This window comes from Streptomyces flavochromogenes (genome assembly GCF_000717595.1).
Classification (GTDB): domain Bacteria; phylum Actinomycetota; class Actinomycetes; order Streptomycetales; family Streptomycetaceae; genus Streptomyces; species Streptomyces flavochromogenes.
The window spans coordinates 169,497-227,167 of the sequence record NZ_JNZO01000005.1; the positions used below are offsets into that span (position 1 = coordinate 169,497).

Annotated in this window: 46 protein-coding genes and 1 tRNA gene (2 of these 47 cut by a window edge); 16 read left to right on the forward strand and 31 right to left on the reverse strand. The window is 71.3% G+C overall.

Translation table 11 applies throughout. The annotated features are described in order from the left end of the window. Window positions 1-131 carry the start of an energy-coupling factor ABC transporter permease gene (locus tag IF00_RS0107150; protein ID WP_030315443.1) on the reverse strand. Its footprint begins 949 nt before the window's first position, so the window shows 131 of its 1,080 coding nt (coding positions 1-131); it begins with the start codon at window positions 129-131; the stop codon falls past the left edge of the window. A gap of 135 nt (window positions 132-266) precedes the next feature. Between IF00_RS0107150 and IF00_RS0107155 the strand changes: the two genes are divergently transcribed. After that, window positions 267-677 (forward strand): SsgA family sporulation/cell division regulator, encoded by a 411-nt coding sequence (locus tag IF00_RS0107155; RefSeq protein WP_051819943.1) that lies wholly within the window; start codon window positions 267-269, stop codon window positions 675-677. 72 nt (window positions 678-749) lie between these two features. On the opposite strand, the gene IF00_RS0107160 is transcribed toward IF00_RS0107155, so the two are convergent. Together IF00_RS0107160 and IF00_RS0107165 are read right to left on the reverse strand one after the other, a co-directional pair. Next, window positions 750-2,945 carry an MMPL family transporter gene (locus tag IF00_RS0107160; protein ID WP_030315448.1) on the reverse strand — a complete coding sequence of 732 codons (2,196 nt, stop codon included), beginning with the start codon at window positions 2,943-2,945 and terminating at the stop codon, window positions 750-752. A gap of 104 nt (window positions 2,946-3,049) precedes the next feature. Further along, window positions 3,050-3,622: a TetR/AcrR family transcriptional regulator gene (locus IF00_RS0107165; protein WP_030315451.1), complete on the reverse strand. Its 573-nt coding sequence runs from the start codon at window positions 3,620-3,622 to the stop codon at window positions 3,050-3,052. A 176-nt stretch (window positions 3,623-3,798) separates the two neighbouring features. Between IF00_RS0107165 and IF00_RS0107170 the strand changes: the two genes are divergently transcribed. Then, window positions 3,799-7,149: a S41 family peptidase gene (locus IF00_RS0107170; protein WP_030315454.1), complete on the forward strand. Its 3,351-nt coding sequence runs from the start codon at window positions 3,799-3,801 to the stop codon at window positions 7,147-7,149. Between the two features lie 73 nt (window positions 7,150-7,222). Here the strand turns inward: IF00_RS0107170 and IF00_RS0107175 are convergent, their stop codons facing one another. The 5 genes from IF00_RS0107175 to IF00_RS0107195 all read right to left on the reverse strand — a co-directional run bounded on the left by IF00_RS0107175 (window position 7,223) and on the right by IF00_RS0107195 (window position 11,542). Then, window positions 7,223-7,729: a GNAT family N-acetyltransferase gene (locus IF00_RS0107175; protein ID WP_030315455.1), complete on the reverse strand. Its 507-nt coding sequence runs from the start codon at window positions 7,727-7,729 to the stop codon at window positions 7,223-7,225. Window positions 7,730-7,853: 124 nt separating this feature from the next. Beyond that, a complete protein-coding gene (locus IF00_RS0107180; protein ID WP_030315457.1) occupies window positions 7,854-8,039 on the reverse strand; it encodes a hypothetical protein in 186 nt (61 codons plus the stop codon). A 154-nt stretch (window positions 8,040-8,193) separates the two neighbouring features. Continuing rightward, complete coding sequence (locus IF00_RS0107185) at window positions 8,194-9,084, reverse strand: SDR family oxidoreductase (protein WP_030315459.1); 891 nt, start codon at window positions 9,082-9,084, stop codon at window positions 8,194-8,196. Further along, a complete protein-coding gene (locus tag IF00_RS0107190) occupies window positions 9,081-9,986 on the reverse strand; it encodes an alpha/beta fold hydrolase (protein ID WP_030315460.1) in 906 nt (301 codons plus the stop codon). The genes IF00_RS0107185 and IF00_RS0107190 overlap by 4 nt, the downstream gene beginning before the upstream one ends. Further along, window positions 9,983-11,542, reverse strand: coding sequence for a flavin-containing monooxygenase (locus tag IF00_RS0107195; protein ID WP_030315462.1), 1,560 nt, complete (start codon window positions 11,540-11,542; stop codon window positions 9,983-9,985). The genes IF00_RS0107190 and IF00_RS0107195 overlap by 4 nt, the downstream gene beginning before the upstream one ends. A gap of 350 nt (window positions 11,543-11,892) precedes the next feature. On the opposite strand from IF00_RS0107195, the gene IF00_RS0107200 reads away from it, so the two are divergent. The 5 genes from IF00_RS0107200 (at window position 11,893) to IF00_RS0107220 (ending at window position 16,612) form a co-directional block, all read left to right on the forward strand. Further along, the gene (locus IF00_RS0107200; RefSeq protein ID WP_030315463.1) at window positions 11,893-12,513 is read left to right on the forward strand and encodes a MerR family transcriptional regulator; all 621 of its coding nucleotides are present in this window, start codon (window positions 11,893-11,895) and stop codon (window positions 12,511-12,513) included. Between the two features lie 118 nt (window positions 12,514-12,631). Further along, window positions 12,632-13,249 (forward strand): hypothetical protein, encoded by a 618-nt coding sequence (locus tag IF00_RS0107205; protein WP_030315465.1) that lies wholly within the window; start codon window positions 12,632-12,634, stop codon window positions 13,247-13,249. A 2-nt stretch (window positions 13,250-13,251) separates the two neighbouring features. After that, entirely contained in the window at window positions 13,252-14,595 is a 1,344-nt protein-coding gene (locus IF00_RS0107210) for a peptidoglycan-binding domain-containing protein (protein WP_030315466.1), read from the forward strand. A 92-nt stretch (window positions 14,596-14,687) separates the two neighbouring features. Beyond that, entirely contained in the window at window positions 14,688-15,410 is a 723-nt protein-coding gene (locus tag IF00_RS0107215) for an ABC transporter ATP-binding protein (protein WP_030315468.1), read from the forward strand. After that, window positions 15,407-16,612: an ABC transporter permease gene (locus IF00_RS0107220; protein WP_030315470.1), complete on the forward strand. Its 1,206-nt coding sequence runs from the start codon at window positions 15,407-15,409 to the stop codon at window positions 16,610-16,612. Before IF00_RS0107215 ends, IF00_RS0107220 begins: the two co-directional genes overlap by 4 nt. Before the next feature lie 76 nt (window positions 16,613-16,688). Here the strand turns inward: IF00_RS0107220 and IF00_RS0107225 are convergent, their stop codons facing one another. Continuing rightward, window positions 16,689-17,048 carry a hypothetical protein gene (locus tag IF00_RS0107225; RefSeq protein ID WP_030315472.1) on the reverse strand — a complete coding sequence of 120 codons (360 nt, stop codon included), beginning with the start codon at window positions 17,046-17,048 and terminating at the stop codon, window positions 16,689-16,691. 357 nt (window positions 17,049-17,405) lie between these two features. Here IF00_RS0107225 and IF00_RS0107230 point away from each other — a divergent pair, with 357 nt between their 5' ends. Next, window positions 17,406-19,088 (forward strand): sensor histidine kinase, encoded by a 1,683-nt coding sequence (locus IF00_RS0107230; RefSeq protein WP_051819945.1) that lies wholly within the window; start codon window positions 17,406-17,408, stop codon window positions 19,086-19,088. On the opposite strand, the gene IF00_RS0107235 is transcribed toward IF00_RS0107230, so the two are convergent. After that, window positions 19,067-19,759: a response regulator transcription factor gene (locus IF00_RS0107235; protein WP_030315480.1), complete on the reverse strand. Its 693-nt coding sequence runs from the start codon at window positions 19,757-19,759 to the stop codon at window positions 19,067-19,069. The two genes, IF00_RS0107230 and IF00_RS0107235, sit on opposite strands and share 22 nt — an antisense overlap. A gap of 145 nt (window positions 19,760-19,904) precedes the next feature. Next, entirely contained in the window at window positions 19,905-20,708 is an 804-nt protein-coding gene (locus IF00_RS0107240; RefSeq protein WP_030315482.1) for an exodeoxyribonuclease III, read from the reverse strand. A 50-nt stretch (window positions 20,709-20,758) separates the two neighbouring features. Between IF00_RS0107240 and IF00_RS0107245 the strand changes: the two genes are divergently transcribed. Further along, entirely contained in the window at window positions 20,759-21,235 is a 477-nt protein-coding gene (locus IF00_RS0107245) for a GNAT family N-acetyltransferase (RefSeq protein WP_030315486.1), read from the forward strand. A 78-nt stretch (window positions 21,236-21,313) separates the two neighbouring features. Here the strand turns inward: IF00_RS0107245 and IF00_RS0107250 are convergent, their stop codons facing one another. The 10 genes from IF00_RS0107250 to galU form a co-directional block, all read right to left on the reverse strand. Further along, entirely contained in the window at window positions 21,314-21,925 is a 612-nt protein-coding gene (locus IF00_RS0107250; protein WP_030315487.1) for a hypothetical protein, read from the reverse strand. Between the two features lie 14 nt (window positions 21,926-21,939). Beyond that, the gene (locus IF00_RS0107255) at window positions 21,940-28,041 is read right to left on the reverse strand and encodes an RHS repeat-associated core domain-containing protein (RefSeq protein WP_245234453.1); all 6,102 of its coding nucleotides are present in this window, start codon (window positions 28,039-28,041) and stop codon (window positions 21,940-21,942) included. 433 nt (window positions 28,042-28,474) lie between these two features. Then, entirely contained in the window at window positions 28,475-32,869 is a 4,395-nt protein-coding gene (locus IF00_RS44890; protein WP_063740636.1) for an FG-GAP-like repeat-containing protein, read from the reverse strand. Between the two features lie 357 nt (window positions 32,870-33,226). Further along, window positions 33,227-33,300, reverse strand: a tRNA-Ala gene (locus IF00_RS0107270). A 96-nt stretch (window positions 33,301-33,396) separates the two neighbouring features. Further along, on the reverse strand, window positions 33,397-34,437 hold the full coding sequence (gene sepX / locus IF00_RS0107275; protein ID WP_030315491.1) for a divisome protein SepX/GlpR: 1,041 nt from the start codon (window positions 34,435-34,437) through the stop codon (window positions 33,397-33,399). Window positions 34,438-34,574: 137 nt separating this feature from the next. Next, window positions 34,575-35,144: a GNAT family N-acetyltransferase gene (locus IF00_RS0107280; protein ID WP_063740637.1), complete on the reverse strand. Its 570-nt coding sequence runs from the start codon at window positions 35,142-35,144 to the stop codon at window positions 34,575-34,577. Between the two features lie 38 nt (window positions 35,145-35,182). After that, on the reverse strand, window positions 35,183-35,653 hold the full coding sequence (locus tag IF00_RS0107285; RefSeq protein WP_030315496.1) for a MogA/MoaB family molybdenum cofactor biosynthesis protein: 471 nt from the start codon (window positions 35,651-35,653) through the stop codon (window positions 35,183-35,185). 110 nt (window positions 35,654-35,763) lie between these two features. Beyond that, window positions 35,764-36,249 carry a cyclic pyranopterin monophosphate synthase MoaC gene (gene moaC, locus IF00_RS0107290; protein ID WP_030315498.1) on the reverse strand — a complete coding sequence of 162 codons (486 nt, stop codon included), beginning with the start codon at window positions 36,247-36,249 and terminating at the stop codon, window positions 35,764-35,766. Window positions 36,250-36,306: 57 nt separating this feature from the next. After that, a complete protein-coding gene (gene glp / locus IF00_RS0107295) occupies window positions 36,307-37,695 on the reverse strand; it encodes a molybdotransferase-like divisome protein Glp (RefSeq protein ID WP_030315500.1) in 1,389 nt (462 codons plus the stop codon). Between the two features lie 4 nt (window positions 37,696-37,699). After that, the gene (galU, locus tag IF00_RS0107300) at window positions 37,700-38,611 is read right to left on the reverse strand and encodes a UTP--glucose-1-phosphate uridylyltransferase GalU (protein ID WP_030315502.1); all 912 of its coding nucleotides are present in this window, start codon (window positions 38,609-38,611) and stop codon (window positions 37,700-37,702) included. A gap of 104 nt (window positions 38,612-38,715) precedes the next feature. On the opposite strand from galU, the gene IF00_RS0107305 reads away from it, so the two are divergent. Next, entirely contained in the window at window positions 38,716-39,309 is a 594-nt protein-coding gene (locus IF00_RS0107305) for a 5-formyltetrahydrofolate cyclo-ligase (RefSeq protein WP_030315504.1), read from the forward strand. On the opposite strand, the gene IF00_RS0107310 is transcribed toward IF00_RS0107305, so the two are convergent. Continuing rightward, window positions 39,310-42,072: a penicillin acylase family protein gene (locus tag IF00_RS0107310; protein WP_030315506.1), complete on the reverse strand. Its 2,763-nt coding sequence runs from the start codon at window positions 42,070-42,072 to the stop codon at window positions 39,310-39,312. A 247-nt stretch (window positions 42,073-42,319) separates the two neighbouring features. Here IF00_RS0107310 and IF00_RS0107315 point away from each other — a divergent pair, with 247 nt between their 5' ends. From IF00_RS0107315 to mscL, 6 genes are all read left to right on the forward strand, one after another. Beyond that, window positions 42,320-43,882: a potassium/proton antiporter gene (locus IF00_RS0107315; RefSeq protein WP_078944573.1), complete on the forward strand. Its 1,563-nt coding sequence runs from the start codon at window positions 42,320-42,322 to the stop codon at window positions 43,880-43,882. 252 nt (window positions 43,883-44,134) lie between these two features. Then, window positions 44,135-45,406 (forward strand): MFS transporter, encoded by a 1,272-nt coding sequence (locus IF00_RS0107320; protein WP_030315510.1) that lies wholly within the window; start codon window positions 44,135-44,137, stop codon window positions 45,404-45,406. Between the two features lie 68 nt (window positions 45,407-45,474). Beyond that, window positions 45,475-45,807, forward strand: a complete 333-nt coding sequence (locus IF00_RS43455; RefSeq protein WP_078944574.1) for an FmdB family zinc ribbon protein — start codon at window positions 45,475-45,477, stop codon at window positions 45,805-45,807. A 109-nt stretch (window positions 45,808-45,916) separates the two neighbouring features. Further along, the gene (locus IF00_RS0107330; RefSeq protein ID WP_030315514.1) at window positions 45,917-46,762 is read left to right on the forward strand and encodes an S-methyl-5'-thioadenosine phosphorylase; all 846 of its coding nucleotides are present in this window, start codon (window positions 45,917-45,919) and stop codon (window positions 46,760-46,762) included. Between the two features lie 124 nt (window positions 46,763-46,886). Then, entirely contained in the window at window positions 46,887-47,435 is a 549-nt protein-coding gene (locus IF00_RS0107335) for a CpaB family protein (protein ID WP_037637701.1), read from the forward strand. Window positions 47,436-47,549: 114 nt separating this feature from the next. Beyond that, window positions 47,550-48,074, forward strand: a complete 525-nt coding sequence (mscL, locus tag IF00_RS0107340) for a large conductance mechanosensitive channel protein MscL (RefSeq protein WP_037637703.1) — start codon at window positions 47,550-47,552, stop codon at window positions 48,072-48,074. 19 nt (window positions 48,075-48,093) lie between these two features. On the opposite strand, the gene IF00_RS0107345 is transcribed toward mscL, so the two are convergent. From IF00_RS0107345 to IF00_RS0107385, 9 genes are all read right to left on the reverse strand, one after another. After that, a complete protein-coding gene (locus IF00_RS0107345; RefSeq protein WP_030315523.1) occupies window positions 48,094-48,312 on the reverse strand; it encodes a hypothetical protein in 219 nt (72 codons plus the stop codon). Between the two features lie 72 nt (window positions 48,313-48,384). Next, entirely contained in the window at window positions 48,385-48,855 is a 471-nt protein-coding gene (locus IF00_RS0107350; RefSeq protein ID WP_030315525.1) for a hypothetical protein, read from the reverse strand. Further along, window positions 48,852-49,511: a Rieske (2Fe-2S) protein gene (locus tag IF00_RS0107355; protein ID WP_030315527.1), complete on the reverse strand. Its 660-nt coding sequence runs from the start codon at window positions 49,509-49,511 to the stop codon at window positions 48,852-48,854. The genes IF00_RS0107350 and IF00_RS0107355 overlap by 4 nt, the downstream gene beginning before the upstream one ends. Continuing rightward, window positions 49,508-50,107 carry a 4Fe-4S dicluster domain-containing protein gene (locus tag IF00_RS0107360; RefSeq protein WP_030315529.1) on the reverse strand — a complete coding sequence of 200 codons (600 nt, stop codon included), beginning with the start codon at window positions 50,105-50,107 and terminating at the stop codon, window positions 49,508-49,510. Before IF00_RS0107360 ends, IF00_RS0107355 begins: the two co-directional genes overlap by 4 nt. Window positions 50,108-50,114: 7 nt before the next feature. Beyond that, window positions 50,115-52,427 (reverse strand): molybdopterin oxidoreductase family protein, encoded by a 2,313-nt coding sequence (locus tag IF00_RS0107365; RefSeq protein WP_030315531.1) that lies wholly within the window; start codon window positions 52,425-52,427, stop codon window positions 50,115-50,117. After that, window positions 52,424-53,575, reverse strand: coding sequence for a hypothetical protein (locus IF00_RS0107370; RefSeq protein WP_030315534.1), 1,152 nt, complete (start codon window positions 53,573-53,575; stop codon window positions 52,424-52,426). The genes IF00_RS0107365 and IF00_RS0107370 overlap by 4 nt, the downstream gene beginning before the upstream one ends. A 188-nt stretch (window positions 53,576-53,763) precedes the next feature. Next, window positions 53,764-54,594 carry a pyruvate formate-lyase-activating protein gene (gene pflA / locus IF00_RS0107375; RefSeq protein WP_030315536.1) on the reverse strand — a complete coding sequence of 277 codons (831 nt, stop codon included), beginning with the start codon at window positions 54,592-54,594 and terminating at the stop codon, window positions 53,764-53,766. A gap of 122 nt (window positions 54,595-54,716) precedes the next feature. Further along, a complete protein-coding gene (gene pflB / locus IF00_RS0107380; protein WP_245234454.1) occupies window positions 54,717-57,026 on the reverse strand; it encodes a formate C-acetyltransferase in 2,310 nt (769 codons plus the stop codon). Between the two features lie 128 nt (window positions 57,027-57,154). Further along, window positions 57,155-57,671 carry the end of an MFS transporter gene (locus tag IF00_RS0107385; protein WP_030315539.1) on the reverse strand. 905 nt of this gene lie beyond the right edge of the window, so the window shows 517 of its 1,422 coding nt (coding positions 906-1,422); the start codon falls outside the window, past its right edge; its stop codon occupies window positions 57,155-57,157.

The window sequence follows — 57,671 nt, forward strand, 5'->3', positions numbered from 1 at the left end:
CCGTAGCCGGCACCGGAGGTGCCCCCGAGTTCCCGCCGTGCCCCGCGCAGGCTCACGGCGACGGCGCCGGCGGCGACGACACCGGCGGCGACCGATACGGGGGCGTTGATGAATCCGTCAGGTACATGCACGCCCTGAATGATGAGCGCTCCTGCAAAGCACTTGCAAGAGCGCACAGGTCACAGAACAGCGGCGCATGGGTCGTGCGCGCGCCGGGAAGGAGTGGGACATTAGTCGATAAGAGGACAAACGGTGAGGAGCCCCCGATGGCTGCCGCAGACGATCGCGCACTCGACCACGAAGCCGCCCACCCAGTCGACCGCGACACCGACCTCGCGGTCGAGGACCACGCCAGGGGACGCATCATCAGCGACGCCCCTCTCTCCCGCCCCGTCCCCGTCGACCTCCGCTACGACCCCGGCTTCTCGCCCGCGACCGTCCGCTTCGTCTTCCCCGGTGACGTCGAGTGGTCCTTCCCCCGCGTCCTCCTGGAGACGGGCCTGCGCGCCCCGACCCGCCGCGGCGACATAGGCGTCTGGCCCTGCGGCCGCGTCCAGACGGTCGTCGAGCTCCACAAGGACGACGGGGTGGTGACGGTCGTCCAGTTCGACACGACGGCGCTGACCCGGTTCCTGAAACACACGTATGCCGCCGGCGCGTCGATGACGACGGGCTGACGGCGTACGAGAGGTGAGGTGACCCCGGGGATCGAGCCCCGGGATCAGACCCTCGGGATCAGGCTCCGGGGATCAGACCTTCACGAGGTCCGGCTTCGAGCCGGGCGCCCCGTCCGCGGGAGTGTCCTTGGCGAGGCCCTCGCCCTCCACGTCCACGTTCGGCAGGATCCGGTCCAGCCACTTCGGCAGCCACCAGGCCTTGTGGCCGAGCAGCGCGAGGACGGCCGGGACGATCGCCATCCGGACCACGAAGGCGTCGAAGAGGACCGCGACGGCCAGGCCGAAGCCGATCATCTTGATCATCTGGTCCGTCATGCCGATGAAGCCGGAGAAGACCGCGATCATGATCACCGCGGCGGCGGTGACCACCCGGGCGCTGTGCTTGAAGCCGGTCACGATCGCCTCGCCGGGCCGCTCCCCGTGGACGTACGCCTCACGCATACGGGTGACGAGGAAGACCTCGTAGTCCATCGCGAGACCGAAGACGACACCCACCATGAAGATCGGCATCATCGACATGATCGGGCCGGTCTGCTCGACCCCGAAGAGGCTGCCGAGCCAGCCCCACTGGAAGACGGCGACGACCGCGCCGAGGGCCGCGACCACCGAGAGCAGGAAGCCGAGGGCCGCCTTCAGCGGGACGAGGATCGAGCGGAAGACCACGGTCAGGAGCAGGAAGGCCAGGCCGACGACGAGGGCCAGGTACGGCACCAGGGCGTCGTTCATCTTCTGCGAGAAGTCGATGTTCATCGCGGTGGCGCCGGTGACGAGGACGTCGTCGCCGGTGGCGTTCCGGATGTCGTGGACGAGGGTCTCGGTGGCGCCGGAGGACGGGCGGTCCTTCGGGACCACGGTGATCATCGCCGCGTCGCCGGCCTTGTTCGGGGTCGCCGGGGTGACGGCGGCCCAGCCCTGGAGGTCCTTGATGGTGGAGACCGTCTTGTCGGCGGTCGCCTTGTCGCCGTCCACGACGACGAGCAGCGGGCCGTTGAAGCCGGGTCCGAAGCCGTCCGAGAGGGCGTCGTAGGCCCGGCGCTCGGTGGTGGAGGTCGGCTTGACGCCGTCGTCCGGGAGGCCCATCTCCAGGGAGGCGGCGGGCAGCGCGATCGCGCCGAGGCCGAGCACGCCGATCAGCAGCACCATGACGGGGCGACGGATGACGAAGCGGGCCCAGCGGGTGCCGCCGTTCGGCTTCTCGCTCTTCGCGCTCCCGGTGGCGCCGCCCTCGGCACCGGCCTTCGCGGCCTTGCGCTGCTTGCGGCCGATGACCTTGTCGCCGGCGAAGCCGAGCAGGGCGGGGATCAGGGTGAGCGCGATCAGTACGGCGATCACGACCGTGCCCGCGGCGGCGAAGCCCATCTTCGTCAGCATCGGGATGTTGACGACGGCCAGGCCCACCAGGGCGATGACGACGGTGAGTCCGGCGAAGACGACGGCGGAGCCCGCCGTGCCGACCGCGCGGCCCGCGGCGTCCTCCTTCTCGCGGCCTTCGGCCAGCTCCGCGCGGTAGCGGGAGACGATGAAGAGGGCGTAGTCGATGCCGACCGCGAGGCCGATCATCATCGCGAGGGTGGAGGTGGTGGAGCCGAGGTCCAGGACGTTCGCGAGCGCGGTGATCGACGAGACGCCGATGCCGACGCCGATGATCGCCGTGAGCAGCGGAAGTCCGGCCGCGACGAGCGAACCGAAGGTCAGGACCAGGACGATGCCGGCGATGACGACGCCGACGATCTCGCCCGAGCCGGTCTCCGGCATGGTCTGGAGGGCGTCACCGCCGACCTCGACGGTCAGTCCCTTGCCCTGCGCGTTGTGTCCGGCCTGGGTCAGCGCCTCGCGCGTCTCGTCGGTCAGCTCCATCGCGTTGACCTTGTAGGCGACGGAGACGTAGGCGGTGGAGCCGTTCTGGGAGACGGCCTGCCCGGTGTACGGGTCGGTGACCGAGACGATCTGGTCCGAGCCGGACTTCAGGGCGGCGACGGTCTCCTCGACGACGGCCTTGTGCGCCGGGTCGGTCATCTTCTGGCCCTCGGGGGCCTTGAAGACGACGCGGGCGGTGGCTCCGTCGGCTCCGGCGCCCGGGAAGCGCTCTTCGAGCAGGTCGAAGGCGCGCTGGGCCTCGGTGCCGGGGATCGAGAAGGAGCTGGAGGTCGCGACGGGCGCGGTGGCGGCGCCGATCCCGGCGACCGCCAGGAGGGCCACCCACAGGAGGGCGACGAGCCGTCGGCGCCGGAAGGCGGAACGGCCCAACTTGTACAGGAACGTGGCCACGGGGGCGTACTCCCATTTCGTGGTGGGACAGGGCATGGGGAGCCGGCCCGACGGCGTGAGCGGTTCGACGTCAGGTGGAGCGGGCGGAGCGGGTGCTGCTGGGGTCAGACGCCGAGTGAGGGGAGCACGACGGCGTCGACGTACGCGCTGAGGAACGCGCGGTCGACCGGCTGATCGTCGATCAGCGGCCGGGCGATGAACGCACCGATCAACATGTGGGGGATGAGTTTCAGCGCCGGGTTCCCGGCGTCGACCTCACCCCTGCGGACCGCTCTGCGCAGCACTTCGTCGAGGCCGTTCATCTCGGGTTCGATGAGCAGCTCGCGCAGCGCCCGGTGCAGTTCGGGGTTGGTGTGGACGGCCTGGGCGAGGCCCCGCATCAGCGCGGAGTCCTTCTCCATCTGACAGTCGTCCGTCCGTGACATCAGTTCGTGGAAGTCGCCGCGCAGCGAGCCGGTGTCGATCTCGGAGAGATCGGCCGGCTTGTTGGCACGCAACGCCCTGGCGACCAGCTCGGGCTTGCTCCCCCACTGGCGGTAGAGGGTGGCCTTGCTGGAGTGGGTGCGGGCGGCGACGGCGTCCATGGTGAGGGCGTCGTAGCCGACCTCGCGGAGGAGGTCGAGCACGGCTCCGTGCAGCTCGGACTCACGCTCTGGGGTGAGCCTGCTGCGGGCCATGACCGGACTCCTGCCGAACGAAACGGTTTCGTACAGTACGAAGATACCCCCGCCTCCAGCGAAACGAAACCGTTTCGTACGTGTCCTGGGCCACACCGGAGCCGCGTCACGACAGGGAAGACGCCCGCAAGCACGTACGAGTTGCCACACCCCCTTCGCGCGGAAAGCATGAGGAGGTGAGTGACGACGTCGCGTATCTCCGTTTTCCGCACCTCCACGACGACCTGCTGTGCTTCGCCGCCGAGGACGATCTCTGGATCGCCCCGCTCGTCCCCGAGGGCGACCGCCCCGGCCGGGCCTGGCGGCTCACCGTCGACCGGACGCGGGTCGGCCACCCGCGCTTCTCGCCGGACGGCCGGCAGATCGCGTACACGAACTGGCGCAGCCTCGACCCAGAGATCCATCTCGTCCCCATCGAAGGCGGGGCCGCCCGGCGGCTCACCTTCTGGGGCTCGACCGACACCCGCGTCTGCGGCTGGACACCCCCCGACAAGGACGGCCGCTCGGACATCCTCGCCGTCTCCTCGCACGGGCAGCCCTTCTCGTACTTCTCCTGGGCATACAACGTCCCCACCGACGGCTCCCCCGGCCTCCGCCTCCCCTGGGGCCCGGTCTCCGACATCGCCGTCACCGAGCAGTTCGCCGACAGGAAGGCAGACGGGACGGCCGGCAAGGGAGCCGGTGAGGGACAGGAGGCCGAGCGCCGCACCCTCCTCCTCACCGGGAAGCCGCCCCATGAGCCGGCCGCCTGGAAGCGCTACCTCGGCGGCGCCACCGGCCGCCTCTGGCTGCACGGCGAGCGGCTGCTCGCCGACATCGGCGGCCACATCGACTGTCCGATGGCCGTCGACGGCCGGGTCGCGTTCCTCTCCGACCACGAGGGCGTCGGCAACCTCTACTCCTGTCTGCCCGACGGCACCGACCTGCTCCGGCACACCGACCACGACGCGTTCTACGCCCGGCACGCCTCCAGCGACGGACGCCGGGTCGTCTACCAGTGCGCCGGCGACCTGTGGATCGTCGACGCCCTCACCGCCGGCTCCCGCCCCCGGAGACTGGAGGTCCGGCTCGGCGGCCAACGCGTCGGCCGGCGCCCGTACCAGGTGCCCGCCGCCCACCACGTCGACGCCGTCTCCGTCGACGAGACCGGCCGGGCAAGCGCCGTCTCCGTACGCGGCAGCCTCTACTGGCTGACCCACCGCGACGGCCCGGCCCGCACGATCGTCGACACCCCGGGCGTCCGCGTCAGGCTGCCCGAGATGCTGGGCAGCGGCGGCCAGGTCGCGTACGTCACCGACGCCGAGGGCGAGGACGCCGTCGAGGTCGCCTACCTGCCGCGCGCCAGCGGCGACCGGCCGCCCCGCCGCCTCGCCTCGGGCGAACTCGGACGGGTCGAGGAACTCGTCGCCGACTCGGACGGCGAACGGCTCGCCATCGCCTCCCACGACGGCCGGCTGCTCCTCCTCGACGCCACCGAGGACTCTGGGGGAGGCGAGGTCACCGAACTCATCCGGTCCGTCAACGGCCCCGTCCGCGACCTGGCCTTCTCCCCCGACGGCGGCTGGCTCACCTGGTCGCACCCGGGCATCGGCCGCTCCCTGCGCTCGATCAAGATGGCCCGGATCTCCGGCCCCGGCGCCCGGACCGTCGTCGACGTCACCAACGGGCGCTTCGAGGACGAGAACCCCGTCTTCACCCGGGACGGCCGCTACCTCGCCTTCCTGTCCTGGCGCGGCTTCGACCCGGTGTACGACGTGCACACCGGCGACCTGTCGTTCCCGCTCGGCTGCCGCCCCTACCTGGTCCCCCTCTCCTCTGCGACCCCCTCGCCGTTCGCGCTGCTCCCCGACGGGCGCCCGGCCGCCGGCGGTCTGGACCCGGCCGACGACGACACGGAGGCGACCGCCGACGGCACGGTCACCGTCGAGATCGAGGGACTCCCCGACCGGGTCACCCCCTTCCCGGTCGCCGCCTCCAAGTACTCCGCCCTGCACCCGGTGAGCGGCGGCGGCCTGGTCTGGCTGCGCTGGCCCATCTCGGGCGCGCTCGGCGAGACCTTCGCCAACCCGACCGACACCTCGGGCAAGCCCACCCTGGAGCACTTCTCCATCACCAAGGCCCGCAAGAGCGAACTCGCCAAGGACCTCGACTGGTTCGCGGTCAGCGGCGACGGCTCCCGGCTCGTCGTCGCCGACGAGGGCGACCTGCGGGCCGTGCCCGCCACCGAGTCCGGGGACGGCGACTCCACCGTCTACCTGGACCTGCGGCGCATCCTCCACGAGGTCGAACCGGGCGCCGAGTGGCGGCAGGCCTTCGACGAGGCGGGCCGGATCGTCCGCGCCTACTTCTGGGAGCCCGACATGGGCGGGGTCGACTGGACGGCGGTCCTCGACCAGTACCGGCCGCTCGTCGAACGGGTCGCCTCCCCCGACGAGTTCGCCGACCTGCTCCGCGAGGTCCTCGGCGAACTGGGCACCTCCCACGCGTACGTCACCCCCGCCCGCCGCAACGAGGGGCCCCCGCACTACCAGCGGCCGATGGGCCTCCTCGGCGCCAACCTCGTGCCCCGCGAGGCCGGCTGGACGGTGAAGCGCATCCTGCCCGGCGAGTCCTCCGACTCCAAGGCCCGCTCCCCGCTCGCCGGCACGGGCATCCGCGAGGGCGCGGTCCTCACCCATGTCGACGGCCGGCCCGTGGACCCGGTCTCCGGCCCGTACCCGCTGCTCTCCGGCACCGGCGGCACCACCGTCGAGCTCACCTTCACCCCCGCCGAGGGCGAGGGCCGGGCCCGCCGCGTCGCCGTCGTCCCGCTGATCGACGAACGTCCGCTGCGCTACCAGGACTGGGTGGCCAAACGCCGGGCGGTGGTACGGGAGGTCAGCGGCGGCCGCTGCGGCTACCTCCACATCCCCGACATGGGCGGCTCGGGCTGGGCCCAGTTCAACCGCGACCTGCGCATGGAGGTCTCCCGGCCGGCCCTCATCGTCGACGTACGGGGCAACGCCGGCGGCAACATCAGCGAGCTCGTCATAGAGAAACTCACCCGCAGGATCCTCGGCTGGGACCTCACCCGCAACGCCCAGCCCGTCGCGTACGCCTCCAACGCCCCGCGCGGCCCGGTGGTCGCCCTCGCCGACGAGGCCACCTCCTCCGACGGCGACATGATCACCGCCGCGTTCAAGCTCCTCGGCCTGGGGCCCGTCGTCGGCCAGCGCACCTGGGGCGGAGTCGTCGGCATGACCGGCCGCCACCGCCTCGGCGACGGCACCCAGATCACGGTCCCGATGAACGCGGCCTGGTTCCCCGAGTACGGCTGGTCCCTGGAGAACCACGGCGTCGAACCGGACCTCGCCGTCCTGCGCACCCCCCTCGACTGGGCGGAGGGCCGGCACGGCCAGCTCGACGACGCGGTCGAGGTGGCCCTCGCCCTCCTCGCGGAGACCCCGGCGGCGAGCCCCCCGGGCTACGTGGACCTCCCAGACCGCTCCCGCCCGAAACTGCCGCCGCGAGCGACGGACGAGGAGTGAGCGGACAGACCCCGAGGGGTGGCTCGTCGATCGGGCCGGAGCCGCGAGCCCGGCATGATCGGCAGGACGGGCCCTAGGCGGCGCTCCGTCCCACGCCGTCGGCCAGGTCCAGCTCGTACGACGTCCCCGCCCGCCCGTCGAGCGTCACGCTCCCGACCGCACCGAACCCGACGCGCCCCAGCACGACCCTCGACCCGTCGTTGTCGAGGGTCGTGACGGCGGTCAGCCGGCTGAGCCCGTACTCCTCACGCGCCAGCCGGCACACCTCCCGCACCCCGGCCGTCGCCACGCCCCGCCCGGTCGCCCTCTCGGCCACCCGGTACCCCAGCTCGGCGGCCCCGTCGGCGACGTCGACGAGGTTGAACCGCCCGAGGATCTCGCCGCCCTCCCCCACGAGCACATGGAAGTGGATCCCCCCGGCCTCCTGCTCGTCGAGCAGCGCCCGGTGCCGCTCCTCGAAGTCGGTGAAGTACGCGTCCCCCCGGTCGGGCACGGACGCGGCGAAGTACCCCCGGTTCTCCCGCTCGAAGGCGAGCAGGGCGGGGGCGTGATCGGATCGCAGTCGCTCAAGTACGGCCATGGGCGCCACCGTACGAAGATCCGGCGCCCGGTGCGTACGACTTTTCGGCCCGTCGTGATCACACGCGCGGAGGCGCACCCGGCATACCGGGTGCGCCTCGCTCGACACAGCACGCGAAGGCGTGTCAGGCGTCGTAGTCCTGGTCGAGACGGTCCTGGGCGTCCTGCTGGACCCTGCGCGTCTCGTCGTCGGGGCGGCCACGGCCCTGGGAGGCGCGCGAGGACGCCTCGTCCTTCGCCTTGCCCATGGCCTGCTTGGCCTGCTGCTTCAGCTGCTCCGACTTGTCCTTGAACTGTTCTGCCTTGCCCATGAACGTTCACTCCTAGACGGGTGAGAGGGGGACGGAGGCGATGTACCTCCTGAACCTCGACCAGCCTTGCATGAGCGAACATTCCACGCATTTCGATCAGTTACGGACAGCTACCGCGCGACGGGGTCCCTCCCGCCGCGCGGCCGCGGCCCCGTCAGCGCGCCGTCGAACCGCCCGTCCGCGCCTCCTCGTCGGCGGCGCCGCCCGCGCCCACCAGACCCTTGGAGACCGAGCCGAGGCGCGGCTCGAAGCGCTTCATCTCGCGCTTCCCGACGGTCGCGATCATCCCCGGCAGATAGCCGCGGACCGATTGCATCCCGCGCAGCCACCACTGGGCGTAGACGTGCGGGGAGCGGCGCTCGATGCCCGCGACGATCCGGTCGACGGCCGGGCCGAGGGGGTACGTGCGGTTCGCCGGCCACGGCAGCCGCTGCCGCAGCTCCTTCATCACGTCGTCCTGGTCGGCACCCCGCACCATGTCGGTGTCGGTCCAGGACAGATAGCCGACGCCGACCTTCACGCCCTTGTACGCGACCTCGGCGCGCAGGCTGTGCGCGAAGGCCTCGACGCCCGACTTGGACGCGCAGTACGCCGTCATCATCGGGGCGGGGGTGATCGCGGCGAGCGAGGCGATCTGCAGGAAGTACCCCCGCGACTCCATGAGGACCGGCAGGAACGCCCGTCCCGTCACCGCGCCGCCGATCAGGTTGACCTCGATGACCCGCCGCCAGGCGGCCGGGTCGGACTCCACGAAGGGGCCGCCGGCCGCGACGCCGGCGTTGGCGACGACGATGTCGACCTTCCCGAACCGTTCCTTCACCTCGGCCGCGACCCTGGCCATCGCCTCGTGGTCGGTGACGTCGGCGTGCCACCAGTCGGCCTCGGTGTGCAGCCGCCCGGCGACCTCCTTGAGCTGCTCCGGCTCCAGGCCGACGAGCGCGATCCTCGCGCCGCGCGCGGACAGCTTGCGGGCGAGGAGCTCCCCGACGCCGCGGGCACCTCCGGTGACGACCGCGACCTGTCCTTCCAGGCTCACCCGGCTCATGCCTTCTCCTTCACTTCCAGGTACGTGTCGGTCAGTTCACGGATCCGCGTCGTGACGGCCTCGGGGGCCTCCACGGGTGTCATATGCCCCATACCCGCCAGTTCGTGCAGCCCCACACACTGCGGAAGGGCCTCGGCCATGGCGCGGGAGTGGACGGGCGGGGTGAGCCGGTCGGCGGTGCCGACGACGACCGCGACGGGCAGGTCGAGCGCCCGCAGGCCCGCCTGGAGGTCGAGCTCGGAGAGGACCCTGGACCAGCCGACGCGGGCCCCTCGCGGACAGGCGTGCACGATCCGGGCGCAGGCGTCGACCCGCTCGGGCGCCGAACCGGGGCCCATCGTCGCGTACTTGAGGATCTTCTTCGAGACGGCGTTGACGGGCCCGAGCGGCGCCTTCGCGCCCAGGACGCCCCGGGTCAGCCGGGTGCGCCGCTCGCTCGGCCGGCCCGGTACGACGGTGGCCTCGGCGGTGAGCCGCGAGGGCCCGGTGGAGCAGAGCAGCGCGGCCGCCGCGTGCTCCCGGAAGCCCGGCCGGTCGGCCGCGGCCATCAGGGTCATGCCGCCCATGGAGTGACCGGCGAGGACGGCCTTCTCGCCGGGGACGAGGGTGCTCGCGAGGACCGCTTCGAGGTCGTCGGCGAGCGCCCGGGTGGCGTATCCGGAGGGCCCGGCGGGAGCCGGGGACCTGCCGTGGCCGCGCTGGTCGTAGGCGATGACCCGGTGGTCGGCGGCGAGGGCCCGTATCTGCTCGGCCCAGAAGGCGATCGAGCAGGTCCAGCCGTGGGCGAGGACGACGACGGGCGCGCCCTCGGGGCCGTACACCTCGACGTGGATCCGGGCGCCGTCGGCGGAGACGGCGGTGAGTTCGCGGGACGAGGTCAGCGAGGTCAGGTGCCGGCTCACTTGGCGGTCTCCTTCCTGCGGGAGGCGCCGCGGGCCTCGGCCGTGGCGGACTCGGCGGGCTTCACCGGCTTCGGCGCGCGGACGACCTCGTACTCGGAGAGGTCGACCTGCCGGGTCTCGCGCCGGAACTCGCCGGTCGTGCCCGGCCACAGCGTGGTGTTGCGCCCGTTGGCGTCGAGGTACCAGCTCTCGCAGCCGCCCGCCTTCCAGACCGTCCGCTCCATCCGGGCCTGCACCTTGCGGTTCCAGGCGCCGACGGCGGAGGGCCGGACGGCGAGGGCGGCGCGGCCGCCCGGCCCAGAGGAGGTGAGCAGAGCCAGTTGGCGCAGGTAGTCGGCCATGTAGTTCAGCTGGGACTCGATCATCAGGATCATCGAGGAGTTCCCGAGGCCCGTGTTGGGGCCGATGACGGTCATGAAGTTGGGGAATCCGGCGGCGGTGGCGCCGCGCAGCGCCTCCATGCCGCCCTTCCAGGTCTCGGCGAGCGTCTTCCCCTCGGCACCGACGACGCGCTCGGCGATCGGCATGTCGGTGACGTGGAAGCCGGTGCCGAAGACGATCGCGTCGACCTCGGTCTCGGTGCCGTCGGCGGCGACCACGGTCGAGCCGCGGACCTCGCGCAGGCCGGAGGCGACGACGTCGACGTTGGGCTGCGCGATCGCCGGGTAGTACGTGCTGGAGAGCAGGATGCGCTTGCAGCCGATGCGGTACGAGGGCGTCAGCTTGGCCCGCAGGACCGGGTCCTTGACGGACTTGGCGATGTTGGCCTTGGCGAGCTTCTCGATGAGTCCGAGCTCGTTCGGGTGCTTGGTGAAGGCGCCGACCTGGAGTTCGCGGATGCCCCAGAGGAGCCCGCGGCGCAGGGTGCCGGTGACGGGCAGGGCGCGGTGGAGCCAGCGCTCGGGGCCGCTGATGGCCCGGTCCATGCGGCGCATGACCCACGGGGGCGTGCGCTGGAAGAGGGTCAGCTTCCCGACCTGCGGCTGGATCGCGGGCACGATCTGGATGGCGGAGGCGCCGGTGCCGATCATGGCGACGCGCTTGCCGGTGAGGTCGTAGTCGTGGTCCCAGCGGGCCGAGTGGAAGACCTTGCCGGGGAAGTCGGCGATCCCGGGGATGTCCGGGATCTTGGGGTCGGAGAGCGGTCCGGTGGCGGAGACGACGACCTCGGCGCTGAAGGAGCCGGCGCTGGTCTCGATCTCCCAGCGGAGCGCCTCGGCGTCCCACTCCATCCGTACGACCTCGTGGTTCAGTCGCAGGTGGGGGCGGATACCGAAGGTGTCCGTGACGTGCTCCAGGTACGCGCGGATGTGGCGCTGTCCGGAGAAGGTCCGCGGCCAGTCGGGGTTGGGCGCGAAGGAGAAGGAGTAGAGGTGGGAGGGGACGTCGCAGGCGCAGCCGGGGTAGCTGTTGTCCCGCCACGTGCCGCCCACGGAGTCGGCCCGCTCCAGGACCACGAAGTCGGTGATCCCCTCGCGGCGGAGCCGGACGGCGGCGCCGAGGCCACCGAATCCCGATCCGATCACCGCCACACGTACCTGCTCGTGCTTCGCCATGCCGCCTCCCGCGTGCCCGGCCAATCACGCCAGCAATCACTGGCACAGTCGGGACTGTAGAGCAGCTCCATACCGAGCGGTAGGGGTCGGGCGAGGGAAAGTTACCGGCGGTACAACATAGGCTGGCGTCCGTGGCTGAAGGATCAGGCAAAGGGACAGGCGAAGGATCAGGACCCGACACGGTGACACACGAGGGTGCACGCGAGGACCGGCGGACCGGCACGGGCGGCGGCCCGCACCAGGTCACGCCCGAGCCCGAGGGCACGCGCGAGCCCGAGGGCGTACCCGGGCCCGAGGGCGTACCCGGGCCCGAGGGCGCGCCCGAGCCCGAGGGCATACGCGAGTACCGCATGGAGGAGCTGGCGGCCGCCGCCGGCATCACCGTGCGCACCCTGCGCTTCTACCGCGAGCGCGGCCTGATCCCCCCGCCCCGCCGCGAAGGCCGGATCGCCTGGTACGACGAGCACCACCTGGCCCGGCTGCGCACGATCGCCGCCCTCCTGGAGCGCGGCCACACCCTCAACGGCATCGCCGACCTCACCACCGCCTTCGAGAGCGGCCGCAACGTCCGCGAGGTGCTGGCCCTCGGCGCGCCCAGCGAGGAGGAGCCGGTCCGCCTCACCCCCGGGGAACTCGCCGACCACTTCGCCGGCGAGGTCACCCCGGAGAACCTCGCCGCCGCCCTGGACCTCGGCTACCTCGTCACCGACGGCGAGGAGATCATCCACATCAGCCGCCGGCTGCTCGACGTCTCCGCCGCCCTCGTCCGCGAGGGCGTCCCGCTCGCCGAGGTCCTCAAGGCCGGCGCCCGCGTCCGCGAGCACGCCGACGCCCTCGCCGAGCTCTTCACCGACCTGCTGCGCACCCACGCGGCCGAGGACGACCTGTGGCGGCTGCGCCCGCTCGCGAAGAGCGTGGTGGAGGCGGAGCTGTCGATGGCACTCGACCGTCGGCTGCGGGAGACCCCGTGACACCGGGCGCATGATCGACTGACAGGTTCTTCAAAAGTTCTTCATCACCTCCCCCTTACGGTCGGCCTGCCCGGCGACGCACTCGCGGCCGGGCCCGACAGGAGGAGCGGGAGAGCCGATGAGGACGAACCGGGTACTGCTCGCGGCGGCGGTGTCGGTCGTGGCACTGGCGCTGACCGGCTGCGGCACCGACGACGCCCCGAAGGTCCCGGCAGCCGGCGGCGACCCGGCCGCGTCGGCGGGGGCGACCGGCGGCGGGGAGAGCGGCGGCGGGGCGGGCGGCAAGGACGTGCTCGCCACGTACGTCGAGGGCAAGCGCGCCTGGGTGGCGTGCATGCGCGAGCACGGGGTCGAGATGAACGACCCGGACGACAAGGGCCAGATCGACTTCGGCGACGGCGACGCCGCGCGGAACATGAAGAAGAACCCGAAGTTCGAGACGGCGACCAAGGCATGCGAGTCCGTCAACCCGCCCATGCCCGAGGGGCTCGAAGAGCTCGTCAACCCCCGGCCCGAGCTCACCGCCGAGCAGATCAAGGCCGCCCGTGACTACGCCGCCTGCATGCAGAAGAACGGCGCTCCCGACTACCCGGACCCGGGCCCCGACGGCTACCCGGAGAACGACAACTCCGGCGTCTCCCCGTGGGACCAGAGCTCGGCCGGTGCCCAGCGCGCGACCCGCCTCTGCGCGCCGATCAGCGGCAACCCGACCGGCCGGCCCCCGGCCAAGGGCTGACGATGACCGAGACGGTGACGCAGCACGACGGGACGGCGGGGGCGGGGAGGACGCCGGACGGCACGGAAGACCCGGAGTCGCGTCCGCCGCGTGGCCGGCGGGGCAGGCGTACGGCACTGATCGTCTCGGCCGTGGTCGTCGTCGCGGCGGTGGCCGCCATCGGCGCGCTCGGCCTCGGCGGCGGCCCGGAGGAGAGAACGGCCGCGCCGCCCCGGTCGGGCTCGACGGTCCCGGTGACCCGCGCCACGCTCACCGAACGCACTTCGGTGGACGGCCAGCTGGGTTACGGCGCCGAACTCCCGCTGCCGGTCAAGGCGACCGGCACGGTGACCTGGCTGCCCGAGCCGGGCGCGTTCGTCGAGCGGGGCGGTGAACTGCTCCGGGTCGACGACCGGCCGGTCACCCTGCTGTACGGGTCGCTGCCGATGTACCGGCCGCTCGGGCTGACGGCCCAGGAGGACGGGGCGGGCGGCGCGGACGCCGACCCGCCCGGCTCCTCCGGCCCTTCCGGCTCCTCCGGCTCCTCCGGCGAAGACCGGACCAAGGGCGGGGCCGGCCGGACGGCCCCGACTCCCTCCGGTTCTCCGGCGCCGGGGGGCGCCGGAGCCGGAGGGAACGCCTCCCGGGCCCCGCGCGAGCTGCGCGGCATGGACGTCATGCAGTTCGAGACCAACCTCGCCGCACTCGGCCACACCGGATTCACCGTGGACGAGAGGTTCACCTCCGGCACCGAAGCAGCCGTCAAACGCTGGCAGAAGTCCCTGGGGATACCGCAGACCGGCACCGTCGCCGTCGGGGACGTCATCTACTCGCCCGGCCGGGTCCGGATCGGGCAGCCCGGCGTCCGGCTCGGCGCGGCCGTCGGCGAGAACACCCTCACGTACACCGGCTCGTCCCGGAAGGTCGTCGTCAACGCCTCCGCCGCGGACGCCGCCTGGGCCGTACGCGGCGCCGCCGTCACCATCGGGCTGCCCGACGGCACACCGGTCAAGGGCGAGGTGACCGCGATCGGCAGACAGGCCACCGCCCCCGGCGGCGGTGGCGAGGGCGGCTCCGGCCAGGGCGGCGCGGCCGCCACGATTCCGGTGACCGTAGCCATCAAGGACCAGAAGGCGGTGGGCCGGCTGGAGAGCGGGCCGGTGACGGTCGAGTACGTGGGGCGTGAGGTCAAGGACGTACTGACCGTCCCGGTCGCCGCACTCGTCGCGCTCGCCGAGGGCGGGCACGGCCTGGAGACCCCGGACGGCCGGTTCGTCGCCGTGAAGACCGGTCTCTTCGCCGACGGCAAGGTGGAAGTGAGCGGCAGCGCCGTGCGCGAGGGCATGAAGGTGAGGATCCCGGAGTGAGCGACGGCGACGGCACGCCCGAAGAGGCCCCGACGGAGCGGGAGTTCGATGCCGCCCGGCAGCACAGGGCGGTCGGACGGTACGACACGGCCATGAATCCCGGCACGATCGTGGACGTCGACGCGGTCGTGGAGTTCGACGCGGTCTCCAAGACCTACCCCGGCGGGGTGGCGGCGGTCCGGGACGTCAGCCTGCGCATCGCCCGCGGCGAACTGGCCGCGATCGTCGGCCCCTCGGGCTCCGGCAAGTCCAGCATGCTCCATCTGATGGGCAGTCTCGACCGCCCCACCTCGGGACGGGTCCTCGTCGACGGCCACGATGTGGCGAAGCTGACCGACCGGGAGGTGTCCGCGCTGCGGGCGACCCGGATCGGCTTCGTCTTCCAGCAGTTCCACCTCGCGGTCGGCGTCCCGGTCCTGGACTCGGTCGCCGACGGCCTGCTGTACGCCGGTGTCCCGCTGCGCCGGCGCCGCGCCAGGGCGGCCGCCGCCCTGGACCGGGTCGGCCTCGGCCACCGCGTCCACCACCTGCCGCACCAGCTCTCCGGCGGCGAGCGCCAGCGCGTCGCGGTGGCCCGCGCGGTCGTCGGGGAGCCGTCGGTGCTGCTCGCCGACGAACCCACCGGCAACCTCGACTCGGTCTCCGGCGCGGCCGTCCTCACCCTGCTGCGCGAGCTGAACGCGGCCGGCACCACCGTCGTCGTCATCACCCACGACCGCGAGATCGCCGCCGAACTGCCGCGCCGCATCGAGATGCGCGACGGCCGCGTGGTCGCCGACACGGCCCGGACGACGACGATCGGGGCCCCTCGATGACGCGCTCCTCCCGCTCCGGACTCCGCGCCGCCCGGCTCGGCCCCGCCGATGTCGTACGGCTCGGCGGTACCGGCCTGCGCACCCGCCCCCTCCGGGTCTTCCTCTCCGCCCTCGGCATCGCCATCGGCGTCGCCGCGATGATCGCGGTGGTCGGCATCTCCGGCTCCGGGCAGGCCGAGGTGGACCGCAGACTCGACGCCCTCGGTACGAACCTGCTGCGGGTCGCCCCCGGTGAGACCGTCGCCGGCGACAAGGCCCGCCTCCCCGCCGAGTCCGTGGCGATGATCCGCCGCATACCGCCGGTCCAGCAGGTCGCCGCCACCGGTGCGACCGGCGCGAACGTCTACCGCAACGAACGGATCGCGGCGGGCCGGACCGGCTCCCTCGCCGTCCTCGCGGCCGGCTCCGACCTGCTGCCGGCCGTCGGCGGCCAGGTCCGCAAGGGCCGGTGGCTGGACGCGGCGACGGAGAAGTATCCGGCGGTCGTGCTCGGCGCCACCGCCGCGCAACGGCTCGACCTGTACACCCCCGGCACCCGGGTCTGGCTCGGCGGGCGCTGGTTCTCGCTGATCGGCGTCCTCGACCCGGTCCCGCTCGCGCCGGAGATCGACGGCGCCGCCCTCGTCGGCTGGCCGGCGGCCCGGACGTACCTTCGCTTCGACGGCCATCCGTCGACGGTCTACGTACGGGCCGCGGACAGCCGGATCGCCGCGGTACGGGCGGTCCTGCCGGCCACCGCGCACCCGGCGAAGCCGGGCGAGGTCCAGATATCCCGGCCCTCCGACGCCCTCGCCGCCCGCGAGGCCACCGAGTCGGCGCTCACCGGACTACTGCTCGGCCTCGGCGGCGTGGCCCTCCTCGTCGGCGGGGTCGGCGTCGGCAACACCATGGTCATCTCGGTCCTGGAGCGCCGCCCGGAGATCGGCCTGCGCCGGGCACTGGGCGCCACCCGGGGCCAGATCCGCACCCAGTTCGTCACGGAGTCCCTGCTGCTGTCCCTGATCGGAGGCCTCGGCGGCACGGTCCTCGGCACCCTGATCACGGCCGGCTACGCCACCAGCCGCGCGTGGCCGACGGTCGTCCCGGTCTGGGCGAGCGCGGCGGGCGTCGCCTGCACGCTCGGCATCGGCATGCTCGCGGGCCTGTACCCGGCGGTCCGCGCGAGCCGTCTGTCCCCGACAGAGGCTCTGGCGGGCACGTGAGCCGGGCCCGGCGTACGCGTCGGGGGCGGCCCCCCGGTGAGAGACCGCCCCCGACCGTCGTTCCCGCTCCTACGGACTAGAAGCCGCAGTAGACCAGGCTGCCGCCGTCGCTGAGCAGGTCGTCACGGATCCAGCCGCTGACACCCGTCGCGTCGTTGCGCACGAAGGTCCACGTCTCGGAGGAGCTCCCGATCCGGGTGTAGCAGTGGTAGTCGAGCAGATGGGTGTTGTACGCGATGCCGTTGATACCGCACCCCGTGCTGGAGCCGCTGCGCTGGTTGGCCCCGTCAGCCGTCTTGTTCCACGTGCTGCCGTCCTTGTCCGCGACCGTCTTGCCGCAGGCGGCGCCCGCGAAGGCCGGAGCGGCGGTGGTCATCGGAATGGCCACCGCGGCCATCGCGACGACGGGAAGGAGCGCTGCAATTCGACGCTTCATTCGAACCCCCAATGGTGTCGTTTTGCCTGCGCCGCTCACGCCGCCCCGAAAGGCACCGGGCGAAAGCGACGACCGCCGAGTCCGATGGGAGGACCCGAGCGGCGTAAGTACCCTCGTAGGCCACCCCGAAGTGAAGAAAGCATTCCGGCAACGACTGACCGAAACCGCTTGCCATGCGTCCTGAAATTCGCGAGCGGGAATTCGCCATAACGACATCGGAATGGCCGGGCCCGCCCTTCCCTCACTCCGCCGACACCCGTTCGCCCAGAGGCATCCCGTAGTTTGGCGGATCCCGCCGCAGACCCAAGGAGTCCCGTTGCGCCCACGTGCCCCACAGGTCCCGGAGGGTGGGACCCGATGAGCTTCCGGTTCCGGGCGTTCGCCCTGCTCATGCTGGTCGCGCTGGCCGCCACCGCCGCCACCGCCTGGCTGACGCTGCGGCAGGCCAACCGCCAGGTCCAGGAGACCGTGACGGCCGGCCGGCAGGAGGTCTCGCGGATCACCGCCGAACTCCGTGCGTACGGCTTCACACATGGAACGTGGGAAGGGCTCTCCCCGACCGTCACCGAACTGGCGCAGGACACCGGCCAACGCATCCGGGTCGCCACCGAGACCGACGTGCTCCTCGCCGACTCCGACGCCCTCGCGGGCCGCGAACCCCGCGCGCTGACCGGCCAGCCGCCCGTCCTCGTCGACCCGCGCCCGGTCCTGCGCGTCCCCGACGGGCAGCTGCCCCGTACGGCCGTGAAGCAGACCACGAACGCCCTCGCCCGCTACCGCGCCGCCGTCGCGTACGCGGCCTGCCTCACGGCCGCGGGCGCCGAGCCGACAGCCCGGCCGGACGAGCTCGGCATCCCCCTCGTCGACACCGACCGCCGGCCCGCCCGGTGCCCGGAGCCCGCCGCCGAGTCCGACCCGATGACCCAGGCCGACTCCGAGGCGCTGCGGGGCTGCGAGCGCGCGCGCCCCCTCGCCGCCTGCCTCCAGCGGGTCTTCGACGAGCGGTCCGGATCCGCCGCCCCGCCCCGCCTGGAGATCCACCTCGGCGTCCGCGACGAGTCCCCGCCCACCCTCGCCGCCGCGCCCACCGTCGCCGTCGCCGCCGGCGTCGCCCTCGCCGCCGTCCTCGCCGCCCTGCTGCTCGGCCGGGCCGTCCTGCGTCCGGTCCGTGCGATGACCGTGGCCGCCAAGGCGCTCGGCGAGGGCGACCTCGGGCGGCGGGTGCCCGTCACCGGACGGGACGAGATCGCCCAGCTCGGCGGAGCGTTCAACCGCATGGCCGGCTCCATCCAGGCCGGCGAGGAACGCCAGCGCCGCCTCACCGGCGACATCGCGCACGAGCTGCGCACCCCGCTGGCCAACCTCCGCGGCTATCTGGAGGCCCTGCGGGACGGGGTCGTCGAGCCGACGCCCGAACTGCTCGACTCCCTCCACGAGGAGGCCCTGCTCCAGCAGCGGATCGTCGACGACCTCCAGGACCTGGCCCTCGCCGAGGCCGGCGCGCTCACCTACCACCGCGCCGACGTCGACCTGCGCGACCTCCTGGGCGCCGCCCGCCGCGCGCACCGCGCGCGGGCCGAGGCGGCGGGCGTCGCACTGGAGGTCGCTGCGCCGAGCACCGTCTCCGTGCACGGCGACGCGGACCGGCTGCGCCAGGTCGTCGGCAACCTCGTCGGCAACGCGCTACGGGCCACCGCGCCGGGCGGCACCGTCACGCTTGCCCTGGTCCCGCACGGCGAGCTGGCGATCGTGGAGGTACGGGACACCGGCACGGGCATACCGGCCGAGGACCTGCCCCACCTCTTCGACCGCTTCTGGCGCGCGGACGCCTCGCGCGGCCGCGCCACCGGCGGCAGCGGTCTCGGCCTGTCCATCGCCCGCCAGATCGTCACGGACCACCGGGGCACCATCGCGGCGGAGAGCACGGTCGGCGTCGGCACGACGTTCAGAATCGTCCTGACGGCCCTGCCTGACCGGGAGCAGGACGAGCGGCGTCAGGAAGGGCGTGGGGACGGGCGTCAGCCGTCGGAGAGCCGGTAGCCCCTCCCGTACACGGTCTCGACGCACCGGGCGCCCTCGCCGCCGCCCGCGCGCTCCAGCTTGCGGCGCAGGTTCATCACATGGGCGTCCACGGTCCGTTCCAGCACGTCCCGGTCGAAGCCGAAGACCCGCTCGATGATCTGCGCCCGGCTGAAGACCCGGCCGGGCTCACGGGCCAGCGCCTCCAGGATGGAGAACTCCTTCGAGGTCAGCTCCACCGGCCGGCCCGCGACGCGGACCTCGAAGCGCGCGGTGTCGAGTTCCAGCGCGCCGACCCGCAGCACCGCGGACCCGTCCGCGCCGGCCTTCCTGGACCGGCGCAGCAGGGCCCGCACCCGGGCGGTCAGTTCGCGGGGGCTGTAGGGCTTGGTGAGGTAGTCGTCGGCGCCGAGGTCGAGGCCGAGGAGCATGTCCTCCTCGGTGGTGCGGGCGGTGAGCAGCAGAATCGGGACATCGGATTCGGTGCGCAGAATGCGGCAGACGTCGAGGCCGTCGACGAGCGGCAGCATCACATCCAGAACGATCAGATCCGGTTTTACCGACCGGGCCCGTTCCAGTGCCGCGCGGCCGTCCGCGACGACCTGCACGGCATTCCCTTCGCGTTCCAGATAAATCCGAATGAGCCGAGACTGTTTCACGTCGTCTTCGGCGACCAGAATGCGAGCGCTCAACGATTCTCCCCGACGCGACCGTGCCTGATCGCAGCACGGTAATACAGAAACGAACAGGCGACGGAGGGGCGGCTGAAATCAATCCCCCGCCCGCGGGCAGGCATCGCGCCACGACCGAGCGGCGGACGCGTCCGCCGCCGCTCCCCTACAGCCCGTAGACGGCCGTCACGGGCGCGTGGTCGCTCCACCGCTCGGCGTGGGTGGCGGCCCGCTCGACGTACGCCTTGACGGCCTTGGCGGCGAGCCCGGGGGTGGCGAGCTGGTAGTCGATGCGCCAGCCGCTGTCGTTGTCGAAGGCGCGGCCGCGGTAGGACCACCAGGAGTAGGGGCCCTCCTGCTCGGGGTGCAGGACGCGCACGACGTCCACGTACCCCCCGTCGCCCTCCTCCAGCACCTTCCCGAACCACTCCCGCTCCTCGGGGAGGAAGCCGGCGTTCTTCTTGTTGGCCTTCCAGTTCTTGAGGTCGGCCTCCTGGTGGGCGATGTTCCAGTCGCCACAGACGACGACCTCGCGGCCGTCGGCGGCGGACCGCTCCCGGAGTTCCTTCAGATACGGCAGGAACTCGCCCATGAACCGGTACTTCTCGTCCTGGCGCTCGGTGCCGACCTCACCGGAGGGCAGGTAGAGGCTGGCGACGGTGACGCCGGGCAGATCGGCCTCGACGTACCGGCCGCTGGTGTCGAACTCGCTCGACCCGAAGCCCACGCGCACCCGGTCCGGCTCGCGGCGCGTGTAGAGGGACACCCCGGCGCGCCCCTTGGCGGCGGCGGGCGCGTGGACGGTGAACCAGCCCTCGGGCGCCCGCACCTCCGGCGGCAGCTGCGCCTCCTCGGCGCGCACCTCCTGGAGGCAGACGGCGTCGGCGGAGGTCCCGCCGAGCCACTCGACGAACCCCTTCTTGGCGGCGGCACGGAGACCATTGACATTCACGGACGTCACAGTGAGCATCCCGGGAGAATACCGACACCCACCATCCGCATACATGTACGATACTCCGCATGAACATCCAGCCCACGCCCTACGACCACCCCCACGCCGTCGCACTCAACGACGCGGTCCAGGCGGAGTACGCCGTCCGCTACGGCGACGAGGGCGACGCCACACCGCTGGACGCCGGGATGTTCGTCCCTCCCCAGGGCCTCTACCTCCTCGCGTACGACCCCGAGGGCAGCCCGGTCGCCACGGGCGGCTGGCGCACCCAGGACAAGAACGACGAGGGCTACGAGAACGGCGACGCCGAACTCAAGCGCATGTACGTGATCCCCGAGGCCCGCGGCCTGGGCCTGGCCCGCCGCATCCTCTCCGCCCTGGAATCCGACGCCCGCGAGGCCGGCCGCACCCGCATGGTCCTCGAAACGGGCACGGCCCAGCCGGAGGCGATAGCGCTCTACACGTCGAGCGGCTACGCACCGTGCGCCAAGTTCGGCATGTACCGCGACTACGACAACAGCCGCTGCTTCGCGAAGCCGCTCTGAGCAGACTGATGCACCACGCCGCACGCGGAGGGGCGGGACGTCCGAGAACGTCCCGCCCCTCCTCTTTCGACCTGCCCGCTAGCTGAAGGTGAGCCGTTCGACCTTCCGACGTCCGTCGACTTCGACGGTCATCTCAAGCTCACCGACCGGGAGTTCGGCCAACGCGACGTAGTAGACGCCCCGCCCCTTCATCTCGGGCGCCAGGTTCCTGACGAACGTCCACTCGACGTCCTTCCCACCGAATCGGGCGGACGTCATCCGGCTGCCGGGCTCCGCCAGGAGCACGACCATCCAGCCTTCGCTCGCCGTGCCGGGCCCGAACACCGGCGCGAGGTGCGCGCCGGCCTTCGGGGCCACCCCGGACGGGTCGGCGCACCTCCGATGGTTGTACCCACCGGACGTGCCCACCTCCGCGAGGCACAGACGACGCCGGGACGTCTCCCAGAAGAACGTCGCGGAGGCGCCGTCGTGCACGACGTCGGAGATCCCGACGCCCGTGGGAGTCTCGCCGGCGGCCTCGGCCGCGGTGAGAGCCGTCTCCCTCAACTCCGCCGTCCGGTCGGCCGTCGGGGTGGCCGTCGAGGTGGCCGACGGCGAGACGCTCGCGGGAGAGCCGGTGGACCCGGTGGTCGGCGACTTCTCGGCACCGCACCCGAGGAGCAGGCCGGCTGCCAGGGAGAACGCGACCATGCGCGTGAGACACCTCATCGCGGCTGGATCCCTGTCACTTGCTTCGCTTCGAAGGGGACACGGTTCGCCGGAATCTGCGAGTAGTTCACCGGCTTCCATGCGGTCACGTCGAAGGTCCCCCACGTCTTGGTCGTGGTCCTGCCGTCCCGATGATGGTAGGTCGTGTTGTAGAGGGAGAGAACGCCTGCGGGCGACAGACCCCAGCGCTCCCCCTTCTTGCCTTCCCAGGTCTTCGTCATGGTCTGGGTGTCACCCCTGGTGTTCGTCGTCGAATCGGTCCAGGCCCAGGAACCGTTGACACCGACGGTGACGTCGAACTTGGCCTCGGCCACCAGGGGAACCTTGCCCTTGACCTCTGTCCCCAGCGTGAGGCTGGCACCGTAGGTCTTCGCGTACTGCTCCGTGGTCGCGATCTGCGAGTTGATTGAGTACGCGTACGCGAAGGTCTCCTTGTCCGCATCCACGAGCTCGTAGAGCGTGCTGGTGTCCCGGTCGGTGTAGTCATCGGTGTAGACATTCATGGTGTCGGACCAGAGGACGTCCGAGCCGCCGTCGGGCACGTGGACTCCCTGGGGCAACTTCGGCGGCAACGGCCTGCAGCCGTCGCAGTAGTGGGGCGCCGCGTAGGTGCCACCACCGCCGCCACCACCGCCGCCACCGCCACCGCCGCCGCCACCGCCGCCGCCGCCGCCGCCGCCGCCGAGATTGACGCAGCACGCCTTCTTCGTGCCCGCCTTCTCTTCCGGCGAGCAGTTCTTCAGGTCGTACAGGCAGGAGTTCGGCATCGAGCCGATCTCCGTGCCTGCCGGGTCCGTCTGGGTCACCGGGTTGTTGTTGCCGTAGCCGTAGCCGTTGTGCTGGCGCGGGTCGTCGGTGACGAAGAGCGGGTCGACCGAGACGAAGCGGCCGAGGGCCGCGTCGTACTCGCGCGCGCCGAGGTGGATCAGGCCGGTCGCGGTGTCGTTCGTGCCGCCGACGAAGCCCTTCTCCCCCGCCCAGGCGGCCGGCTGGCTGCCCCGGGCGCCGCCGAAGATCGCGGTCTTGCGGCGGGTGACGGTCTGGGCCGCGTCGGCCGTGATCTGGGTGGTGCCCGTGCCGTGGTGGTCGGCGAGCGTGAAGCTCAGCTTGCCGCCGGTGCGCACCGCGATGATCCGGTCACCGGCGCCGTAGTAGCGGGTGCCGGTCAGGACACCGGTCTTGGAGACGTGCAGTTCGTTGCCTCCCGGGAGGTACAGGGTCGTGCCGTCGGCGTCCTTCGCCGCGAGCCGCTGGCCCTCCGTGTCGTACAGGTAGCTCGCCTTCTCCGTCGTCCCCTCGGTGACCGACGCGAGGTGCCCCCGGTCGTCCCACGCGAGGTTCTGCTGGGCCGCGGCGCCGATCTTGCGGGTCTCGGTGTTGCCCGCGGCGTCGTAGGTGAAGGTCTCGTCGTGTGCGTTCGTGCCGGTCTGCGTGACCTTCGGCAGCCTGTGGGTGCCCGCGGCCGGGGCCGCGTAGGTCCGGAGCGTGTCGGCGGCCGGGCCCGAGGCGGTCTTGTGCTGCGTCTCGGTCTTGCGGTTGCCGACGGCGTCGTAGGTGTACGACGTCCAGTAGGCGTCCTGGCCGCCGACGGCGGTCGTGGAGGGCGCCGCGGCGCAGGCCGTGCCGGTGTTGGTCCAGGCCTCGGTGATCCGGGCCAGCGGGTCCAGCGTGAAGCACTGGGTGTCCGTGGTGCGGGCCGCGTCCTGGCCGTAGCCGGTGGCGATGGAGGTGATGTTGCCGGCCGGGTCGTACCCGTACTTCGTGTCCTCGACCCGCTGCGGTGCCAGGTCACGGTCGGTGAAGGTCTGGGTCAGCGCGCCGGTGTGCTCGTCGTAGATGTTCGAGAGGACGACCTTCTGTCCGAAGGATCCGAGGTCCTGGCGGATCAGCCGGCCGTAGTGGTCGTAGGTGCCCGCCGACATCAGGGCGTCGCTGCCAGCGCCGACGGTGTTGAGCAGTCCGGTGACCGGGCTGTAGCTGTTGGCGACCTTCTCCGCCGGCAGTCCGCCCATGGCGGGCTGCATGGTCCACATCACCTGGCTGGTGTGGGGGTTGTAGGAGGTCGTCCACTTGTAGACGCCGGCGGCCGCTCCCTCGCGCGCCGGGATGGTCAGCTGGGTGCCGACGGGCTTGTAGAGGGGGTTGTAGGAGGTCACGGCGGACTCGTACGCCTGGCCGCCGGCCCAGGAGCTCGCCTTGCTGAGCTGCCCCTTGGCGACGGTGTCGTACTCCCAGGACGCGAGGGTCGTCGTGCCCTTCTTGACGGCGGTCTTGCGGCCGAGCGCGTCGTAGTCGGTGTGCAGGGTGCGCAGCCGGGCGTCCGTGACGTCGACGGGCCGGTCGGCCGCGTCGTACGTGGTGCTGACCGTCCCCTTGTCGGGGTCGTCGATCCGCACCTGGCGGCCGCGGGCGTCGTAACCGTAGTTCCACTCGGCGCCGGACGGGTTGGTCAGCCGGTCCACCCGGCCCTTCCGGTCGAAGCGGTAGAGCGTCGAGGTGTACTGGGTGCGGGCCGCGTCCACGTACTGGCGCAGTTCGACGGTCCGGCCGAGCGCGTCCATGACCTTGGTGCTCGCGATGCCGCCCTTCGGCGGGACCACGGTGGCGGTGTCACCGGTGTAGCTGGTCGTGGTGCGCTTGGTCTCGTCGCCGAACCTGCGCGAGATCACGGCCGTGATGCGCCCGGCGCCGTCGAACACGGTGTCCGTGGACGCCGGGTACTTCAGCTCCTGGCCGGTGACGAGGGCGGGCTCCGCCGCGCCGGTGGCGTAGTAGACGCCGGAGGAGCGCCAGGCCTGCCCGCGGGTGTCGTAGAAGCTCTCCGTGACGAGCCGTCCGGAGAGGTCGGGCGAGGTCTCCTGGGTCTGCCGCGGGCGCAGCATGCCGTCGTAGAAGGAGTAGGACGTCCGGTAGTCGGCGTCGTGGGTGAGTGACCTGCTGGTGACGACGATCGGGCCGTCGTTGCGGACCTGGTACTCGAAGGCGTGGTGGGGGGAGTCGGGGTAGGTGACGGCCGACCGGGTCGGCAGCCACACCTTCGTCTTCCGTCCGACCCCGTCGTACGCGGTCGTGGTCACCTTGCCGTTGGCGTCGCTGACCTGGGTGGGCAGACCGCGCCGCGGGTCCATCGTGGTCGTCGCCGCGTGCCCGAGCGGGTTGGTGACGAGCACGGTGGCCGGCGCCTCCCCGGTGGCCGGGGTGTAGCGGGTCGTGGTGACCTTGCCGTGGACGTCCGCCGCCGACAGCGCTCGGCCGTAGATGTCGAAGTCGGCGGCGGGGGTGGTGGACACCGCGTCGTAGCCGGTGCCGGCGCCGTTGATCCGCTCGCTCCTGGTGACGTTGCCCCGGGTCGGCGCCGCGCCGAACGCGCCGCCGTCGTAGGACGTGCGGACGTCGTCGATGACGTCGGCCGAGGTCGTCGGGCTGCCGCAGGGGACGGCGACGATCAGCTTCCTGCCGACCGTGTCGAGGATTCCGGCGGTCGTGTTGCGGGCGTAGCTGGTGGTGGTGCACCGCTCGTCGCCGGTGCGGGCGGTGTCGCCGGTCTCGGAGACGGACGCGATCATGCCGTACGCGTCGAAGGTGCGGGTGAGTTCGGTGGTGCGGGTGCCACCGGTGACGGTGGCCCGTGCCTCCTCCTTCTGGATGCCGGTGCGGTAGGCCGTCAGGGCGGGCAGCCCGGAGCGGGTGCGGGAGGCGACGGCCTCCGAACGCCACGGGGTGTACGAGGTGGCGGTCAGCGGCTTCGAGGTGTCGTCGCCGTTGTACGTGACGCTCTCGCGGACCATGCCGGCGAACTGCTCGCGGTCGGTGGCCCCTTCCCCGGCCGAGTCCTTGACGGTCGCGCCGTCGCGTCCGCGGAAGTAGCGCCGTTCTGTGAGGGTCCTCGGGTCGGACGCGGCACCGACGCGGGTCTGGACCCGCCCATAGCCGCGGGAGACGGAGTACGTCCGGTCGTCGGCCTTGGTGATCTCGTCGGTGCTCTTCGTCCAGGCGGCGCCGTCGAGGTAGCTGTAGGTGGTCACCTTGTCGGGGGACTCGACGAGGTTGTCGCCCTCGACCACCTGGGTCGCCACATAGGTGTTGAACCAGTCGAGCTTGCTCTCGTACCCCTCGAACGCCCACTTCACCGGGTAGCAGCGCCGGTCGTTGCTCGCGTCCGGCGCGGGCAGGTCGGACGCCGTGCAGTCCGGCTGCGTGTAGGTGACGCCGATGGTGCCGCCGGTCTCGGTGGTGATCTGGTAGAGCCTGAGCCGGATGAACGGGGCGAGACCGTCACCGGTCTTGTCGACCCGGTTGGCGCGCTGCTCTCCCGCGAAGGTGACGGGCGGCAGCTTGACCGCCGCTCCGGCCTTGCCCGTGCGCTGGACGGAGCTCAGCCACAGCGGTCGTGAGATGCCGTCACCTGCGGCGGGGAAGCCCTGCGTCAGGGTCCACGAGTCGACGTCCTTGTACGTGCCGCCGGTCAGCACCTGGGTGCTGATCCCGGTGAGGCGCTTGCGCGACCAGAACGTCGGCGAGTAGTTGTCCTCGCACTCGGTCGCCCCGTCCTTGCAGTACGCGTCGTACGGGACGTCGGGCCAGTTCCCGGCGTTGGTCTCGTCGAAGGTGCCGCAGTCGGTGAGGCAGCGCTCGCCGACGCCGAACTCGACCTTGCCCATGGCCTTGCCGGTGTAGACGGCGTCGTCGCGCAGGCCGTACTCGATCCGGTCGAGCCAGCCGCCGCGGACGTACGGGGTGACGGTCGCCTTGCCGGTGGTCTCGGAGACGTTACGGCCGTAGTTGTTCTTCTCGGTGTTCCAGTAGTACGCCATGGCGTTGCCGTGCGGGTCGACCACGTAGTCGAGCTGCCAGCGCCAGGCCTGCTGGCACCAGCCGTCCGCGAACGAGGAGTCGTGGCAGGGCTCGCCCGTCTGGTTGCCGAAGACCGGGACCGTCCAGGTGGAGTTGGTGACCGGGTCGTCGTCGTCGGGCGTGACGGTGCCGCCGTCGCGCCAGCCGGGCAGCCGGTTCCGGCCGAAGAAGTACTGGGTGCCGTCGGTCGTGGTGACCTTCCAGTGCTCACCCTTGCCGTCGACGCCGTCCGTGCCCGAGTCGCCGTTGGCCGCGCCGGTCAGCTTCTCGATGTCGGCTCCGGAGCCGCCGGCCTCGTGCCAGCCCTTGCCGTCCTCGTAGACCAGCTCGGTGCTCTTGCCGCCCAGGTTCATCGTCGCGTTGTCGTTGAACCAGCACAGGTCGCCCACGCGCGTGGTGTTCGTCGCGCCGGTCTGGTCGTCGTTGCACGCCTTGTAGCGGCGCTCGATGAAGCCCGGCTCCCAGTTCCAGCCGTCACCGATCCACGAGGGCTGGTTGTTGGAGGCCGCGGTCCGGCCGTCCACGGCCTGCGAGGAGTAGTCGAGGGAGATCGCCGGCTGCAGCCCGCCGGGAACCGTCGGCACCTCGACCGGATACGTCCAGGCGAAGGAGCCGTTCCCCTCGCCGGCGCTCCAGGTACCGGAGGTCGACAGGCTCGTCGCCTTGTAGTCGCCCGACGAACCCTCGGCCCCCGCCGTCGCAGCGAGCACGGTCGCGCCGGACAGCGCGACCGGCGCGGACAGGGTGCCCGCGCGGGTGTCGTTCGTGGTCTCCAGGGGCGTCTGCACCCGGCAGGCGTCCTTGTCGGGGGTCGTCAGGGCGCAGGCCGGGAGCCGTACGAGGCGGAGCCGGGAGGCCCAGTCGCCGCCGTAGGCGTCACGGAAGCCGGAGTAGTCCACCTCGACGCGCGTGCCCGCGGTCCCGGCCCTGCCCGCCCGGCCGGCCGTCTCGGCCCCGGTCCTCGCGGGCGTGCCCGTCTTCCTCGCGGCGGGGGCGTCCGTACGGTCCAGGGAGAGCAGCAGCCCCTCGACGCCGATGCGCCGGGCGGCCTGGCGTTCCTCGACCCGGACCTTGACGCGGGCCGAGGCCGCGGAGTCGGCGGTCCCGCCTCCGGTCAGCGCGACGGAGACGGGGAGGGACCCCGCCTCGACAGCTGTCGCGCCGCTGCCGGGTCCCACGGCCCGCGCACCGGCGGGCGGTGGGGTCAGCGTCACCTCTGCCGAGCCCGCGGCGGGCCAGAGCACGCGTGGCCTCCCCTTCCACGCGTGCGCCGCCGCGGCGTCGGGCTTCCTGGCTCCGCCGAAAGCGGCCTTTTCCACGGGCACCGGATTCGGCTGCTCAAGCGCCGGAAGCGGATTTCTAACCTCCGGAACAGCGGACGAAACGCCCGCCGCCGGAAGAACTCCTATCGTGACCGCGACCGCCATAACGGTAACGGATCCACGTATGCGTTGAATTCTCACACCCCACCTCTCAGGGGGACGGAAATGTCACCGAACGCTACGTGCAGCGCTCGACGGGGCGCCCACCATTTGAGGTAGATCTGAGAAAGGCTTATTTCGATATCCGAACACGCGGGACCGCTCGAATTCGAGCAATGAAAAGGGCGATGCCCGGGATGGATTCCCGGGCATCGCCGTCGTGCTGCCTCACGGTCGGGCGTGAGGCGTCGTGCCCCTAGTTGTAGGGGCGGAGGATGGTGGCTCGCGACCAGGTCCAGCCGGTCTCGGTGCCCCAGCCCGCCTTGTGGTAGTCGAAGCCCGTGGCCGTCGCGACGTGGGTGAACGTCTTGACGGCTCCGGTGGAGTAGCCGTAGAAGCTGCCGATGTCGTCCTTGCCGTCACCGTTGTAGTCACCCGGCAGGTACTGGGCGCCCTGGTAGTACCAGTTGCCGGTCGGCACGTCGAGGCTCTTGACCGCGGCACCGAACTTGCCGTCGCGCGCCGACGAGGCGGGCAGCTTGAACAGGGCGTCGTGACCGTCGGCGTAGTCGTACCAGAAGGCGACGTCGTCGAGACCGTCCCCGTTGAAGTCGCCCGCGTGCGGGAAGGTACGGCCGAAGCTGCCCCAGGTGGTGCCGTTCTCGGACCAGGACACGGTGCTGGTCTGCGGGAAGACGCCGCCGGCCTGCGCCGGGAAGGTGTGCATCTTCAGCGCGCCGTCGGAGTAGCCGTACAGGGCGGCGATGTCGTCCCGGCCGTCACCGTTGAAGTCACCGGTGACGAACTTGCTGTTCGCCACGTGCCAATTGCCCGCCGCCATCTGCGCGGAGCCGAAGGGCGCGTTGAAGCCGCCCTGCGGGTTCGCCGTGAAGGTGAAGATGGTGTCGTTGCCCGCCGCGTACCCGTACCAGGCGGCGATGTCGTCCCGGCCGTCACCGTTGAAGTCACCGGCCAGCAGGGTCATCGAGGCGGAGTAGTAGCCGCCCTTGCCCGAGGTCCAGGACGGGAAGGGGGCGTTGAATCCGCCGCCCGCCTTGCCGGTCGCGGTGAAGAGCTTGACGACGCCGTCACCGTAGTCGTACAGCGACGCCTGGTCGGCCCGGCCGTCACCGTTGAAGTCACCGGTGACGAACTGCATCCGGTCGACGTTCCAGGTGCCCACCGCCGACTCGTAGGACTTGACCGGCGCGCGGAACGTGCTGTCCGAGTTGGACTGGAAGGTGTGCAGCGCGGAGGTCCCGGCGGAGTACGCGTACCAGGCCGCCATGTCGCTGCGGCCGTCGCCGTCGTAGTCGTGCCGGACGACGGTGTTGGTCGACCACTTCGACCGGCCCGCCGCGTCGTACACGACCAGGCTGCCGCGGTCCTGGAGGAGCGCGTAGCCGTTGGCGGCGGCCACGTTGGAGGACCACAGCTGGGCACCGGCCGCGCTGGTGACCACGAGCTTGCCGTCGGACTGCATGACGGCCTTGGCTCCGGTGTTGCCGGCCGTGTTCGAGCTCCACAGCACGGCGCCCGCGTTGGACGTGACGACGAGGTTGCCGTCGGTCCGCATCGTGAGCTTGGCGGCGTTGGAGGTGTACGTGGTGCCCGACGGGATCGTGGTGCCGGAGGGGATGTAGGCCCCGCCCGTCACACCGTCGATGGTGAAGCGCGCCCCGAACTCGAGCGTGCTGGTGGCGGAGGGCACGATGCCGCGCCAGCCGACCAGGGTGTTGTCCGAGGCCTTGCGGGCCCACAGCTCCGCGCGGCGCTCCTGGACCGGGTCGTTCGTGAGGTCACCGGAGGAGCCCACGACCGGGTACAGCGCCTTGGTGACGCCCGAGCCGATCTTGAGCCGGTTGGCCGGGATGCCCAGGGTGGCGGTGTTCAGGCCGCCTCCGGGTGCCTTCTGCGACCAGGCGACCATGATGTCGCCGGTCGCGTCGTCACGGAGCCAGAGGTCCGGCAGCCCGTCGAGGGAGACGTCACCCGGGGTGATGATCGTGTACTTGTCCCAGTCGGTGCCGCCCACCAGGCTCGGTGACTTCGTGAAGCCGAGGTCCAGGTCGTTGGTGGCACGGTTGCCGTAGTAGGCCCAGAGCAGCTTGCCCTGCTTGACCAGGAGGTCGGGCTGGCCGTCGCCGTTGAGGTCACCGGGGGCGGCGACCTGGTCGGCGTTGTACCAGTGGTCGTCACCGGTCCAGCTGGCCTCGCCGAAGCAGTCCAGCTCGTTCGGGACCGGGCAGGTCACCGACAGTTCGGTCCGCTGCTCCGGGTCGATCCGGCCCTGTCCGTCGTTGTCGTAGACGTAGATCTTCTTCTTCTTGTCGACGTCGTCGTACTCCAGGCTGACGAGGTCGTTGTAGCCGTCCTGGCCCCAGTCGCCGAAGGAGGAGACCTGCTTGTCGGCGAACGAGGCGCCGCCGTTGGTGGCGTTGCTGAACTCGCCGGAGCCCTGGCCTGCGTACGTCAGGAGTGTTCCGTTCCCGTCCACGGCCCAGATGTCGCGGTTGCCGTCGCCGTTCAGGTCGAACGCCTGGTCCCGCATCGCCGAGCGGCTCGCGTAGAAGATGTACGTGGCCGTGTCCGAGCGGTTGCCCGCCTTGTCGACGCTGTACGCGTACACGAAGTGCGGACCGTAGCTGGGCGGCGTGATGTTCACCGGCACGTTGACGCCCACCGGCGTGACGTCGGGGTCGGTGTCCGTCCAGTAGTGGTACTGGACCACGTCCGTGACGCCGTTCGGGGCGAAGGTGAACGCACCGGGCTTCCGCGCCGGGCCGGTCCCCTGGGGCCAGCCCTTCTCGCCGTTCGGGAAGACCGTCGAGTTGATGATCGGCGGGGAGCTGGGGCGCGTCCGATCGACGGTGAACTTGCAGGTCACCGAGGTCGGACCCCAGGCACCGTCCTGGTCCTTCGTGGCCACGTTCCAGGTGTAGTCACCCGTCGGCAGGTCGACGTCCGGCACCGCCCAGGTGGTGACCTTCTCCTTCAGGGCGGGCAGGGCCATCGTCTTGAACGGCGTGCCGGCACCCGCCTTGAACAGGTTGAACTGCGCCGTCAGGTTGCCCGCCTCCTTGTCGGAGTGCTTGGCGTACAGGCTGACGCGCGTGTTGCCGATGACACCACCGGTCTTGCAGTCGGTCTTGGGGAACGTCCCCAGGCCCGAGGGGCGCTTCGGCGCGGTGTTGTACTTGAGCTCGAGGGTGGCCGTCTTCGGGTCGAACTTCTTCCAGCCGAAGGTGTCCGACTCGTCGGAGGCGTACAGACCCAGGGTGATGTTGGCCATGCCCTGGCCCTTCGGGCCTTCCTTGGCGCGGGCCTTCACCTTGGCGGTGAGGTCGAACTCGAGGTTCCCCGCCCCACAGCCCTCGATCTCCGAGTTCCAGCCCTTGGCGTCGTTCACCGTGGACAGCCTGCTGAGCTGGGTGGGCTGGTTCCGCCACGTCGTCTTCGACGTGATGCCCGTCGTGTGCCAGAGCTCCACGGGACGGTGCTGGCAGGACCAGGACCAGGTGTTCTTGATCCGGAACGTGGCCTTCTTGACCTCGGCGCCCATGACGTCGCTCGTGTCCATCTGGAGGAACGAACGCGAGACGCGGTCCAGGCCGCCCGTCTGGGCCTCGTAGCCGACCCGGATGGGGTCGGTGGAGTTCCAGAACGAGTAGTTCGGGTAGCGCTCGTAGACGCGCGTCCAGTTCTGCCGCTCGCCCCAGGCCCACTGCGGGTCGATGAAGACCGGGTACTGCGTCCCGGGAGCGGCCAGCAGTGCCTGGTCCGGCTTGATCTCCAGGGTGTCCCCGGTGATCGCCGTCTCCATCGGCGCGTCGGTGGCACCCGGCGGCGGCTCGAAGTTGTCCGCAGGTGCCGTCGTTCCGTCATCCGCCGTCCCTCCCACGGCGTTGGCGGAGAACGCCCGGGCGCCCGCGGGCGGCTGCGTCTCGCTGGTGGTCGTCGTGGAGTCCCACATCAGGGGCGACGGGCTGGAGAACACCGCGTGCCCCGAGGGGTCCACCGCGGTGAGGCTGCCCGTTTCACCATCGACGGAGACGTCGAGCCCGACCGTGCTGAACTTGAACTTCAGGCTGTCCAGCTCGGGGTTCTGCGCGGCCTCGGCGTTCTTGACGACGAGGAGCTGCGAGAAGCCCTCGATCTCGGCCTTCAGCTGGAGGTCGACGCCGGGCAGGACCTCGGCGTAGGTGGCCACGTTCCCGGCCAGCGTGGGCGCGGGCAGCGCCTTCGGCCAGTTGAGCGTGAGCTTGCGCCCGTCCTTCACGCCGGAGAGGAGCGGAGCGGTGCCGCCGCCGGAGAAGGTCACGTCCACCAGCGACGCGGCCGGCCGTACGGCTCCGTCCTCGCCGAGGACGAGCGTCGGGTCGGTCGGTACCCAGTCGTCGTCACGGAAGACGCGGACGGCCGTTCCGTGGCGGTTCACCGTCCAGGTCCCGTCCGGCTGGGCCCAGGTGTCGGTGGTCTCGGTGCGGGCCGACTCGAGCTCGAACGGCCGGCCCGTGGTCCGGGCCTGGTCGAGGGCGTAGTCCTCCTCGCTCTGCTCTCCCGTCTGCACCGGGGTCAGATAGACCGCGGAGGCGGTCGGAGCGAGCCCGGGAAGAGCGATGAGAGCGGAACCGGCGAGAACACTCGCCAAGGCCGCGGATATGAGTCGATTTCTTCGTGATGTCACTGCTGGTCTTCCACCAGGCAGTCGGCCAACGGACACGTACACCTCGCAGAGTCGATGTTCGATGAACGTCGACAGAATGTCGGCCCTCCTGAGCGCCCGCCACCGAGTTGAGCGGAACTTGAGCTCCCGCGATCTCGCCCTCGTGGGGGAATTGTCATGACACTTGAGGGCATAGGAAGTCGCTGTTTCCTGTACTGGATTTCCGGAGAAGTGCAGAGATCCGGCTCGGCCGCCTTTCGGCTCCGGTACCCCGGCCGTAAAACTCCCGCAACGACAAGAATCCCGCCCGATCTTTCGATCGGACGGGATTCTCGGTGTCTGTGGACCTGTGGGGATTTGAACCCCAGACCCCCTCGATGCGAACGAGGTGCGCTACCAGACTGCGCCACAGGCCCTTGCGACGTGTGAAACATTAGCATCCCGACGGGCCCAGGCAAAAATCCGTTCCCGCGCAGGTCAGCCGGGGGCCGTCGCCGGCCCCCGGCGGTGGGTCATTCGTTGGCCGCCCGGGGGCGGTCGTCGTCCGCGTACTGGTCGAAGAGCGGGGTGCGGCCGTGGTCGCGGTTGCGGCGCGGAGGGGTGGTGCGCTGGCGCGGTGCCGGGGACGGGGTGGGGGCCGGGTCGGCCGCCGTGGAGGAGCGGGCCGCACTCCAGGTCTCCGGGTCCGTGATGTCGATGCCGCTCGTGGCGCGCGGGGCGACCGGGGCGGTGACGTAGGTGGGGAGCGGCACCGGGACCGGGTCCCAGCTGTCGCCGCGGGCCGGGCCGCGCTCGCGCTGCTGGTCGACCCACTCCGCGTGGTCGGTCTGCTCGACCAGGGCGCGCCGGTCCGCCTCCTGCGGGGAGGGGCCGGCGGTGGACTCGGGTGACAGCTCGGGCGTGGGCGTCGGGCGTCGGCTCTCGCGCAGCCGCGCAGCCGCCGCTTCCGCGCGCCGCCGGTCCATCACGTACACGAAGCGCCGGCGTTCCTGGACCCGCAGGTGCACGATGTACGCGCTGAGGAGCAGCGCGGGCACGGCCGGTACCCACAGGAAGGCGACCCCGCCGACGGCGGCGACGACCGCGCCGAGGGTGAAGCCGGCGAAGAGCAGCGTGGTGGTGCGGCGGCGCCGGGCGAGGACCTTGCCGCGCCGGGCGCGCTCGGCCGCCGCGCCCGTGGCGGGGCGAGCGGGCGCCGGGGCGGGGTTCGGGGCGGGTTGCTGCGCCTGCTCCCGCTCGGGGAGTTCCAGGCGCGCTTCCGTTCTGGCCGCGGGCGCGGAAAACGCCCGGACGTCGACCGAGCTCAGGTGCTCGGTCTCCGCGTCCGGGTCCACGTCGGGCGTCGGACCCTCCGCCGTACGGTCCCGCTGCTTGAGCTCCTTGGCGTATCGGCGCTCCATGCCCGCCCGTCCGGAAAGCAGCCGGATGGCGGTGCTGAAGCGTTCCGTCGGACGGGCTTCGTTCAGCTCGTCCTGCCTGCGGAGCCACATCGGTACCAAGTAGGCGGCCCAGGCCCCGACGATGACTGCGTAGATGAGGCCGCTGCTGCTCACGCCTCACACGGTAGAGGGGTTCGCGCGACGGCATCGGCCAATTGGCCCGGTGTGTCGCACGATCTGGCTGATATCACTGAACTTTTTTGTGATTGTTCAGATCGATTGACTGCCAACTACCGACTGAATTCGAACACTTATCTCATTCTTGCCTGATGCCAGCGGCGCAAGAGCCCCTCCGGCACCTCCTCCGCCGTGAGCGCGAAGACCAGATGGTCCCGCCAGGCGCCGTCGATGTGGAGGTAGCGGGGCCGCAGCCCCTCCTCACGGAACCCCAGCTTCTCGACGACCCGGCGCGAAGGCCCGTTCTCCGGACGGATGCAGACCTCCATCCGGTGCAGACCGACCGAGCGAAAGCAGTGGTCGACGGCCAGCGCGACCGCCGTCGGCATGACACCGCGCCCGGCCACCTCGCTGTCCACCCAGTAGCCCACGTGCCCGGAGCACATCGAGCCCCAGGTGATGCCCGCGACGGTCAACTGCCCGACCAGCCGGCCCCGGTACTCGATCACGAACGGCAGCATCCGCCCGGCGTTCGCCTCCGACCGCAGATGACGGACCATCTGACGGTACGTCGGCCGCTGCGCCACCGGCCCGCCCGGGGGCGAGGGCGGAACCGTCGCCTCCCAGGGCCGCAGCCACTCCCGGTTGCGCCGGTTCACCTCGCGCCAGGCAGCGTGGTCACGCATCTTTATCGGACGGAGCATCACCTCTCCGTCCACGAGAACGACCGGCCAGGTCGGGATCACGACGGTCTCGGGTGGTCGCCGCCGCGGATCTGGTCGACGGCGTGCCGCAGGATCGGCTCCAGGACGGTCAGCCCGTCCCGTACCCCGCCGGAAGACCCCGGCAGGTTCACGATCAGCGTCCCGCCCGCGACCCCCGCGAGGCCCCGCGAGAGTGCCGCCGTCGGCACCTTCTCCCGGCCGTACGCCCGGATCGCCTCCGGGATGCCCGGGATCTCCCGCTCCAGGACCCGGCGGGTCACCTCGGGCGTCTCGTCGGTGGGCGAGATGCCCGTACCGCCGGTGGTCACGATCGCGTCGTACCCCGCGGCGATGCCCGCCCGCAGCGCCGCCTCGACCGGCGCGCCGTCCGGGACGACCTGCGGGCCGTCCACGGCGAAGCCCATCCGGGTGAGGGCCTCGGCGATCAGCGGACCGCCCTTGTCCTCGTAGACCCCGGCAGCCGCCCGGTTCGAGGCCGTGACGACCAGGGCCGAGCAGGCGGCCGCCCCCTCCGTCGCCGACGAGGCCTCGGCCCCGTGCGCCTCGTGTCCCGCGTGCTCCTCGTGCTCGTGCACGCCCGACACCCGGCCGCCGCGGCTCACGACTCGCCCCGCGTCCAGTGGCCCGACTTTCCGCCCGTCTTCTCCTCCACCCGTACGTCGGAGATGACCGCGCCCTTGTCGACCGCCTTCACCATGTCGACCACCGTCAGGGCCGCCACCGAGACCGCCGTCAGGGCCTCCATCTCGACGCCCGTACGGTCCGTCGTCTTCACCGTCGCCAGGATCTCGACCGCGTCGTCGGTGACCGCCAGGTCCAGGGTCACGCCCGACACCGCCAGCGGATGGCAGAGCGGGATGAGGTCCGGGGTCTTCTTGGCGCCCATGATCCCGGCGATCCGGGCGGTGGCGAGCGCGTCGCCCTTCGGGACACCCTCGCCGCGCAGCAGCTCGATCACGCGCGGCGAGACGAGGACCCGCCCGCTGGCGCGCGCCGTGCGGGACGTGACGTCCTTCGCGGAGACGTCGACCATGCGGGCCGCGCCCGCCTCGTCGATGTGGGTGAGACCTTGCTGCGTGCTCATCGCCGTGACACTCCCGGTCGCTGTGTGGGACGACACCGTACCCCCACCCTCGCCCCCTCAGCCGAGGAGGACCACTTCCAGCTCGGCCCCCGGCTCCACGCTCTCCGTCTCCTCCGGGACCACCAGCAGGCAGTCCGCGTGCGCGAGGGCCGCGATCAGATGGGAGCCCGCACCGCCCACCGGAGTGACGGTGCCCGCCTCCGGGTCGTACGTCCCCCGGAGGAACTGCCTCCGCCCCGCGGGCGAGGACAGTGCCCTGTCGGCGGCCAGCTCGGCCCGCACCCGGGGCCGGTGCAGGTCCTCGACGCCCATCAGGGACCGGATCGCGGGCCGGACGAACAGCTCGAAGGAGACGTACGAGGAGACGGGGTTGCCCGGCAGGGCGAGCAGCGGGATCTGCTCGGCGCCGATCGCGCCGAAGCCCTGCGGCTTGCCCGGCTGCATGGCCAGCTTGCGGAAGTCGACCTGCCCGTCGGCGGTCAGCGCCTCCTTGACCACGTCGTACGCGCCGACGCTCACCCCGCCGGTGGTCACGATCAGATCGGCCCGGATGAGCTGGTCCTCGATGGTGGCGCGCAGCGACTCGGCGTCGTCGGCGACGGCACCCACCCGGTACGCGAGCGCGCCCGCGTCCCGCGCGGCCGCGGCGAGCGCGAAGCTGTTGGAGTCGTGGATCTGGCCCTCGCCCAGCGGCTCGCCGGGCTGGACCAGCTCGCTGCCGGTGGACATCACGACCACCCGGGGGCGGGGCCGCACCCGGACGGTGCCGCGGCCGATCGCGGCGAGCAGCCCGATCTGCGGCGGCCCGAGCACCGTGCCGGCCGACAGGGCCAGCTCCCCTGCCCGTACGTCGCTCCCCCGCTCGCGGACATGGGCCCCGGCCTCCGCGGCGCGGTGCACCCGGACCTCGCCGGACGCGCCCTCGGGGGCGGCGCTCGCGGCGGTCATGCCGGTGGCCGCGCCCCCGCCCGTACCGCCGTCGGTCCATTCGACGGGGACGACGGCCTCGGCGCCGGGCGGCAGCGGGGCGCCGGTCATGATCCGGGCGGCCTGGCCGGGGCCGACCTCGGGCAGGCCGCCGGCACCCGCCGCGACGTCGCCGACGACGGTCAGGACGGCGGGGAACTCCTCGGTGACACCGGCGACATCGGCGACCCGGACCGCGTACCCGTCCATGGAGCTGTTGTCGAAGGGCGGCAGGGCGACCGGCACCGTCACGTCCTCGACGAGGACGCAGCCCTGCGCGTCGAGGAGTTGCAGCTCGATGGGTTCGAGCGGGCCGACCGTCGCGAGGATGTCGGCCAGGTGCTCGTCCACCGACCACAGCCCGCGCGCGAGCCCCGCGCAGGGGTCGGCCGCCTTCTCCTCGTCGCCGTGGCCGTGATCGCCGTGATCGCCGTGGTCGTGGCCGTCGTGGGACGGCGACGGTGCCGCGCTGCTGCTCAAGGTGCTACATCTCCTCGCTGACGTATCTCCGGAGCCAGGCCCGGAAGTCCGGTCCCAGATCTTCACGTTCGCACGCGAGTCTGACAATGGCACGCAGATAGTCACCGCGGTCACCGGTGTCATAACGGCGCCCCTTGAAGACGACGCCGTGCACCGGGCCGCCGATCTTCTCGTCCGAGGCGAGTTTCTGCAGGGCGTCCGTCAGCTGGATCTCCCCGCCGCGGCCCGGCTCGGTCTCCCGCAGCATCCCGAAGACGGCCGGATCCAGCACATAGCGGCCGATGATCGCGTAATTGCTGGGCGCCTCGTCCGCGTCCGGCTTCTCGACCAGGTCCGTCACCTTCACGACGTCCGCGTCGACGGTCGCCTCGACCGCCGCGCAGCCGTACAGATGGATCTGCGAGGGCTCGACCTCCATGAGGGCGATCACGCTGCCGCCCTCCCTCTCCTGGATCTCCACCATCCGCGAGAGCAGCGGGTCGCGCGGGTCGATCAGGTCGTCCCCGAGGAGCACCGCGAAGGGCTGGTCGCCGACGTGCGGTGCGGCGCAGAGCACGGCGTGACCGAGGCCGCGCGGGGCGCCCTGGCGGACGTAGTGCATGGTGGCGAGGTCACTGGACTCCTGGACCTTGGAGAGCCGTTCGGCGTCGCCCTTCCGCGTCAGGGCCTCTTCCAGCTCGTAGTTCCGGTCGAAGTGGTCCTCCAGGGGGCGCTTGTTCCGGCCGGTGATCATCAGGACGTCGGAGAGGCCCGCCGCGACGGCCTCCTCGACGACGTACTGGATGGCCGGCTTGTCGACGACCGGCAGCATCTCCTTCGGCGTCGCCTTGGTCGCCGGGAGGAAGCGGGTACCGAGGCCGGCGGCCGGGATGACAGCCTTGCTGATCCGGCCGAGCCTGGGGAGCAAGTGATTCATGCGGTGCACCTTAGCCGTTCGGAATGAGAGGAAGATGTGGCTTCGGTTAACTTCCTTCACATAAAGACACTTTCGAGAGTTTGGCGAATTCGCATGGGGCCGACATGACACCTGAGATGTCCGAAAAGACCGTGCTGCGCAGCCGACTTCTGGCCGCCCGCGCCGCGCTGAGCGCCGAATCCCTGGCCCGCACGGCCGAATCCCTCGCCCGCCGGGGACTGGAACTCGCCGAACTCGCGGAGGCCTCCACGGTCGCCGCCTATGTGTCCGTGGGCCGCGAGCCGGGCACCCGCGCATTGCTCGACGCGCTCCACGCGCGCGGGGTGCGGGTCCTGCTCCCCGTTCTGCTCCCCGACAACGATCTGGACTGGGCGGCCTACGAGGGCCCGGAGGGGCTCGCGAAGGCCGGCCGGGGCCTGCTCGAACCGGTTGGGCCGCGGCTCGGCCCCGAGGCCGTGTGCGCCGCCGACGCCGTCCTGCTGCCCGGCCTCGCGGTCGACGGGCGCGGGATGCGCCTCGGCCGGGGCGGCGGCTCGTACGACCGGGTGCTCGCCCGGCTCACGCGCGCGGGTGCCGATCCGGCGCTCGTGGTGCTCCTCTACGCGGACGAGGTGGTCACGCGGGTCCCGGAGGAACCGCACGACCACCCCGTGCACGCGGTGGTGACCCCGGGGGGAGTCACCCGTTTCCGGCCCTGATCAGGGCTTCAGCTTCAGCGTGTCCTTCGTCGCCGCGTCGACGGCCGCCTTGCCGTAGGCCCAGTCGTACAGGTCGCCCTTCGCCCACGCGTCCGTCTGGTCGGTGTAGTGGGAGTTGAAGGCGTGACCGGAGGCACCGGTCAGGTTGATCCACCGGGACTTGTCCCAGTCGCCGACGTTGACGACCATCCGCATCGAGGGCACCCAGATGACCTCGTAGCCGCCGGCCGCGTTCCAGCCGGTGGCGTCGACGGCCGCCTCTCCGCCGCCCAGGTTCCAGGGGCCGCGGTTGAGGAGCTGCTGCACGACGCCGGGGCCGGCGGTGCCGAGGGTCTGGTTCTTCAGGGTCAGCTGGTGCAGCCGGCCCCAGCTCCAGGTGGAGACGTCCTTGCCGAGCTTGGCGGTCAGCTCCCAGCGTGCGTCCTTCATGGCGCGGGCGAGCAGCTGGTCACGGGTCTCGGTGGCCTGGTCGGTGCGGTTGCCCGGGGTGACCCACCACTCGCTCTTCTCCTGCTTGAGGAGCGGACGGACCACCTCGTACCAGCGGTCGCCGCCGTCCGGCTGCGCGGAGTCGGGGTCCCGCTGGCCGCATTCCCGTACGAGCTTGTTCTGCTCGTCGACCGGGCCGGTGGCGTCGGCCGGGCGCACGTTGATGCAGTCGCCCTCGGCGCGGAGCTCCTTGGGCAGCTTGTCGCCGAAGGACAGCTTGAGGACGTTGCGCCAGACCGCGTTGAAGTAGGCGGCGGCGGCCGAGTCGGGCTCCTGGGTGTAGTCCCAGCCCTCGAGCAGCTTCTGGGCCTCGCGGACGTACGGGTCCGAGATGTCGATCTTCAGCAGGAGCGGGTTCAGGAGGGTCGCGATCTCGCTGCGGTTGTCCGTCTGCATGGTCCGCATGTCGTCCGGCGAGATCTTTCCGCCGTCCTTGGTCTTCGACTCGATGAGGTCGTTGATCCGCTGGCTGCGCGAGCCGTAGCCCCAGTCCTTGGTGAGCAGGTCGGGGTAGTTCTCGGCGTCGATCACGGCCTGGTTGGCGGTGACGATGTAGCCGCGCTTCGGGTTGTACTCGTACGGCAGCCTGGCGAAGGGGATGTAGCCCTTCCACCGGTACGAGGAGTCCCAGCCGGGCGCGGGCAGGGTGCCGTCGCCCTTGGTGCGCTGCGGGATCTTGCCCGGGGACTGGTAGCCGATGTTGCCCTCGGTGTCGGCGTAGATCAGGTTCTGGGACGGGACCTCGAAGTTCTTCGCGGCGTCCCGGAACTGGCCGAAGTTCTTGGCGCGGTCGAGGGCGAAGATCGCGTCCATCGACCTGCCCGGCTGGAGGGCGGTCCACTGGAGGGAGACGCCGTAGCCGGTGCCGCGGTCGGGGGCGGCGTTGCCGACGGGGGCCTTCTGGCCGACCTTCTCCAGGTCGGAGGAGCGGTCGGAGACGAGCGGGCCGCGTTCGGTGGAGCGGACGGTGATCGTCCGGTCGCCGCCGCCGGCGACCTTGATGGTCTCCTCGCGGACCGTGAAGGGCTTGACCTTGCCGTCGACGAGGTAGCCGTCGGGGCCGATCTTCTCCAGGTAGAGGTCGGTGACGTCGGCGCCGAGGTTGGTGAGGCCCCAGGCGATCTTGTCGTTGTGTCCGATGATCACACCGGGCATCCCGGAGAACGTGTAGCCGGAGACGTCGTAACGGCAGGTCGCCGAGACCGAGCGGCAGTGCAGACCCATCTGGTACCAGAGGGACGGCAGCTGGGGCGCGAGGTGCGGGTCGTTGGCGAGCAGCGGCTTGCCGGAGGTCGTGTACGTCCCGGAGACGACCCAGGAGTTCGAGCCGATGCCGTTGCCGTTGGGGCCGAGGAGGGCGGGCACGCCGTCCAGGACCTCGGAGAGCGCGCCGAGCTGGGACTGCGCACCGGAGCCGTCGGAGGAACCGGAGGATCCCGAGCCGCTGCCGGGAACACCGCCCGGGGTCTCGCCGGTGGTCAGGTCCTCGTCGCCGTCGCCCGCCGTGCCCTTCGGGTCGAAGGTCCCGGAACCGTCCACCGCGCCCCGGTCGACGATCGGCTGGTGGAGCGCGTACGGGTAGTCCGGGTACAGCTGCTTGATCTGGCTCGCGCTCATCCGGCTCGTCATCAGCGAGCGGTCGATCTCGTCCTGCATGTTGCCGCGCAGGTCCCAGGCCATCGCCTTGAGCCAGGCCACCGAGTCGACCGGCGTCCACGGCTCGATCGCGTAGTCGTTGGTGAGGGCCAGGGCCGCGTACTCGACGGAGATGTCGGCGGGGTCCCGGTCCTTCAGGTAGGCGTTGACGCCCTCCGCGTACGCCTGGAGGTACTTCTTCGTCTCCGGCGACAGGACCTTGTCGTACTCCTGCTGCGCGACCCGGCGCCAGCCGAGCGTGCGCAGGAAGGAGTCCGTCTCGACCTGGCTCTCGCCGAACATCTCCGAGAGCCGGCCCGCGGTCACGTGCCGCCGGACGTCCATCTCGTAGAAGCGGTCCTGCGCCTGGACGTAGCCCTGGGCGCGGAAGAGGTCCGTCTCGTTGTCGGCGTAGATCTGCGGGACGCCGTTCGCGTCCCGCTTCACCTCGACCTCGCCGGACAGACTGTCGAGCCGGATCTCGCCCGTGGTCTGCGGGAACGAGGCCCGGACGGTGCTCACACCCCAGAACCCGCCGTATCCGACGCCCGCGACCAGAGCGAGGACCAGGACGAGGAGGATCAGGCGGGCGCGCCGCCCTTTCTTCTTGGCGGGAGGCGCGGTCGTGTTGGAGGGCATCGCTGTCCTTCGAGGGGCAGGGTGGTCCTGGAGTACGGGAGCAACCTTAGGCGCAGCGCCTGGAGGGCCCGGACGCGGTGTCCGGAAGAGAACCGTACTGGCGAGCGAGGCGGTGCAAAGACGGCGTCAAGAAAACGTTAAAGATTAGGTAAGGTAACGAAGTGTCTGCCGCTGGAGGAACGATCCAGCCGCACGCGACGGCCGCTGGAAGAACGTTCCAGCTGCATGTGAGGGGAAGGAACGGCCACTGACTGTCCACGAGCTCAACGAACTCCTGCTCATCAGCTCCCTCGTGCTGCTGATCGCGGTCGCGGCCGTACGGATCTCGTCCCGGAGCGGGCTCCCCAGCCTCCTGCTCTACCTCGGCATCGGCATCGCCATCGGCCAGGACGGCATCGGCAACGTCGCCTTCGACAACGCGGAACTGACGCAGGTCATCGGCTACGCCGCCCTCGTCGTGATCCTCGCCGAGGGTGGCCTCGGCACGAAGTGGAAGGAGATCAAGCCGGCGCTGCCCGCCGCGGTCGTCCTCTCCACCATCGGCGTCGCGGTGAGCGTGGGCGTCACGGCCGCCGCCGCCCACTACCTCGTGGGCCTCGACTGGCGACAGGCCCTGATCATCGGCGCCGTCGTCTCCTCGACCGACGCCGCCGCGGTCTTCTCCGTGCTGCGCAAGGTCCCCCTGCCGTCACGGGTCACCGGTGTCCTGGAGGCCGAGTCCGGCTTCAACGACGCCCCCGTCGTCATCCTCGTCGTCGCCTTCTCCACGGCCGGACCGGTCGACCACTGGTGGGTCCTCGTCGGCACGATCGCCCTGGAGCTCGCCATCGGCGTCGCCGTGGGCCTCGCCGTCGGGTTCCTCGGCGCCTACGGGCTGCGGCACGTCGCCCTGCCCGCCTCCGGCCTCTACCCGATCGCCGTCATGGCCATCGCCGTCGTCGCGTACGCCGCCGGTGCCATGGCCCACGGCTCCGGCTTCCTCGCCGTCTACCTGGCCTCGATGGTCCTCGGCAACGCCAAGCTGCCGCACGCGCCCGCGAACCGGGGCTTCGCCGAGGGACTCGGCTGGATCGCCCAGATCGGCATGTTCGTCCTGCTCGGCCTTCTCGTCACCCCGCACGAGCTCGTCCACGACTTCTGGCCCGCCGTCGTCATCGGCCTGGTCCTGACCGTGGTCGCCCGGCCCATGGAAGTCCTGGTCAGCCTGCTGCCCTTCCGTATCCCCTGGCAGGAACAGGCCCTGATGTCCTGGGCCGGCCTGCGCGGAGCCGTCCCCATCATCCTGGCCACCATCCCGATGGTGTCGGACATCGAGGGCAGCGAGCGGATCTTCAACATCGTCTTCGTGCTCGTCGTCGTCTACACCCTCGTCCAGGGGCCGACCCTGCCCTGGCTGGCGAAGGCCCTCAAGCTCGGCGACTCCGGCGAGGCGGCCGACCTCGGCGTCGAGTCCGCGCCCCTGGAGCGACTGCGCGGCCATCTGCTCTCCGTCGCCATCCCGGAGCACTCCCGGATGCACGGGGTCGAGGTCGCCGAGCTCCGGCTGCCCGCCGGAGCGGCCGTCACCCTCGTCGTACGGGAGGAGACGAGCTTCGTCCCCGGGCCCGCGACCGTCCTGCGGCGCGGCGACGAACTCCTCGTCGTCGCGACCGACCCGGTGCGGGACGCCACGGAACGGCGGCTGCGCGCGGTCGGCCAGGGCGGCAAGCTCGCCGGCTGGCTGGGCACGGGGGGCGCCACGGCGGTCAGCGAGCCGCACGGTACCGATCTTCGCTTCCACCGCCACGGCCAGAAACGAACATCCGGTTAATCCGAGGCATTAATTCAAGGACGGGAGCGTTTTCCCAGGCGGGAAGACGCTCCTCCCTGTACCATGAAGGCACACCTGATCGAACCAACTCTGCCTGACGCAGAGCTGGCGCGACCGTATGGCGGCCGTGGCGCCCCTCCGCAGTGGGGCCGGCCCGGTATCTACCGCAGTAACGCGCATGAGGACAGCTCTCGGCGACACCCGCACCACCATGCCGGGGGCGCGCTACCAGGCGGCAGAAAGGCCAGGACCGTGGCGTCCACGGTCATCTCGGACAAGCGGCCCGGCTACGGCCGGCTGCTGCGCACACCCGGTGCGCTGTCCTTCCTGCTTCCCGGCTTCGCCGCACGGCAGCCCTTCGCGATGCTGACCATCGGCATCGTCCTGCTCGTCCAGCACACCACCGGCTCCTTCGGCAGCGCCGGCGCGGTCGCCGCCGTCACCGGCGTCTCGATGGCGCTGTTCGCACCGCAGAGCGGCAAGCTCGCCGACCGCTTCGGCCAGCGCGCCGTCCTGATCCCCGGCGTCCTCGTCCACACCGCGTCCGTCTCCCTGCTCGTGGTGCTCGCCCTGAGCGGCGCCCCGCTGTGGGCCCTGTTCCTGGCCGCCGTGCCCGCCGGTGCCTCCGTGCCGCAGGTCGGGCCGATGGTCCGGGCGCGCTGGGCCGCCAAGCTCGACGGCACCCCGCTGATGCCGACGGCCGCCGCCTTCGAGTCCGTCACGGACGAGTTCACCTTCGTCGTCGGTCCCGTCCTCGCGACCGCCCTGTGCACCGGCGTCCACCCCGCCGCCGGTCTGATCGCCGAGGCCGCGCTCACCCTCTTCGGCGGCCTCTTCTTCGCCGCCCAGCGCGCCACCCAGCCCGCGTTCGGCATCTCCGCCGCCGGCTCCTCGGACCCGCGCCGCTCGGCGCTCTCCATCCCCGGCGTCCGCGTCCTCGTCGTCGCCTTCCTCGGCATCGGCTCCGTCTTCGGCGGCATGCAGGTCTCCCTGACCGCGTTCACCGAGGAGATCGGCAACCCCGGCGCCAACGGTCTGCTGTACGGGATCTTCGCCGCCGGCAACATGCTCGCGGGCATCGCCATGGGCGCCGTCGCCTGGAAGGTCGGCCCCCGCCGCCGCCTGATCCTCGGCTACGCCGGCCTCACCGTCGCCGCGTCGCTGCTGTGGACCACGCACTCGGTGCTGCTCCTCGGCGCCCTCGGTCTGGTCGTGGGTCTGTGCATCGCCCCGGCCCTGATCACCGGCTACACCATCGTCGAGACCCTGATCCCGGCGTCCGCCCGTACCGAGGCCTTCACCTGGCTCACCGGCGCCGTCGCGCTCGGCCAGGCGGCGGCCGTCACGGTCGCCGGCCGCCTCGCCGACGCCCACGGCGCGAGCACCGGATTCCTGGTGCCGATGGTGGGCACGGCGCTCGCCCTGGCCACGCTCCTCGCCCTGCGGTCGCGCCTCAAGCCGCGCGAGACGAGCCTCGTCGCGGCGCGTGGTATCGGTCACCGCGTGCCGGTGGCGGTGGACTGAACCCGCGGAATACGTCAGTATGGATTGTCGTTAGCACTCGATGAGTGTGAGTGCCAGGAGGAAGACAAGTGCCGACCTACCAGTACCAGTGCACCGAGTGCGGCGAAGGCCTCGAGGCGGTGCAGAAGTTCACCGATGACGCGCTGACCGAGTGCCCCCAGTGCAAGGGCCGCCTGAAGAAGGTGTTCTCGGCCGTCGGCATCGTCTTCAAGGGATCCGGCTTCTACCGGAACGACAGCCGCGGCTCGTCGTCCAGCAGCTCGCCGGCCGCGTCGAAGTCCACGACCCCGTCGTCGTCCTCGACCTCGACGTCGGACGCGAAGCCGGCCGCGTCGACTTCTTCGTCGTCCGCCTCCGCCTCCTCGACGTCCTCGTCGAGCACCGGAAGCTCGGCCGCCTGACCCCTGCGCGCCTGATTTCAGGACGCAGTCCGTACGTTCTTCGCCGAGGGCCCCGTCGTTCGCGACGGGGCCCTCGGCGTTCCCCCGCGCCCCGCATAGGGTGATCGCCATGGCCAACCAAGGTGCGTACGCGGACATCGGCGTGATCGGCGGCTCGGGCTTCTACTCCTTCCTGGAAGACGTCACGGAGGTGTCCGTCGACACCCCGTACGGCAGCCCCAGCGACTCCCTCTTCCTCGGCGAGATCGCCGGCCGGCAGGTCGCCTTCCTTCCCCGCCACGGCCGGAGCCACAGCGTCCCGCCGCACCGCATCAACTACCGCGCCAACCTCTGGGCCCTGCGCTCCGTGGGCGTCCGGCAGATCCTCGGACCCTGCGCGGTCGGCGGACTCCGCGAGGAGTACGGGCCGGGCACGCTCGTCGTCCCCGACCAGCTCGTCGACCGCACGAAGGCCCGCGCGCAGACCTACTTCGACGGGGAGCGGCGGGCCGACGGGGTCGTGCCCCGCGTCGTCCACGTGACCTTCGCCGACCCGTACTGCCCGGACGGGCGGCGTGCCGCGGTCAAGGCCGCCCGGGGGCGGGGCTGGGAACCGGTCGACGGCGGCACGATGGTCGTGATCGAGGGGCCCCGCTTCTCCACCCGCGCGGAGTCCCGGTGGCACGCGGCGGCCGGCTGGTCGGTCGTCGGCATGACCGGTCACCCCGAGGCCGTCCTCGCCCGTGAGCTGGGGCTCTGCTACACCTCGCTGGCGCTCGTCACCGACCTGGACGCGGGCGCCGAGACCGGCGAGGGCGTCTCCCACACCGAGGTGCTGCGGGTGTTCGGCGAGAACGTGGGACGGCTGCGGGAGGTGCTGTTCGACGCGGTGGGCGCGCTGCCCGCGACATTGGACCGGGACTGCCTGTGCACGCATGCGCACGACGGCTGGGACCTGGGGATCGAGCTGCCGTGAACCCCCCGGGAGGGTGAGGGAGTTGTCCACAGGCGGCGGGTGATCCCCAGGGCGGAGCGGGGAACCGGCGCGGGCCGGAGAGTGGGAGCCGATCCCATTCCCGACCAGGACGGCGGCACCCACGATGACGCACACCTTCCCCTCCCCTTCCCTCTCGCCCGTTCCGGCGCCGTGCGTGGTGCCGCCCTTCGAGCCCCTGCGGGTGCGGGGCGCCCGGCTCCGGCTGCGCAGGGCGCTGCGACGGGGCCGCTGGGCCCCCGCGGTGCTCCTGGCCCTCGTGGCGGCGGCCCTCGCCGTCACGGGCGGCGGCCCACCGCCGGGCGTCGCCGCGGCACCCCCGCCGGGCGACCGGATCGCCCCCGCCTCGGCTCGCGCACGGCCGTCCGTCGCCGTCCGGCTGGTGTCCGCTCCGGTGCGGATCGCCGACGCCGCGACCGTACGGCTGCTGCGTCCCGGTGACCGGGTCGACGTGATCGCCGCGCCCAACTCGCCGCTCGGCGGGGAGGGTGAGGCGCGGGTCGTCGCGACGGGCGCCCGAGTGGCCGAGGTTCCGCTCCCGGGCGAGACTCGTTCGGACGGAGGGGCGCTCGTCGTCCTGTCCGTGCCGCGGTCGACGGCCGCCGCGCTGGCAGGCGCCGGCGTCACCTCCCAACTGGCGGTGGCACTGTGCTGATTCGCACTGACACCCTGTCAAGTCACCGGTCCGTGTGTACGGATTGGACGGCTCTGCACCGTTCGCGGCCTAATGGCACCGCACACAGCAGCACAAGCGACGAAAGGCACCTTGGTGGCCGAGAAGAAGGAAAGTCTGATGGGCGGCTTCAAAGCCTTCCTGATGCGTGGCAACGTGATCGACCTGGCCGTGGCCGTCGTCATCGGTGCCGCATTCACCAACATCGTGAACTCGGTGGTCAAGGGCATCATCAACCCGGTCGTCGGCGCCTTCGGCACCAAGGACCTGGAGAGCTACTCGTCCTGCATCAAGGACTCGTGCGTGGTCGTCGACGGGGAGGTGCAGGGCATCCAGCTCCAGTGGGGCCTGGTCCTCAGCGCGGTCCTCAGCTTCCTGATCACCGCGGCCGTCGTCTACTTCCTGATGGTCCTGCCGATGGCGAAGATCCTCGCGAAGCGCGCGGCGCACGACAAGGCGAAGGAGGGCGTCGCGGAGACCATGGAGATCAGCGAGCTGGAGGTCCTCAAGGAGATCCGCGACCACCTGGTCTCCCAGCGCGGCCCCGTCACGGGGACCGGTACGGGATCCGGCGGCGGTTCGGGGGCCGGCGGCGGTTCGGGGACGCACCCCACCTCCTGACCGGCACCTCGTGCCGGTGTCAGAGGTGGTGCGGCGGCTTCTCGTCGAGGAAGCGCGCGAGGTCGGCGGCACTGTCGCCGGCCGGAGGCCGCTCGCCCCATCCACGGTCCGTGTCGTCCGCGGACTGCTGGTCCAGCGGATCGTCGAAGACGAGTGCCGGCTTCGGACTGTTCTCGGGGCTGGGATGTACGCCGGGCCGCTTCGCGTCTCGCGGTCCGTGGGCGGGGGCGGTGCTCATACCTCAAGGGTACGCCCATCGCCCCGCCCCGAACCCTTCTGATCTGCGTATTTCCGGCGCTTCGGACGCCTCTCAGCGGTCCTTCGGGTCGATCAGCCAGAGGCCGAGCACCACGAGGAACGACAGGCACAGGAAGCCCGCGCCCCACCAGGCGGTGCCGGTGTTCCCGGCCATCCACTCGTCGACGACGATCGTCAGCCCCCAGAGCTGGCCGATGACCACCGTGAGCGCCAGGGTGAGGCGGGCCGTCAGCTTCGAGGAGCGCTCCGGCTCCTGCTCTGTACCGGCTCCCGGTCCCGGCCCGGTGTGGGTGATCCGCGGGTCGCCGTATCCGCTGGTGGGACGGATCTGCGGATACCGCTCGTGCACGGGACGGTTCAGACGCGGCTGCGCGCTGCCCGGGGTGTACGCCGGGGGCCGGGGGGCCTTTGGAGCGGCGGGTGCCGAGGGCGCCGGCGTCCCGGGGACGGCAGGGGCCGGGGCGACGGGGGGCCTCGCCGGTTCCGGGGCTTCCGGGTCGCGGGGGAAGGCGTCCTCGGTCATGTGCGCTCACTCCTCTCCGGCGCCGTGCCCCGCGCGGACGCGCCGGGGCAGCCCAGCCGGTCGGCGAGCTCGGGGCGGTCGTCGCCGAGCTGACGGCAGAGGCCCTCGCGGGCGCTCTCGCCCGAGCGGGCCGTGCCGATCGCCCAGACGCTGCCGTCGGCCTCCTCCACGAGCACCACCTTCGGCAGTCCCCGGGGCGGCGGGCCGGCCGTGACCTCTCCCGTACGGGCGTCGAAGATGCCCTCGTGGCAGGGGCAGTAAAGCTCGCCCTCGCTACCGCGTTCCTTGCGCCAGAGCACGGCACAGGCGAGGTGGGTGCAGACGGCGCTGTAGCCGGCGAGGGTGCCGTCCTCCAGGCGGACGGCGACCGCGCGGTCCTCGGAGCCCGGGTAGCGGAAGGCGAGGGACTCCCCGGGCGGAAGCACGTCCGCGATCTTCTTCACCTCGGGTGACCCGTCGCTGTCCCCGTGCCGGTGCAGGATGCCGGAGGCCACGGCGACACCGCCGACGGCGAGGCCGCCGGAGACGGTGGCGACGATCCGCAGGTAGTCGCGGCGGGTGGTGAGCGAGTCGGCGGCGATCCGGTCGTGGAGCGCTTCCTGGGCCGCGTCCGAGGGTGGGTCCGGTGCGGGCGGCTGAGGGTCGGTGACGCTCAACGGACATCCCTTCCATTGATCTCGACGACGGGAAGCCCGCCGGGGACCGGCCACTGGACCTTGTCGGCGGGGACCACCATCGCCACGCCGGTGGAGACGGTCGTGGAGCCGAAGGTGAAGGAGTCGGCGACCTGGACGCCGGGGCGTTCGGCCTGGAGCTCTTCGAGGGTTCCGTAGAAGAGGGCGCCGGTGGGGCAGACGGTGGCGCACATCGGGGCGAGGCCGTAGGCGGTGCGGTCGTAGCAGAGGTTGCACTTCATCTGGAGCTTCGCCTGGAGGTCGATCTTGGGGACGCCGAACGGGCATGCGTTGACGCAGTTGGCGCAGCCGATGCAGCGGGTGGTGTCGGCCTGCTGCACGACGCCGTCGGCGGTGACGAGGATCGCGTCGGCGGGGCAGACCTCGGCGCAGGGGGCGACGGGGTCCTCGCAGTGCATGCAGACGGTGGGGAGGGAGGCGACGGAGTGGCCCTCGTCGGGGTAGTCGAGGTGGATCATCGACTTGCCCCGGTGGGAGTCGCATTCGCGGCAGGCGGAGACGCAGGCCTGGCAGCCGATGCAGCGGCCCGGGTCGATGAAGATCGTGCGGCCCATCATGTGCGGGTCAGCTCCTCTCCGCGGTGCCGCGGCCCTGGGGGGAGGTGGGGGGCAGCGGGTCGGTGCGGGAGACCTGGGTCTCCGGGTAGGCCTGGTGGCCCGGTGCGGTGGGTGGGGCGGGGACCTCGTCGATCCGCTCGGCGGCCTCGATGCGGGCGGCGCAGACCTTGTACTCCGGGATCTTGGAGCGGGGGTCGAGGGCGTCGATGGTGAGGGCGTTGGCCGCGGTGGGGACCGGCCAGTGGTACGGGACGAAGACGGTGTCGGGGCGGATGGCCTCGGTGACGAGGGCGGGGAAGACCTCGCTGCCGCGGCGGGTGACGACGCGGACGGGGTCGCCGTTGCGGAAGCCGAGGGAGGGGTGGACCTCGACCCAGGGACGCGGGGTCTGTTCGACGAGGGCGCCCAGGCGGCGGGTCTGGTTGCCGGAGAGGAAGTGGGCGACGGTACGGCCGGTGGTCAGCGAGAGGGGGAACTCCTCGCTGTACGGGTCCATGGGCGGGTGCCATTCGACGACCTGCATATGGATCTTGCCGTCGGGGTGGTAGGTGCGGCCGTTCTCGAAGAGGCGCGGGGTGCCGGGGTGCTCGGTGCTCGGGCACGGCCAGGCGATGCCGCCGGTCTCCTCCAGGCGCTCGTAGGTGATGCCGTAGTAGTCGTTGACGGTTCCGGCGGAGGCGATGCGGAGTTCCTCGAAGACGGAGCGGGAGTCGGGGAACTCGAACTTGTCGCCGGCGCCGAGCCGGCGGGCGAGTTCGCAGATGACCCAGGTGTCGGTGCGGACTCCCGCCGGGGGTTCCTGGGCCTTGTTGTGCTTGACGACCCGGGCCTCGGCGTTGGCCATGACGCCCTCGTCCTCCGCCCACACGGTGACGGGGAAGACGACGTGCGCGTTGGCCGCGGTCTCGGAGAGGAAGGAGTCGAACTGGGCGTGGAACTCGAGCGTGTCGTAGCCGTCCTTGACGGTGGCGTAGTTGGGCAGCGAGACGAAGGGGTTGTTGCAGATGCCGACGAGTCCGCGGATCTCCTTGCGCTGCATCTGCCAGACCATCTCCATCATGGAGGTGCCGGCGGGCGGGAGTTCGGCCTCGTCGATGCCCCAGATCTCGCAGATCTGTCGGCGGTGCTCGGGGTTGGTGATGGAGCGGCCGCCGGGGAGGAGGTCGGACTTCTGGCCGTGCTCGCGGCCGCCCTGGCCGTTGCCCTGGCCGGTGATGGTGCCGTAGCCGGCGCCGGGCCTGCCGATGTGTCCGGCGGCGACGCACAGGTTGATGATGCTGAGGCAGTTCTCTACGCCCTGGGAGTGGTGCTCGACGCCGCGGGCGTGCCAGGCCATGGCCCGGTCCGCGCCCGCGAACATGCGGGCGACCTGGACGATCTGTGCCTCGGGGACGCCGCAGATCTCGGCCGACCGGGCGGGCGGGTACGCGGCGACGGTCGCCTTGACCTCCTCCCAGCCGGTGGCGTGGGCGGCGAGGTAGGCCTCGTCGGTCAGGCCCTCGGCGACGACGACATGGAGGACGGCGTTGAAGAAGGCGGAGTCGGTGCCCGGCTTGAGGGCGACGTGGAGGTCGGCGGTGCGGGCGATCGCGGTCTCGCGCGGGTCGACGACGATGAGGGTGGCGCCCCGGTCGCGGGCGCCCCACAGGTACTGGGTCATGACGGGGAAGCACTCGCCGACGTTGGACCCTGCGATGAGGAGGCAGTCGGTGAGGAGGATGTCGGAGAAGGGGTTGCCGGCCCGGTCGATGCCGAAGGCGAGCTTGTTCGCCCCTGCGGCGGAGACCATGCAGAGTCGACCGTTGTAGTCGACGTGCCGGGACTTGAGCGCGACCCGGGCGAACTTGCCGACGAGATAGGTCTTCTCGGAGTAGAGGCTGGCGCCGCCCAGGAGGCCGAACGCGTCGTTGCCGTACTCGCCCTGGATCCGGCGGATCTCGGCGACGGTGTGGTCCAGGGCCTCGTCCCAGCTGACCTCGCGGAACTCCTCGTCGCGATGGCGGCGCATGAGGGGCGCGGTGAGGCGGTCGGGGTGGTTGACCTGCTGGTAGGCGTTGATGCCCTTGGGGCAGAGCCGCATCCGGTTGATGTCGTGGTTGCGGGGTTCGACGCCGAATACCTTGCCGCCGCGGTCGACGCGGAGGTACATGCCGCACTGCACGCCGCAGAAGCAGCAATGGGTGGGGACGAGCGTCTCGCCGTTCTGGTCGGCGTGCCAGCGGTCGGCGGGGATGCCGCCGGCGTCGCGGAAGTTGCGGGTGCCGGGTGGGGCGAGCGAGGGATCGAGCGGCAGCGCCCTGTTCGGGTCGGTCGCGGTCACTTGAAGCCCTTCTTCACGTGGTCGAGATAGGCGTTGCCGCGCAGGACGCGCTTGCAGCGGGGGCAGTACTCGGCCCACTCGTCGAAGCCGAGGTCGAGGTCGCGCATGGTGCCCTTGAGGTTCTCCACGTACGGGGCGGTGTCGATCGGCTCCTGGCAGCGGCGGCAGGCGAGCACCTCCTCGTCCTTGCGGCGGGCGGTGTACTTGAAGAGCTGCATGCCGACGGCGGCGGGCCGCTGCACGATGTGGAAGAACTTCCCGAAGGGGATGTAGATGAGGGTGAAGACGACCGACACCATGTGGAGGATCGCGAGGAACTCGTAACCTCCGCCGTGCAGGAAGATCGACGAGAAGGTGAGCAGCAGCCCTGTCACCGAGATGACGATGAGGGCGAGCAGCGGCACCAGGTCGTAGGCGAAGCGCTGGCCGGTGATGGCGCCGCGGTCCTTCATCCTCCGCCAGAGGAAGTAGCCCGCGCCGGGGATGACCAGGACGGCGGCGATGTCGAGGCCGTGGAACATCAGCCAGCCGACGACGTTGAGGGCGTCGAAGCCGAGGACCTTGAAGCCCCAGATCCGCATCTCGTAGCCGGGGCCCGAGCCGGTGGAGGAGGTGAAGGTGAACCAGCCCCAGGTGAGGGGGAAGGTGATCGCGGCGGCCAGCAGACAGCCCCAGAAGATGAGTTGGTGGGCGGCCCAGCGGGCGTGCGAGCGGGCGCCGAGGAACTTCTGGAAGCCGAGGTAGGTGGCGATCATCTTCGGCAGCGCGGTGGGCGCCTGGCGGAAGTTCGCCACGGAGAAGAAGGAGCCCCAGCCCTTGTGGAAGAGGCGGCGGGCGCCGGGGGCGGAGATCCAGACGGTGTAGCGGTACGCGACACCGAAGGCGAGGAAGACCGTGGCGACGGCGTAGGGCAGCAGGGCCGAGTCGAAGTCGCGGAGCAGACGGCTGCCGAAGACGATCGCGAGGATCAGCAGGAAGGAGACGACGGCGCCCGCGAGGGAGGCGCGGCGGCGCACGGCTGCCGGGGTCTGCGGAGGGAGGCCGGCGGCCGCCGGATCTCCCGGGGCGGGGCCGCCCGGGGCGGGGGCGCCCGGGGTGGGATCGCCCGGCGGAGGTGTCGGCTCGGCTGTCTGCGGTGGCTCGGTCACGCGGCCACGGTAAGGCCGTACGGGGGTTTTTGCCCTGTTTTGCGGGGCTGGGGAGTGAGGGCGTCGCCCGGACGGGGTCCGGGCGACGCCCCAGGCCGCCTCGGACTGCCTCCGACTTCCTCGGAGTGGCCGCGCCGGGCCGCCTCGGACTGCCTCTGACTTCCTCGGAGGGGCCGCGCCGGGCCGCCTCAGACCGCGTGCAGGCCGTGGGCGCGGAAGACCTCACGGACCTCGGCGACCCGCTCGGGCGTCGGGGACGGCGTGTCGTGGAGGGTGAACGGCATGGCGAGTGCCTGCCACTTCCCTTCGCCGAGCTTGTGGAAGGGAAGGATGTCCACGCGGGAGACGTTGCCGAGACCCCCGGCGAAGGCGGCGACTCCCTCCACGTCGGCCGGGGCGTCGGTGAGGCCCGGGACGAGGACGAAGCGGACGTGGACCTCCTGGCCGAGGTCGGCGAGACGCCGTGCGAAGTCGAGGGTCGGCGCGAGCGGCCGGCCGGTGACCTTCTTGTACGTGGCGGGGTCCCAGGCCTTGATGTCGAGCAGGACCAGGTCCGTGTCGCGCAGCAGGGCGTCGGGGGCGCGGACGCCCAGGAAGCCCGAGGTGTCGAGGGCCGTGTGCAGGCCGAGCTCGTGCTTCATCCGGTGCAGCAGCTCGCCGGTGAAGACGGGCTGGAGGAGCGGTTCGCCACCGGAGACGGTGGCGCCGCCCCCGGAGGCGGAGATGAAGCGGACGTACTTGCCCGCCTCCGCGATCACGGCGTCGGCGGAGGTGCGCGTGCCGTTGCGCATCTTCCAGGTGTCGGGGTTGTGGCAGTAGAGACAGGTGAGGGGGCAGCCCGAGAGGAAGGTGACGAAGCGGGTGCCGGGCCCGTCGACACCGGTGGACACGTCCCAGGAGTGGACCGAGCCCTCGGCGGGGCGCCGGGTCGCGGCGGCGGCCGGGGTGGCCGCCGGGGAGACCGGGGTGGCCGCCGTGGTCGTGGGCGGGGTCGCGGGCGCGATGGCGAGGCTTGTCATGGCGGGGCCTCCTTCGGAGGGGCCTTCGGGCGGTGCGGAGAGAGGTGAGGACGAGGGGGTGAGGGGATGCGACCCGGGGCCGGGGGTGAGGGCCACCGGCACCGGGTGCGAGGAGGGGCTGCCTACAGCGAGCCGTGGAAGGTGCGGTTCAGGACGTCGAGCTGCTGCTCGCGGGTGAGCCTCACGAAGTTGACCGCGTATCCGGAGACCCGGATGGTCAGCTGCGGGTAGTTCTCCGGGTGCTCCATGGCGTCCGTGAGGGTGTCGCGGTTGAGGACGTTCACGTTCATGTGGAAGCCGTCGCCGGCCATGTAGCCGTCGAGGACGCCGGCGAGGTTCTTGATCCGCTCCTCGGGGGTGCGGCCCAGGCCGTCGGGGGTGACCGTGTTGGTCAGCGAGATGCCGTCCTCGGCGTCCTCGTAGGGCAGCTTGGCGACCGACAGGGCCGAGGCGACGTAGCCGTGGGTGTCGCGGCCGTTCATCGGGTTGGCGCCAGGGGCGAAAGGTTCCCCGGCGCGGCGCCCGTCGGGGGTGTTGCCGGTCTTCTTGCCGTAGACGACGTTGGAGGTGATGGTCAGGACGGACTGGGTGTGTTCGGCGTTCCGGTAGGTGGGGTGCTTGCGCACCTTCCTCATGAACTCCTCGACCAGCCAGACCGCGATCTCGTCGGCCCGGTCGTCGTTGTTGCCGTAGGCCGGGTAGTCGCCCTCGACCGTGTAGTCGGTGGCGAGGCCGGACTCGTCGCGGTGCACGGTGACCCTGGCGTACTTGATGGCGGCCAGCGAGTCGACGGCCACCGAGAGGCCGGCGATGCCGAAGGCCATGGTGCGGCGTACGTCGCGGTCGTGGAGCGCCATCTCGATGCGCTCGTAGGCGTACTTGTCGTGCATGAAGTGGATGACGTTCAGCGAGTGGACGTAGACCTTCGCGAGCCACTCCATCTGCTCGTCGAACCTGGCCATGACCTCGTCGTGGTCGAGGACGTCGGAAGTGATCACCCCGGTGTCGGGGCCGACCTGGGCGCCGGACTTCTCGTCGCGGCCGCCGTTGATCGCGTACAGGAGGGTCTTGGCGAGGTTCACGCGGGCGCCGAAGAACTGCATCTGCTTGCCGACGGGCATCGCGGAGACGCAGCAGGCGATGGCGGTGTCGTCGCCGGAGCGGGGACGCATCAGCTCGTCCGACTCGTACTGGACGGAGGAGGTGTCGATGGAGACCTTGGCGCAGAACTCCTTGAAGCCCTGCGGGAGTCGCGGCGACCAGAGGACGGTCATGTTCGGCTCGGGGGCCGGGCCGAGGTTGTAGAGGGTCTGGAGGTAGCGGAAGGAGGTCCGGGTGACCAGCGGACGGCCGTCCTCGCCCATGCCGGCGATCGACTCGGTGACCCAGGTCGGGTCGCCGGAGAAGCCCTGGTCGTACTCCGGGGTGCGCAGGAAGCGGACGATGCGGAGCTTGATGATGAAGTCGTCGACGAGCTCCTGGGCCTGCTCCTCGGTGAGGACACCGGCGTCGATGTCCCGCTGGAGGTAGACGTCGAGGAAGGTGGAGGTGCGGCCGAGGGACATCGCGGCGCCGTTCTGCTCCTTCACGGCGGCGAGATAGGCGAAGTACAGCCACTGGACGGCGTCGCGGCCGGTGACGGCGGGGCCGGAGATGTCGTGGCCGTAGGAGGCGGCCATCGCCTTGAGCTCGCCCAGGGCGCGGATCTGCTCGGCGAGTTCCTCGCGGAGCCGGATGGTCTCTTCGATCGAACGGTTCCCGGCGGGGAGCGAGTTGAGCTCCTCCTTCTCCTCCTTCTTCACCTCGACGAGGCGGTCGACGCCGTAGAGGGCGACGCGGCGGTAGTCCCCGATGATGCGGCCGCGGCCGTAGGCGTCGGGGAGTCCGGTGACGACGCCGGCCTTGCGGGCGGCGCGGATCTCGGGGGTGTACGCGTCGAAGACACCGGCGTTGTGGGTCTTGCGGTACTCGGTGAAGACCTTCTCGAGGTCCGGGGAGACGGGGTAGCCGTAGGTCGCCAGGGCGCCGGCGACCATGCGCCAGCCGCCGTACGGCATGATCGCGCGCTTGAGCGGGGCGTCGGTCTGGAGGCCGACGATCAGGTCCCTGTCGCGGTCGATGTATCCGGGGGCGTGGGCGGTGATGGTGGACGGCACGTCGTACGAGACGTCGTGGACGCCCTTGGCGCGCTCCTCGGGGAACCTGTCCGTGATGGCCTTCCACACGGCGGTGGTCCGTGCGGTGGGTCCGGCGAGGAAGGAGTCGTCACCCTCGTACGGCGTGTAGTTCTGCTGGATGAAGTCGCGGACGTCGACGGCGTCGCGCCACAGTCCGCCCTTGAATCCCTTCCAGGCCGGCTTGTTCACCGTTGCTTCAGCAGGGGTCGCAGTCACTGCCCGCACCGCCTTCTTCGATTCATTCGATCGCGTCATTTCCTCCCTCCATTGCACCCCCTTTGATCGATCATTCCGGTCGGCAAGGGTCACCTCCGGACGGCCTTAGGTCCCGTTCCGGGGACGCAGAAAGACCCCGCGGCGCGGGGTCTTTCTGCGGGATTCCCTCAGCTGGGGGCCTCGGCGCTCTTGCGGGCGTAGAACCACCAGGTCACAACCATGCAGCTGACGTAGAAGGCGACGAATCCCCACATCGCGCTGGTCACGGCCACCGAGCCGAACAGGGCCGGGATGAAGAAGAAGCCGTAGGCCGCGATGGCCGAGGTGAATCCGGTGACGGCACCGGACTCCATTTCCGCCTGCTTCAGCGCCCTGGTGTATTCCGGAGTGCCTTCCGTGAGTCCCTTGAGGTGGGTGCCGCGGAAGATGACCGGGATCTGACGGAAGGTGGAGCCGTTGCCGATTCCGGAGAAGAAGAACGCGGCGAGGAAGCAGAGGAAGAAGCCGTAGAACGAACCGCCGTCACCACCCGAGGGCAGGAAGTCGATCACGCCGATGATCGAGACGGCCATGCCCACGAAGGACAGGATGGTGACCCGGGCACCGCCCCATTTGTCGGCGATCCAGCCGCCGCCCCAGCGGGCGAGCGCGCCCACGGCGGGGCCCATCCAGGCGTAGGTGGCG

Bases quoted from the DNA above. Each gene is read 5' to 3' on its own strand.
- IF00_RS0107155 (WP_051819943.1), top strand. From the start codon at position 267: ATGGCTGCCGCAGACGATCGCGCACTCGACCACGAAGCCGCCCACCCA.
- IF00_RS0107165 (WP_030315451.1), bottom strand. From the start codon at position 3,622: ATGGCCCGCAGCAGGCTCACCCCAGAGCGTGAGTCCGAGCTGCACGGA.
- IF00_RS0107175 (WP_030315455.1), bottom strand. From the start codon at position 7,729: ATGGCCGTACTTGAGCGACTGCGATCCGATCACGCCCCCGCCCTGCTC.
- IF00_RS0107180 (WP_030315457.1), bottom strand. From the start codon at position 8,039: ATGGGCAAGGCAGAACAGTTCAAGGACAAGTCGGAGCAGCTGAAGCAG.
- IF00_RS0107185 (WP_030315459.1), bottom strand. From the start codon at position 9,084: ATGAGCCGGGTGAGCCTGGAAGGACAGGTCGCGGTCGTCACCGGAGGT.
- IF00_RS0107195 (WP_030315462.1), bottom strand. From the start codon at position 11,542: ATGGCGAAGCACGAGCAGGTACGTGTGGCGGTGATCGGATCGGGATTC.
- IF00_RS0107200 (WP_030315463.1), top strand. From the start codon at position 11,893: ATGGAGGAGCTGGCGGCCGCCGCCGGCATCACCGTGCGCACCCTGCGC.
- IF00_RS0107205 (WP_030315465.1), top strand. From the start codon at position 12,632: ATGAGGACGAACCGGGTACTGCTCGCGGCGGCGGTGTCGGTCGTGGCA.
- IF00_RS0107210 (WP_030315466.1), top strand. From the start codon at position 13,252: ATGACCGAGACGGTGACGCAGCACGACGGGACGGCGGGGGCGGGGAGG.
- IF00_RS0107215 (WP_030315468.1), top strand. From the start codon at position 14,688: ATGAATCCCGGCACGATCGTGGACGTCGACGCGGTCGTGGAGTTCGAC.
- IF00_RS0107220 (WP_030315470.1), top strand. From the start codon at position 15,407: ATGACGCGCTCCTCCCGCTCCGGACTCCGCGCCGCCCGGCTCGGCCCC.
- IF00_RS0107225 (WP_030315472.1), bottom strand. From the start codon at position 17,048: ATGAAGCGTCGAATTGCAGCGCTCCTTCCCGTCGTCGCGATGGCCGCG.
- IF00_RS0107230 (WP_051819945.1), top strand. From the start codon at position 17,406: ATGAGCTTCCGGTTCCGGGCGTTCGCCCTGCTCATGCTGGTCGCGCTG.
- IF00_RS0107240 (WP_030315482.1), bottom strand. From the start codon at position 20,708: ATGCTCACTGTGACGTCCGTGAATGTCAATGGTCTCCGTGCCGCCGCC.
- IF00_RS0107245 (WP_030315486.1), top strand. From the start codon at position 20,759: ATGAACATCCAGCCCACGCCCTACGACCACCCCCACGCCGTCGCACTC.
- IF00_RS0107250 (WP_030315487.1), bottom strand. From the start codon at position 21,925: ATGGTCGCGTTCTCCCTGGCAGCCGGCCTGCTCCTCGGGTGCGGTGCC.
- IF00_RS0107280 (WP_063740637.1), bottom strand. From the start codon at position 35,144: ATGCTCCGTCCGATAAAGATGCGTGACCACGCTGCCTGGCGCGAGGTG.
- moaC (WP_030315498.1), bottom strand. From the start codon at position 36,249: ATGAGCACGCAGCAAGGTCTCACCCACATCGACGAGGCGGGCGCGGCC.
- galU (WP_030315502.1), bottom strand. From the start codon at position 38,611: ATGAATCACTTGCTCCCCAGGCTCGGCCGGATCAGCAAGGCTGTCATC.
- IF00_RS0107305 (WP_030315504.1), top strand. From the start codon at position 38,716: ATGACACCTGAGATGTCCGAAAAGACCGTGCTGCGCAGCCGACTTCTG.
- IF00_RS0107310 (WP_030315506.1), bottom strand. From the start codon at position 42,072: ATGCCCTCCAACACGACCGCGCCTCCCGCCAAGAAGAAAGGGCGGCGC.
- IF00_RS0107330 (WP_030315514.1), top strand. From the start codon at position 45,917: ATGGCCAACCAAGGTGCGTACGCGGACATCGGCGTGATCGGCGGCTCG.
- IF00_RS0107335 (WP_037637701.1), top strand. From the start codon at position 46,887: ATGACGCACACCTTCCCCTCCCCTTCCCTCTCGCCCGTTCCGGCGCCG.
- IF00_RS0107345 (WP_030315523.1), bottom strand. From the start codon at position 48,312: ATGAGCACCGCCCCCGCCCACGGACCGCGAGACGCGAAGCGGCCCGGC.
- IF00_RS0107350 (WP_030315525.1), bottom strand. From the start codon at position 48,855: ATGACCGAGGACGCCTTCCCCCGCGACCCGGAAGCCCCGGAACCGGCG.
- IF00_RS0107360 (WP_030315529.1), bottom strand. From the start codon at position 50,107: ATGATGGGCCGCACGATCTTCATCGACCCGGGCCGCTGCATCGGCTGC.
- pflA (WP_030315536.1), bottom strand. From the start codon at position 54,594: ATGACAAGCCTCGCCATCGCGCCCGCGACCCCGCCCACGACCACGGCG.
- pflB (WP_245234454.1), bottom strand. From the start codon at position 57,026: ATGACGCGATCGAATGAATCGAAGAAGGCGGTGCGGGCAGTGACTGCG.